Annotated in this window: 43 protein-coding genes; 21 read left to right on the top strand and 22 right to left on the bottom strand. The window is 41.5% G+C overall.

The genetic code is table 11. The features are described 5' to 3' along the window. The first annotated feature begins 279 nt into the window (after positions 1-279). The gene (locus Xvie_RS17360) at positions 280-1,542 is read left to right on the top strand and encodes an MFS transporter (protein WP_086110433.1); all 1,263 of its coding nucleotides are present in this window, start codon (positions 280-282) and stop codon (positions 1,540-1,542) included. Between the two features lie 167 nt (positions 1,543-1,709). Here the strand turns inward: Xvie_RS17360 and Xvie_RS23375 are convergent, their stop codons facing one another. Further along, entirely contained in the window at positions 1,710-1,913 is a 204-nt protein-coding gene (locus Xvie_RS23375; RefSeq protein WP_244175705.1) for a glutathione binding-like protein, read from the bottom strand. A 140-nt stretch (positions 1,914-2,053) separates the two neighbouring features. On the opposite strand from Xvie_RS23375, the gene tus reads away from it, so the two are divergent. Then, a complete protein-coding gene (tus, locus tag Xvie_RS17350; RefSeq protein WP_086110432.1) occupies positions 2,054-2,980 on the top strand; it encodes a DNA replication terminus site-binding protein in 927 nt (308 codons plus the stop codon). Between the two features lie 189 nt (positions 2,981-3,169). Here the strand turns inward: tus and fumC are convergent, their stop codons facing one another. After that, positions 3,170-4,564: a class II fumarate hydratase gene (gene fumC, locus Xvie_RS17345; protein ID WP_086110431.1), complete on the bottom strand. Its 1,395-nt coding sequence runs from the start codon at positions 4,562-4,564 to the stop codon at positions 3,170-3,172. Positions 4,565-4,737: 173 nt separating this feature from the next. Between fumC and manA the strand changes: the two genes are divergently transcribed. The 3 genes from manA (at position 4,738) to add (ending at position 8,816) form a co-directional block, all read left to right on the top strand. Beyond that, on the top strand, positions 4,738-5,910 hold the full coding sequence (gene manA / locus Xvie_RS17340; protein ID WP_086110430.1) for a mannose-6-phosphate isomerase: 1,173 nt from the start codon (positions 4,738-4,740) through the stop codon (positions 5,908-5,910). 172 nt (positions 5,911-6,082) lie between these two features. Continuing rightward, on the top strand, positions 6,083-7,606 hold the full coding sequence (locus Xvie_RS17335; protein ID WP_086110429.1) for a YdgA family protein: 1,524 nt from the start codon (positions 6,083-6,085) through the stop codon (positions 7,604-7,606). A gap of 208 nt (positions 7,607-7,814) precedes the next feature. Then, positions 7,815-8,816 carry an adenosine deaminase gene (add, locus tag Xvie_RS17330; protein WP_086110428.1) on the top strand — a complete coding sequence of 334 codons (1,002 nt, stop codon included), beginning with the start codon at positions 7,815-7,817 and terminating at the stop codon, positions 8,814-8,816. A 67-nt stretch (positions 8,817-8,883) separates the two neighbouring features. On the opposite strand, the gene Xvie_RS17325 is transcribed toward add, so the two are convergent. Together Xvie_RS17325 and Xvie_RS17320 are read right to left on the bottom strand one after the other, a co-directional pair. Beyond that, positions 8,884-9,876 (bottom strand): bile acid:sodium symporter family protein, encoded by a 993-nt coding sequence (locus Xvie_RS17325; protein ID WP_086110427.1) that lies wholly within the window; start codon positions 9,874-9,876, stop codon positions 8,884-8,886. A gap of 36 nt (positions 9,877-9,912) precedes the next feature. After that, complete coding sequence (locus Xvie_RS17320) at positions 9,913-10,953, bottom strand: oxidoreductase (RefSeq protein ID WP_086110426.1); 1,041 nt, start codon at positions 10,951-10,953, stop codon at positions 9,913-9,915. Positions 10,954-11,134: 181 nt separating this feature from the next. Here Xvie_RS17320 and Xvie_RS17315 point away from each other — a divergent pair, with 181 nt between their 5' ends. The 8 genes from Xvie_RS17315 to nth all read left to right on the top strand — a co-directional run bounded on the left by Xvie_RS17315 (position 11,135) and on the right by nth (position 18,122). Continuing rightward, positions 11,135-11,575 carry a DUF2569 domain-containing protein gene (locus Xvie_RS17315; RefSeq protein WP_086110425.1) on the top strand — a complete coding sequence of 147 codons (441 nt, stop codon included), beginning with the start codon at positions 11,135-11,137 and terminating at the stop codon, positions 11,573-11,575. Between the two features lie 118 nt (positions 11,576-11,693). Continuing rightward, the gene (gene rsxA / locus Xvie_RS17310) at positions 11,694-12,275 is read left to right on the top strand and encodes an electron transport complex subunit RsxA (protein ID WP_086110424.1); all 582 of its coding nucleotides are present in this window, start codon (positions 11,694-11,696) and stop codon (positions 12,273-12,275) included. After that, positions 12,275-12,898, top strand: a complete 624-nt coding sequence (rsxB, locus tag Xvie_RS17305; protein WP_086110423.1) for an electron transport complex subunit RsxB — start codon at positions 12,275-12,277, stop codon at positions 12,896-12,898. The genes rsxA and rsxB overlap by 1 nt, the downstream gene beginning before the upstream one ends. Continuing rightward, on the top strand, positions 12,891-15,020 hold the full coding sequence (rsxC, locus tag Xvie_RS17300) for an electron transport complex subunit RsxC (RefSeq protein WP_086110422.1): 2,130 nt from the start codon (positions 12,891-12,893) through the stop codon (positions 15,018-15,020). Before rsxB ends, rsxC begins: the two co-directional genes overlap by 8 nt. A gap of 12 nt (positions 15,021-15,032) precedes the next feature. Beyond that, complete coding sequence (gene rsxD / locus Xvie_RS17295; RefSeq protein WP_086110421.1) at positions 15,033-16,112, top strand: electron transport complex subunit RsxD; 1,080 nt, start codon at positions 15,033-15,035, stop codon at positions 16,110-16,112. Between the two features lie 14 nt (positions 16,113-16,126). Next, positions 16,127-16,753, top strand: coding sequence for an electron transport complex subunit RsxG (gene rsxG / locus Xvie_RS17290; protein ID WP_086110420.1), 627 nt, complete (start codon positions 16,127-16,129; stop codon positions 16,751-16,753). A 2-nt stretch (positions 16,754-16,755) separates the two neighbouring features. Then, positions 16,756-17,475 (top strand): electron transport complex subunit E, encoded by a 720-nt coding sequence (locus Xvie_RS17285; protein WP_086110419.1) that lies wholly within the window; start codon positions 16,756-16,758, stop codon positions 17,473-17,475. A 14-nt stretch (positions 17,476-17,489) separates the two neighbouring features. Then, positions 17,490-18,122, top strand: coding sequence for an endonuclease III (nth, locus tag Xvie_RS17280; protein ID WP_086110418.1), 633 nt, complete (start codon positions 17,490-17,492; stop codon positions 18,120-18,122). Positions 18,123-18,210: 88 nt separating this feature from the next. On the opposite strand, the gene Xvie_RS17275 is transcribed toward nth, so the two are convergent. Genes Xvie_RS17275 through Xvie_RS17255 form a run of 5 tightly spaced genes read right to left on the bottom strand, consistent with a single transcriptional unit; the run spans position 18,211 to position 28,090 of the window. Next, on the bottom strand, positions 18,211-22,863 hold the full coding sequence (locus Xvie_RS17275; protein ID WP_244175704.1) for an RHS repeat-associated core domain-containing protein: 4,653 nt from the start codon (positions 22,861-22,863) through the stop codon (positions 18,211-18,213). A 10-nt stretch (positions 22,864-22,873) separates the two neighbouring features. Continuing rightward, positions 22,874-23,230 carry a DUF4150 domain-containing protein gene (locus tag Xvie_RS17270; RefSeq protein WP_086110416.1) on the bottom strand — a complete coding sequence of 119 codons (357 nt, stop codon included), beginning with the start codon at positions 23,228-23,230 and terminating at the stop codon, positions 22,874-22,876. Beyond that, positions 23,220-24,440 carry a DUF2169 family type VI secretion system accessory protein gene (locus Xvie_RS17265; RefSeq protein ID WP_086110415.1) on the bottom strand — a complete coding sequence of 407 codons (1,221 nt, stop codon included), beginning with the start codon at positions 24,438-24,440 and terminating at the stop codon, positions 23,220-23,222. The genes Xvie_RS17270 and Xvie_RS17265 overlap by 11 nt, the downstream gene beginning before the upstream one ends. 12 nt (positions 24,441-24,452) lie before the next feature. Continuing rightward, on the bottom strand, positions 24,453-26,342 hold the full coding sequence (tssI, locus tag Xvie_RS17260) for a type VI secretion system tip protein TssI/VgrG (protein ID WP_086110414.1): 1,890 nt from the start codon (positions 26,340-26,342) through the stop codon (positions 24,453-24,455). A gap of 11 nt (positions 26,343-26,353) precedes the next feature. Continuing rightward, positions 26,354-28,090 (bottom strand): type VI secretion system baseplate subunit TssF, encoded by a 1,737-nt coding sequence (locus tag Xvie_RS17255; RefSeq protein WP_086110413.1) that lies wholly within the window; start codon positions 28,088-28,090, stop codon positions 26,354-26,356. A 770-nt stretch (positions 28,091-28,860) separates the two neighbouring features. On the opposite strand from Xvie_RS17255, the gene Xvie_RS17250 reads away from it, so the two are divergent. Both Xvie_RS17250 and bla read left to right on the top strand, forming a co-directional pair. Next, positions 28,861-30,798, top strand: coding sequence for an exoribonuclease II (locus tag Xvie_RS17250; protein ID WP_086110412.1), 1,938 nt, complete (start codon positions 28,861-28,863; stop codon positions 30,796-30,798). 185 nt (positions 30,799-30,983) lie between these two features. Further along, complete coding sequence (gene bla, locus Xvie_RS17245) at positions 30,984-31,958, top strand: class A beta-lactamase (RefSeq protein WP_086110411.1); 975 nt, start codon at positions 30,984-30,986, stop codon at positions 31,956-31,958. A gap of 78 nt (positions 31,959-32,036) precedes the next feature. Here bla and yciH read toward each other — a convergent pair whose 3' ends face one another. From yciH to Xvie_RS17225, 4 genes are all read right to left on the bottom strand, one after another. Further along, positions 32,037-32,360: a stress response translation initiation inhibitor YciH gene (gene yciH, locus Xvie_RS17240; RefSeq protein WP_086110410.1), complete on the bottom strand. Its 324-nt coding sequence runs from the start codon at positions 32,358-32,360 to the stop codon at positions 32,037-32,039. Beyond that, positions 32,353-33,093, bottom strand: coding sequence for an orotidine-5'-phosphate decarboxylase (gene pyrF, locus Xvie_RS17235; protein ID WP_086110409.1), 741 nt, complete (start codon positions 33,091-33,093; stop codon positions 32,353-32,355). The genes yciH and pyrF overlap by 8 nt, the downstream gene beginning before the upstream one ends. 197 nt (positions 33,094-33,290) lie before the next feature. Continuing rightward, on the bottom strand, positions 33,291-34,460 hold the full coding sequence (lapB, locus tag Xvie_RS17230) for a lipopolysaccharide assembly protein LapB (RefSeq protein WP_086110408.1): 1,170 nt from the start codon (positions 34,458-34,460) through the stop codon (positions 33,291-33,293). Positions 34,461-34,466: 6 nt separating this feature from the next. Next, positions 34,467-34,781, bottom strand: a complete 315-nt coding sequence (locus Xvie_RS17225) for a LapA family protein (protein WP_086110407.1) — start codon at positions 34,779-34,781, stop codon at positions 34,467-34,469. A 405-nt stretch (positions 34,782-35,186) separates the two neighbouring features. On the opposite strand from Xvie_RS17225, the gene ribA reads away from it, so the two are divergent. Then, positions 35,187-35,783, top strand: a complete 597-nt coding sequence (gene ribA, locus Xvie_RS17220; RefSeq protein ID WP_086110435.1) for a GTP cyclohydrolase II — start codon at positions 35,187-35,189, stop codon at positions 35,781-35,783. A gap of 97 nt (positions 35,784-35,880) precedes the next feature. On the opposite strand, the gene acnA is transcribed toward ribA, so the two are convergent. Beyond that, positions 35,881-38,613, bottom strand: a complete 2,733-nt coding sequence (gene acnA, locus Xvie_RS17215; protein WP_086110406.1) for an aconitate hydratase AcnA — start codon at positions 38,611-38,613, stop codon at positions 35,881-35,883. Between the two features lie 301 nt (positions 38,614-38,914). On the opposite strand from acnA, the gene Xvie_RS17210 reads away from it, so the two are divergent. Both Xvie_RS17210 and Xvie_RS17205 read left to right on the top strand, forming a co-directional pair. After that, complete coding sequence (locus Xvie_RS17210) at positions 38,915-39,754, top strand: hypothetical protein (protein WP_086110405.1); 840 nt, start codon at positions 38,915-38,917, stop codon at positions 39,752-39,754. Between the two features lie 92 nt (positions 39,755-39,846). After that, positions 39,847-40,083, top strand: coding sequence for an FMN-binding negative transcriptional regulator (locus Xvie_RS17205; protein ID WP_208612610.1), 237 nt, complete (start codon positions 39,847-39,849; stop codon positions 40,081-40,083). An 80-nt stretch (positions 40,084-40,163) separates the two neighbouring features. On the opposite strand, the gene cysB is transcribed toward Xvie_RS17205, so the two are convergent. Both cysB and topA read right to left on the bottom strand, forming a co-directional pair. Further along, positions 40,164-41,138, bottom strand: coding sequence for an HTH-type transcriptional regulator CysB (cysB, locus tag Xvie_RS17200; RefSeq protein WP_086110403.1), 975 nt, complete (start codon positions 41,136-41,138; stop codon positions 40,164-40,166). Between the two features lie 360 nt (positions 41,139-41,498). After that, positions 41,499-44,096 (bottom strand): type I DNA topoisomerase, encoded by a 2,598-nt coding sequence (gene topA, locus Xvie_RS17195; RefSeq protein ID WP_086110402.1) that lies wholly within the window; start codon positions 44,094-44,096, stop codon positions 41,499-41,501. A gap of 307 nt (positions 44,097-44,403) precedes the next feature. Between topA and Xvie_RS25895 the strand changes: the two genes are divergently transcribed. After that, positions 44,404-44,532 carry a DUF2498 family protein gene (locus Xvie_RS25895; RefSeq protein ID WP_086110401.1) on the top strand — a complete coding sequence of 43 codons (129 nt, stop codon included), beginning with the start codon at positions 44,404-44,406 and terminating at the stop codon, positions 44,530-44,532. Between the two features lie 177 nt (positions 44,533-44,709). Here the strand turns inward: Xvie_RS25895 and sohB are convergent, their stop codons facing one another. Further along, a complete protein-coding gene (gene sohB / locus Xvie_RS17185) occupies positions 44,710-45,756 on the bottom strand; it encodes a protease SohB (RefSeq protein WP_086110400.1) in 1,047 nt (348 codons plus the stop codon). Positions 45,757-45,962: 206 nt separating this feature from the next. Between sohB and Xvie_RS17180 the strand changes: the two genes are divergently transcribed. Next, positions 45,963-46,727: a YciK family oxidoreductase gene (locus Xvie_RS17180; RefSeq protein WP_086110399.1), complete on the top strand. Its 765-nt coding sequence runs from the start codon at positions 45,963-45,965 to the stop codon at positions 46,725-46,727. After that, the gene (gene cobO, locus Xvie_RS17175; RefSeq protein ID WP_086110398.1) at positions 46,727-47,323 is read left to right on the top strand and encodes a cob(I)yrinic acid a,c-diamide adenosyltransferase; all 597 of its coding nucleotides are present in this window, start codon (positions 46,727-46,729) and stop codon (positions 47,321-47,323) included. The genes Xvie_RS17180 and cobO overlap by 1 nt, the downstream gene beginning before the upstream one ends. Before the next feature lie 115 nt (positions 47,324-47,438). Here the strand turns inward: cobO and rluB are convergent, their stop codons facing one another. The 5 genes from rluB to Xvie_RS17150 form a co-directional block, all read right to left on the bottom strand. Continuing rightward, positions 47,439-48,362, bottom strand: coding sequence for a 23S rRNA pseudouridine(2605) synthase RluB (gene rluB / locus Xvie_RS17170; RefSeq protein ID WP_086110397.1), 924 nt, complete (start codon positions 48,360-48,362; stop codon positions 47,439-47,441). 68 nt (positions 48,363-48,430) lie between these two features. After that, a complete protein-coding gene (locus Xvie_RS17165; RefSeq protein ID WP_086110396.1) occupies positions 48,431-49,051 on the bottom strand; it encodes an L-threonylcarbamoyladenylate synthase in 621 nt (206 codons plus the stop codon). Positions 49,052-49,082: 31 nt separating this feature from the next. After that, positions 49,083-49,943: an RNase RNM gene (gene rnm / locus Xvie_RS17160; RefSeq protein WP_086110395.1), complete on the bottom strand. Its 861-nt coding sequence runs from the start codon at positions 49,941-49,943 to the stop codon at positions 49,083-49,085. Positions 49,944-50,177: 234 nt separating this feature from the next. Beyond that, entirely contained in the window at positions 50,178-55,250 is a 5,073-nt protein-coding gene (locus Xvie_RS17155; protein WP_086110394.1) for a trypsin-like serine protease, read from the bottom strand. A gap of 30 nt (positions 55,251-55,280) precedes the next feature. Further along, positions 55,281-57,080 carry a hypothetical protein gene (locus tag Xvie_RS17150; protein WP_244175703.1) on the bottom strand — a complete coding sequence of 600 codons (1,800 nt, stop codon included), beginning with the start codon at positions 57,078-57,080 and terminating at the stop codon, positions 55,281-55,283. Positions 57,081-57,347: the final 267 nt, after the last annotated feature.

Here is a 57,347-nt window from a genome sequence, read left to right as displayed (position 1 = left end):
CAATAGAACAGATTTTACATTGGTCAGACTGGAGACGGCGGCATCAATACCGGGCGCAACTATGTCACTATCGCCGCCGGGGAGATCATCGGCTTACAGAGCAATTACGGCTGTAGTACTAAGTTCAATGTTAGTAGTCATTATCTATCACCCAATTGATACTTTTAAAGTATTGTTCCTAACTATTAATATATTAGACAAAATATTTTTGAATTCCTATCCTTGATCTAAATCAAGTAATTAACGTTCGTTTTATCTGAATAAGGAAAAGGAAGTAGCGTGAATACAATCCAAAGCGTCAGTGAAAAATCAGCAGTCTCTGGCGTTGAAAACACGATTAATTCAGGACACAGAAGTAAACAGCATTATATTCAACGTGAAGATACTGCATATCTACATGTCACTCTTTCGTTTTTTACCGTTGGGCTGGCAACTTTCGCATTGCTCTATTTTATCCAACCTATTTTGCCTATTTTGTCAGAAGAATTTAACATCTCACCAGCCAATAGCAGTTTAGCGCTATCACTTTCTACCGGTATGTTGTCTCTGGGTTTGCTAATCACAGGTCCTTTATCCGATGCATTTGGTCGTAAAAATGTCATGGTAATATCACTGATTGCTGCCGCCATTTTTACTCTCTTAAGCGCCGTAGTACCAAGTTGGCATGGGATCTTGTTTATCAGAGCATTAGTAGGTTTGTCTATCAGTGGAGTTGCTGCTGTTGCAATGACCTACTTAAGTGAAGAAATTCATCCCAGTTATGTTGCTTTATCCATGGGACTCTATATTAGTGGTAACTCAATAGGAGGAATGAGTGGACGTTTGATTACTGGCGTAATTTCAGATTACTATTCGTGGAGATTTGCAGTCATTTTATTAGGCGCTTTTGCTCTAATCTCCGCCATTACATTTTGGAAGCTGCTTCCGGAATCCAAGCATTTCAAATCAAGCTCACTAAAACCTAAAACGTTACTTATAAATTTGAAGATACACTTTCGTGATCAAGGCCTTCCCCTTCTATTCGCTGAAGCTTTTTTAATTATGGGGAGCTTTGTCACCATGTTTAACTACATTGGCTATCGATTATTAGAAACGCCTTATCACTTGAGCCAAGCTATCGTTGGATTACTTTCTATCGTTTATCTCACAGGAACTTACAGCGCAGCTAAAGCTGGTACGCTAATAAATAAACATGGCAGAGGAAAAGTGTTGTTAGTGGCCATTGGTGTAATGTTGGTTGGTTGTGTAATCACCCTATTCTCCCCCATTTGGGTAGTTATTCTAGGAATGATGATTCTAACAACGGGTTTTTTTGCCGCCCATGCAGTGGCTAGTGGATGGGTAGGACAAAGGGCTAAACGAGCAAAAGCACAAGCTTCATCACTTTACTTATTTTGTTATTACTCTGGTTCTAGTATTGTGGGGACATTAGGTGGAGTATTCTGGTTCCATTTTGCATGGAACGGTGTTGCTGCATTCATTTCATTATTAACAATTATAGCTATTTATTTAGGCTTTAAACTCAATAAATTACCAAAATAAGAAAAAATATAAATGCCGACATAAACTTAATTGAAAGTTTATGTCGGCATTTTTCTAAGTGATATACATTGAAGTAATGTGGGTAGCTTATTTTTCATTTTCTATATTCAATTTTGTTAAATATCCATTTTTTTGGTGTTTGTGTTCTTATTTTTTGTATTTAGTTGTTATTGTAGAGTTTTCATTGCCCTGTCGATGTAGTGTTCGATGTTCTTATCCATAGGTATCCCGCATAATTTTGCCCACAGAAGAATGTGTGACATGAATATATCTGCCAGTGTGAAGTTTTCTCCTGCTATCCATTTGTAATTCTCGGTTAGATTAACCTGAGAAACAGCCTTACTTGCTTCACTCCTAAAATAATTAACCAGGTCAGGTGAGCGCTGATTTTCAGGAACGAAAATTAGTTGTTTTAATAGGCTTTATATAGGTGTTTCAAGGTTGTATTTAGTTTGGTTAAATAGTATGTTGTAACTAAAAATGTAAGTATTGGATATAAATGAGAATATTTATGAATAAGTATCTTTCAATAGAATCACTGACAAATTGCTTCAAAAAACAAGAAGAAAAATTGGCTGAATTGGTCAGATTGTTAACGGATTATAACCTTATTGATGCCCGGGCATTTGAATTACCTAAAATAGAGAAAGGCGCAGAACATGAACAAGTAACCGAAATTATAGTCAATCCACTATCCGGGAAAGAGGCACTAAATATAGGTTTACACTTCTACCAAAAACTATTTATACACCATAACAATCCTAATATCAGCAGCAAAGCTGCGAGCCGCCTTCCTGGAGCACTATGCTTTACTGTCAACCACCAGCAACATAAAGAAGCAATGGAAATAATTGATGAAGTAAATCAATTAAAAATAGAGCTGGAAAATATCGTTACCAAAGAATCAGGTGTTAGTAAAGAGCAACGCTTTGAATTCGTTCATGAACACTTACGAGGCCTCATTACCCTGAATGCTTATCGTACTATCACTCCCCTATTAAACCCTGATTCTATTAATTTTGGCTGGGCCAATAAGAACATCATTAATAAGCTTACCAAGCAACAAGTTCTGGAAAGTCTGGAAAAAAGCCATAATGCAGGAAGAGCAGTCCCACCCTACTCCAGTGAACAATGGACAGCATTAGTAGCATTAGAGATTACAGATATCAAGAAACTACCCGATGATGTGGTATTGAAAATTAAACGGCCAGTTAAAGTACAACCTATTACTCGTGTATGGTATTCAGAAATACAAAAACAAGTTCAATATGCTTGCCCGATTCCTGTTATTGTTTTCTGTACAGAAGATAAAAAAATCGAACCCAAACTCGGTACGTTGTCTAACTACAACGCCAATGCAATTAAACATAGGCATAAGCCTAAAGCCAAACCACTTGAATTGGTAATTCCTCGCCTACATCTATACAGAGAAATCTAAGATGCAAAAAAACTGAATAAGGTACATTGTCTTCTATAAAGCAGATGGGCTTGTGAATAAAATAGAATTGTGGAATTAAAGTGGCAGTAATTTAAGGCACTCCAACATTTCCCTAATAAAAAACCGGAGAACATTTACTCCGGTTTTTTAATTCAGTAACGTAAGTGAATTATTTGCTCATAACAAGCATTACTTCATGCTACCAACCATATCTTCTGGACGAACCCAAGCATCAAATTCAACTTCAGTTAAATATCCCAACTGAAGTGCTGACTGCTTCAGGGTCAGGCCTTCTTTATGCGCTTTTTTGGCAATCTCTGCAGCTTTATCGTAACCAATATGAGTATTCAACGCAGTTACCAACATCAGTGATTCGTTCAGCAACTGGGTGATACGATCATGGTTAGGTTCAATACCAATAGCACAATGCTCATTAAAACTGCGCATACCATCCGCCAGCAAACGAATAGATTGCAAGAAGTTATGAATAACCATCGGGCGGAATACGTTCAATTCAAAGTTACCAGACGCTCCACCAATATTGATCGCCACATCGTTACCCATAACCTGGGCGCATAACATGGTCATTGCTTCACATTGAGTTGGGTTCACTTTGCCTGGCATGATAGAACTACCTGGCTCATTTTCAGGAATGGAGATTTCACCAATGCCACAACGAGGACCAGAAGCTAACCAACGAACATCGTTAGCAATTTTCATCAATGATGCAGCTAAACCTTTCAATGCACCATGTGAATGAACCAACGCATCACAAGTTGCCAGTGCTTCAAATTTATTTGGTGAAGTTACAAAAGGCTGGCCGGATAATTCAGCAATTTTCTGAGCAACACGAACTGCATATTCAGGATGAGTATTCAGGCCAGTTCCCACCGCTGTACCACCCAAAGCCAGTTCACACACATGAGGAATGCTATCTTCAATGTGTTTCAAGTTATGCGTCAACATAGCTGCCCAGCCGGAAATTTCTTGGCCTAAGGTCAGTGGCGTTGCATCTTGTAAGTGAGTACGGCCAATTTTTACGATATCTTTAAATGCTTCAGCTTTGTCTGCCAGAGTTTTTTGTAGCACTTTTAGCTTTGGTAACAGATGTTCACGTACTGCAATTACTGCCGCAACATGCATGGCAGTGGGGAAAACGTCATTAGAGCTTTGGCTCTTATTAACATCATCATTAGGATGAATCAGGCGCTCATTGCCCCTTTCACCCCCAAGGATCTCACTACCACGGTTCGCCAACACTTCATTCATATTCATGTTGCTTTGAGTTCCCGAACCGGTCTGCCAGATAGCAAGAGGGAATTCTGTCGGATGCTTGCCTTCCAACACCTCTTTCGCCGCAGCGATGATTGCATCACCACGTTCTTTGGGTAGAAGACCAAGATCCATATTGACGCTGGCTGCTGCTTGTTTAGTCAATGCAAGAGCATGAATCAATGCAACAGGCATTTTTTCCTGAGAAATGCGGAAATGCTCCAGTGAGCGCTGGGTTTGCGCTCCCCATAATTGGTCAGCAGGTACTTCTATAGGCCCCATTGAGTCTTTTTCAATGCGAGTGGCTGCCATTACTATCTCCTTAGCACACAGAATAATTGAATACGCCGCAACAAACTTTGCAGATAAATTAGTCGGCATTTTTTATCATGCCATAAATTTGATATCGATAATGCGACCTAATCGTGTTTATTGTATTGTTGTCTATAAATTAATTTACTTTTTTATTAGTAGGAAATTACGCCATGCTGAAAATGACCAACAACATCCAACATTATGGCTGGGGAAGTAAAACTGCCCTAACGGATATTTATGGTATCGAGAACCCTGACAATCAGCCAATGGCAGAACTATGGATGGGAGCACATCCGAAATGTAGTTCGCAGATCACAGATCCTCAAACGGGCGAAACTATTGCCTTGAATACCTTAATTGACAAAGCACCAGAAAAATATCTCGGAGAAAAGGTTGCTCAGCAATTCCAGCGTTTACCTTTCTTGTTCAAAGTATTGTGTGCCGCTCAACCACTGTCTATTCAAGTGCATCCTGACAAGATATCGGCTGAAATAGGCTTTGCTAAAGAAAATGCTCAGGGAATCCCTTTAGATTCAACACAGCGCAACTATAAAGACGATAATCACAAACCTGAGTTGGTTTATGCATTGACACCGTTCAAGGCCATGAATGCTTTTAGGCCTTTATCTGAGATCACGCAATTGCTGGGTTATGTTTCTGCCGCACATCCAGATATTCAGACATTCCTCCATCATCCAACCGAGCAAAACTTATCGTTTCTATTTTCACAGTTACTCAATATGCAAGGCGAACAAAAACACTTGGCAATCGCAGTCTTAAAATCAGCATTAAACAGTTATCAGGGTGAACCGTGGGATACCATAAAAAAAATAACTTTATTTTATCCCGATGATAATAGTTTATTTGCCCCTCTCCTGCTCAATGTAATTGAACTCAAGCCAGGCCAAGCAATGTTTTTACATGCCCGCACTCCTCATGCTTACCTTGACGGTGTAGCATTAGAAGTTATGGCTAATTCTGACAATGTCCTGCGTGCCGGTTTAACTGGCAAACATATTGACGTTCCCGAATTAATGGCGAATCTGGACTTTATTCCAAAATCTACCGATACTTTGCTAACCATACCAAAACAGGAAAAAGATGCCCTAAATTACCCTGTTCCGGTCAATGATTTTTGTTTTTCTGTTTATTCTGTTTCAGAACAACCATTTTCATTGGAAAATGATTCAGCATCGATTTTGTTTTGTGCTGAAGGACATGCGGTTATCAGCACTGATAAGCAGCAATTGAGACTATTCTCAGGTGAATCAATCTTCTTATCTGCTATAGAGAGAACCGTAACTATTTACGGTAACGGGAAAATAGCTAGAGTATCTAATTAATTCATCTATATTCATATGGTTATGATTATTTTCATAGGTTGTTAATCACATTTTCAGTGAAAACTGATTAAAATCACTTTAGCTAGACTATACACTTAACAACCATTTTTGGCATAAAAACAAAACGCATACATTTACCATGTTATATGCGTTAAAAGGACGGAATTCTCACATGAAAAGATCGTTAGTTGCAGTAAGCATTGTTGTTGCTCTGGGTGCTGTATGGACCGGAGCGTCATGGTATACAGGTAAGCAACTTGAAAGTCGTTTAGATCGCTTCATAGAAAAAACAAACATTGAACTGAAAAATTCAGCACCTGAAAGTGGGTTCGAATGGCAAGCAAAAGATTTCAAACGAGGTATTTTCAGTTCTGATGTCCGTTTGATCTTAACCACCAAAGGCGGTATGAAAGAGGTGGGAATTAAACCAAATGAAGAAATTATTTTCAAATCGACTATTGATCACGGGCCATTCCCCATTTCCAATCTGAAAACATTCAGTCTGGTGCCGAAAATGGCTTCTATCCATTCAGAACTTGAAAAAAGCGATGCACTAAAAGAATTATTTAATTTCACAGATGGGAAATCACTGTTTAGAGCAGATACTAACGTTGGCTATAGTGGTTCACTCTCTGCCAATATTGATTTTATCCCGATTAATTATACCAAAATCAATAAAAATGGTGATCATCGGGTTCTATCATTTGCAGGAGCAAAAATCAGCGCCAATACTGACCGCAATTTAAGCGTATTTTCATTCACTGCAAAAAGTGAAGAATTATCTTTCAGTGATCCTGCCAAAAAAGAAACAATTTCGCTTAAAGGAATTGATTTCAAAGGGGATAATAAAAAAGGTAATTTCGATACTTATGTAGGCGATCAAAGTTATAGCGTTGGCGAATTCAGCATAAATGGAATTCCTAATGAACCCAATATTTCTCTCAAAGGGATAAAAATCACTACTAATTCACACGAGGATAAAGAGAATCTAAATATCAAAGTTACCAGTAGCATTGATGGTGTAAAAATTAAGGATATAGAATTAGGTTCCGGTAAGTTAGAACTGGGCCTGGAAAAGTTAGATGGTCAGTCTGTGCGTAAATTTAATCAGGCCTATAATGATGCAAGACAAAAAACATTGACTGTGGATGGATTATCTAATGATATGACTTCCTACACTATTCTCAGTAACTTGCACCTACTCCTGAACAAAAATCCACAATTCAGCATTTCACCTTTCAAGTGGAAAAACAGTGAAGGTGAAAGTTCAGTGGATTTCAGACTTTCCTTACAAAACATTCCGGAAGATAAAAATACGGTATACCGTATGGAACCTGAAGAAATGATCCGTTCTTTGGTTAAAGATTTATCATTGAACATTAACATACCTAAAGCTATGTTAATAGAATCTATCGCACAAGCAAATGAGCTAGACGGTAAAGACAAAGCCGCCACTAAAATTGAAGTTGAGCAGCAAGTACAAGCTGTTGTACGCAATGGAAGTAAATTTATCACCAATAAAAATGGAGTTATTGGCCTTAACTTCCACTATGCTAATGACAAAGTTAAATTAAACGACAAAGAGTCCAGCTTACATCAATTCCTGCTTGATAATAGTCTTGCCGAATCCTATGATGATGCGGATGGTGAAGAAAGTCAGCATGATAATGAGTCTGAACTTCCGGCCACTGAATAAGTAACTAGCTGAATAACAGTCGCCATAACAAATAACCAGAACCCGAAATTCGGGTTCTCCTACAAGAAAGTACATGCTTTAGGTTAAAGAACCTATTCAGCTAACATATTGCTAACACTAAGATATCAATAGTGCTTTCACTTTCTTGCCAGTCAACGTGTTGACTGGCTTTTTTGTATATATAAAATTTGATAAGAAGGATAAAAAAATGATTGACATACAACTTCCACTGACCGATTTACACCGTCATCTTGACGGTAATATTCGTCCCGAAACCATTTTGGATCTTGCCCGTCAACATAATATCCCACTCCCGGCCTATGAACTGGAAGCATTACGCCCTCATGTCCAAATTATTGAAAATGAGCCTAACCTCGTTAGCTTTCTACAAAAATTGGACTGGGGTGTTACTGTTCTGGCCGACTTAGAAGCTTGCCGCAGGGTTGCCATTGAAAACGTTGAAGATGCTGTCAATGCAGGTCTTGATTATGCGGAGCTGCGTTTTTCCCCTTATTACATGGCCATGAAGCACCAACTTTCCGTTGAAGGTGTCGTAGAAGCAGTCATCGATGGTATCCAATCAGCAAGTCAGCAGCATGATATTCAGATCCGCCTAATTGGCATCCTGAGCAGAACATTTGGTGAAAAAGCTTGCTCCCAAGAATTATCCGGATTGCTTGCCCATAAGCAACATATCACCGCATTAGATCTGGCAGGTGATGAATTGGGTTTCCCTGGTCATCTCTTTGAGCAACATTTTAACCAAGCGCGTGATGCAGGCTGGAATATTAGTGTACACGCAGGTGAAGCAGCAGGTGCGGAAAGCATTTGGCATGCGATTCGTGAGTTAGGGGCTACTCGTATTGGACATGGCGTGAAAGCAATCACCGATCCTGCCCTGATGGATTATCTGGCTGAACACGGCATTGGTATTGAATCCTGCCTGACCTCAAACCTTCAAACCAGCACAGTCTGCTCCCTGCAAGCTCATCCGCTGAAAAAATTCCTTGAACATGGCATTTTGGCATCAATCAATACAGATGATCCGGCAGTAGAAGGTATTGAAATTCGTCATGAATATAATATTGCGGCGCCAGCAGCAGGACTGTCTCCAGCCCTGATCAGACAAGCGCAAATTAATGGATTAGCAACTGCGTTTCTCAGTGAAGCAGAAAAACAGGCCCTGAAATACAAAGTTGCCAACCGCTAAGAAATACTACTTGTTCCAAATTTTTACAAAAATAGCATTTCAAAAACAGTACTCTTAAGGCAGAAAACTACTCTGCCTTTTTTGCCCTCAGGCGCTGAGCATAATGCTGAGCAAGTACAGCACAGACCATTAGTTGAATCTGGTGGAAAATCATCAATGGTAACAACATCATACCAACCATTGACGCAGGAAACAGGACGTTAGCCATCGGCACACCATTCGCCAGGCTTTTCTTCGAACCACAAAATACAATGGTAATTTCGTCTTCTTTGCTAAATCCCAGCAAACGCGAGCTATATACATTCATGACTAACACAACAGCCAATAAAATACAGCAGACGATCCCAATCATAAGAAGTGAGTAAGCATCGACTTTATGCCAAATTCCCTCCACCACCGCCTCGCTAAATGCAACATAGACCACCAGCAATATAGAAGAACGATCCGTCATGTTGACCAGTTTTTTGTGTCTTTCCACCCAACTGGCAATCAAAGGACGCGATAAATGCCCTGCGATAAAAGGTACCATCAGCTGCAAGATAATATCTTTTATCGCTTTCCATGTATCGGTATGAATACCCCCTTCATGAGTTTGTTGAATTAAAAAACCAACCAACAATGGAGACAAAAATACGCCCAATAAGCTTGAAGCAGAAGCACTGCATATTGCCGCAGCAACATTTCCACCAGCAACTGAAGTAAACGCGATAGCTGATTGTACTGTGGCAGGCAAGGCACAAAGATAAAGAAATCCCATATAAACCGTCGGTGACATCCATTCTGGAACGATAAAACTTAATCCCATGCCTAATGTGGGAAACAAGATAAAAGTGCTGGTGAAAATTACCAAATGCAACCGCCAGTGTCCTATCCCTGACAGAATAGCGCTACGCGATAACTTCACGCCATGCATAAAAAATAACAACGCAATAGCAGCCGTTGTTAAATACTGAAACCACTTTTTAGCTTCGCCTTCACAAGGAAAGAACGATGCAATGATGACCACCGTAATCAATATCACCAAAAAAGGATCGATTCTTAATTTTTGCAACACATTCATCAATATAGCTCCCCTTGCCTACCTGCCAGCGTGTAATTAATCAATTAAAATTGTGCGTTGTTCTTTTGCTGATTTTTCACCTGCTTCAATCAGCTTCATGATCAAAATAGCTTCGCTGGCAGTCACTGGGTTAGGTTTTCCAAACAAAATCGCATCACGAACAGCAGCATAATAAGCTCCATAGTTACCCGGTATAGTTGGGATAACTTGCGTAACCAAAACCTCACCTTGTGACAACGTCATATAACCATTTCGTGCATCATATCCCCAGTCTGCCCGTGGCGGCCTTTCTCCTGCTTTCAAGCGCTCTTCCTGTGTATCAAGTCCATATTTGGTATAACTGCCAGCCATACCATGCAATGTATAAATAGGTGACTCTGCCGCTGCGAGCATGGTTGCATGTAATGCAACTTTCAAATCAGGGTAAGTAAGCTGCGCATGAAAATAATCCGCAGTCTCTGCATTCGGGCGGATCATACCTAAATCTGTTGTGATAGCTTGTGGCTTACCAAAGAGTTGAACCGCCTGATCCAGTAAATGGGGAGCTAAATCATACCAAATACCGCTACCTGCCCCGGCAGCTTCGCGCCAACGCTGACGAACAGAGGGACGATAACGATCAAAATGGGATTCATAATATTTCAATGCCCCTAATTTATTTTCTTTAATGATTGATTGCACTGTCAAAAAACCAGAGTCCCAACGACGATTATGGAACACAGACAGCAATAAATTCGCTTCTTCCGCTTGTTTTTTCAGTAATTGAGCTTGTTCTACAGTAATGGTAAAAGGCTTATCAACGATAACGTGTTTTCCCGCAGCCAGCGCCTTTTGCGCCAATGGGTAGTGAGTATCATTTGGTGTTGGGATGACAATAAGGTCAATAGTGGGATCATTGAAAAGAGCTTCTGGCGAAGAAGCGACTGATATCATAGGCCAATCTTTTTTAACCTTATCTGCATCACTGCTGGAGATTGCAACTAATTCAACATTGGATGTCCCTGCAATCAAGGGAGCATGAAACGTTTTACTTGCATAGCCATAACCAACCAAACCCACTTTTAAAAAATCACTCATAACCACCTCTAAAAAATGATCGTAATATCATGGTTCGTAATACCATAAACTGGTGACAAGGCGTCAGAAAATATCATCACCTATCACACGTTATCAAATAATCCTGATTCCTGTGCTACTATCTTTTTCCTATAATCTTTTTCCTATATTAAAGACACTCATGATGGAGTGAAGACTTTTTATGTATCAATCCAATGATTATTATCGCATCAACGGCTGGTTATTAGCGCCCGCTGCATACCTAATAATGACATTAATCGCAGCCAGTTTTATGCTGCTGTTATATACGATGATGTTTACCCATAAAAATGAAGCAATTCATCAAATCAGTGGTAGCTTTACCGCGTTGTGGTATACCTCTGTATTAACCACGGCAATAATGTGGTGTTTTACTGTATGGGTATTGAAGTTACTTTTTACTCGCTCAAAACAATTCCCACGTATTTTTATTATTTGGCTGATGGTGTCTGTGCTGATTGCGATAAAAACTTTCGCTTTTTCCCCTATTTCTGATGAAATGGCAATACGCTCCCTATTATGGTCATTGCTGGCTGCTGCCGTTTTCACTCCTTATATTAAACGCTCACATCGCGTAAAAATGACTTTCACACAAGATCGATAACATACCCCATAATTGATTGTTATGATTGCCCCGCTTTCCCCACTTAAGTGTGGGGAATTTCTATTCAGACTATATAAGCAGTATTCCACTTTCTAATATATTATTTTCAGGTATAGCAATGACTGAATACCTTTTGTTATTCATTGGCACAGTTTTGGTCAATAACTTTGTTTTAGTAAAATTCTTGGGGTTATGCCCTTTTATGGGGGTATCCAAAAAGCTGGAAACCGCCATAGGTATGGGGCTGGCAACAACTTTTGTTCTCACCCTTGCCTCTATCAGCTCATGGCTGATAAACACTTTTATTCTTGTCCCGCTTGATTTGGTTTATTTGCGAACTCTTAGCTTTATCCTTGTCATTGCAGTCGTCGTACAATTTACTGAATTGGTCGTCCGCAAGACCAGCCCAGCACTGTATCGCCTGTTAGGGATTTTCTTGCCACTGATTACAACCAACTGTGCTGTACTTGGTGTTGCATTACTGAACGTCAATCAATCCCACGGCTTTTTACAATCTGCCGTATATGGCTTCAGCGCTGCGGCTGGTTTTTCCCTTGTCATGGTGCTATTTGCCGCCATTCGGGAACGTCTGGCTGTTGCCAATATTCCTGCCCCTTTTCGTGGTTCATCGATAGGGCTTATTACTGCGGGATTAATGTCCCTCGCATTTATGGGCTTTAGTGGTTTGGTGAAATTCTAATGATGTCATTATGGGTTGCTATCGGCGTGTTAGGAGCACTGGGGTTAGCCTTTGGTTTAATTCTGGGTTTTGCTGCTCGTCGTTTTAAAGTAGAAGAAGATCCGATTGTTGAAAAAATTGATAATTTATTACCCCAGAGCCAATGTGGGCAATGCAGCTATCCCGGTTGTCGCCCTTATGCGGAAGCAGTTGCCAACAATGGCGAGATGATCAATAAATGTGCTCCCGGTGGCGAGCAAGTTATGATCAAGATATCTGAGTTGCTTGGTGTTGAGCCGCAGCCGCTGGATGGCGATGATAGTATTCAAAATCCTGCCAGAAAAGTGGCTTTCATTGATGAAGAAAATTGCATAGGCTGCACGAAATGCATTCAAGCGTGTCCTGTGGATGCCATCATTGGCGCAAATCGTGCCATGCACACCGTTGTTGAAGATCTCTGCACAGGTTGCGACCTGTGTGTCGCGCCTTGCCCAACAGATTGCATTACGATGATCCCAGTTGCTACCACTACCTCAAATTGGAAATGGGATTTAAACACCATTCCAGTAAAAAACATTCCCGCAACACCAGAGCCGACTTTGTTCTCTCCTGCTAAGCCTGTTGAGGTTAAAATCAATGTTTAATCTGCTCAACTTACTTAACAAGAATAGAATCTGGGATTTTGATGGTGGCATCCATCCACCGGAAATGAAACTGCAATCCAGCAGCACCCCGTTACGCCATGCCCCATTGCCGGATGAATTAATTATTCCCCTACAGCAACATTTGGGGCCAGAAGGTGAACTGCGGGTTAAAGTGGGTGATAAGGTATTGAAAGGCCAGGCATTGACGCTTGGAATGGGTAAAACTCTGCCTGTTCATGCCTCCACATCAGGAACAATTACCGCAATAGAACCTTGCGTCACAGCACACCCTTCTGGACTAAAAGAACTTTGTGTCCGGTTGCATCCTGATGGTAAAGATCAATGGATAGAACGTAATCAAGCCGCTGATTATACAACGCTGGATGCTAATGAAATATTGAAACGCATTCAGCAAGCAGGTATTGCCGGCTTAGGTGGTGCGGGTTTCCCTACTGAAACAAAACTGAAAGGTGGTCGACACAACCTCAAGACTTTGATCATCAATGCCGCAGAGTGTGAGCCCTATATCACCGCTGATGACCGTTTAATGCAGGAACATGCGGAAGAAGTTATTGCAGGTATCCGTATTTTGATGCATCTGCTCAATCCAAAGCAGGTATTGATCGGTATCGAAGATAACAAACCCGGCGCAATTAATGCCCTAAATACCGCTCTCAATGGTGATAAATCCATCATTGTGCGAGTTATTCCAACCAAATATCCTTCTGGTGGCGCCAAACAACTTACCAAGATCCTGACCGGAAAAGAGGTTCCTTCTGGTGGACGTTCTTCTGATATCGGCGTTCTTATGCAAAATGTGGGTACAGTAGTCGCTATAAAGCGAGCCATTATTGATGGAGAGCCATTAATTGAGCGTGTCGTCACACTAACGGGAGAATCTATAACCTCTCCCGGTAATTTCTGGGCCCGCCTTGGTACACCGGTTCAATTCCTGTTACAACAAGCCGGATTTAAATCAGGATCAGAACAGATGGTCATTATGGGTGGGCCATTAATGGGTTTTACTCTACCTGACTTGAGTGTTCCCATTGTAAAAATCAGTAACTGTATTCTGGCGCCTTCAATACAAGAGATGGAACCAAAAGAGATTGAAGAGGCATGTATTCGCTGTGGCTTATGCGTTGAAGCCTGTCCGGCTGGATTATTACCTCAACAACTTTATTGGTTCAGTCGTGGGCAAGAACATGAAAAAGCCAAAAATCACAATTTATTCGACTGTATTGAATGTGGTGCTTGTGCTTATGTGTGCCCAAGCAATATTCCCCTGGTTCAATACTATCGACAGGAAAAAGCTGAAATACGTGCCCTTGATGCTGAGACACGTCGCTCGGTTGAAGCCAAAATTCGGTTTGAGGCTAAACAAGCGCGTATGGAACGAGAAAAACTGGCTCGTGAAGAACGCCATAAAAAGTCTATAGTTCAAGTCGATAGTAAAGATCAGAATGCTATTCAAGCCGCCCTTGCCCGTGTAAAAGAAAAACAAACAACTGCCGGAGAAACGATAACTATACAAGCCGGACAATTACCTGATAATGAAGAGGCGATTGCAGCACGTAAGGCCAGAAAAGAACAGTTGCGTGCCCATCAGGCAGAAAAACAAGCCCCTACAGGCTTGGATGCAAATACATCAACATCGGTGGGTGAAGACAGTGATCCGCGTAAAGCCGCCCTCGCCGCTGCAATAGCCAGAGCAAAAGCGAAAAAGGCAGCCCAAAGCAGCGAAGAAGTGACAATGTCACCGCAAACAGTTTCCGAAACACCGGAAGAAACCGACCCGCGTAAAGCGGCTGTCGCAGCAGCCATTGCCCGTGCCAAAGCCAAGAAAGCCGCGCAAAACCAGCCGGAGCCGATACCACCACAAGCGGTTTCCGAAGCACCGGAAGAAACCGACCCGCGTAAAGCGGCTGTCGCAGCAGCCATTGCCCGTGCCAAAGCCAAGAAAGCCGCGCAAAACCAGCCGGAGCCGATACCACCACAAGCGGTTTCCGAAGCACCGGAAGAAACCGACCCACGTAAAGCCGCTGTCGCAGCGGCTATTGCTCGTGCCAAAGCTAAAAAAGCGGCTCAAGCTCAAGAAGAACAAAAAATTACAACAGAATAGTGAAATTCATCGATGAAATTTAGGCCAGTAAAGACTGACAATAACCCGTTAAAAGTCGCGAGTTCGCCTTTTACACACAATCAAAAAAGTACCAGCCAAATTATGTTTTGGGTGGTTTTAGCTGCCATACCCGGTATTGCTGCACAGACCTATTTTTTTGGCTATGGAACTTTGTTCCAGATCGCGTTGGCTGTCATTATCGCATTATTAGCTGAATCCGCTGCTATTGCGTTAAAAAAGCAATTAGTACTTCCCTATCTCAAAGATAATTCTGCTTTAGTTACAGGATTACTTTTAGGGATTAGCCTGCCACCATTAGCACCATGGTGGTTAATCATGCTCGGAACATTTTTTGCCATCATTATCGCTAAGCACTTATATGGGGGGCTTGGACAAAACCCGTTTAACCCTGCCATGGTTGGCTACGTTGTTCTGCTGATCTCATTTCCTATACAAATGACCAGTTGGATGCCACCGGATTCTTTACAGGCATTCACTTTAACGCCGTGGGATAGTCTGATGGTCATTTTCACAGGACATACGCCAGATGGTTCTACTTTATTACAACTGCAACAAGGCATTGATGGATTGAGTCAGGCAACACCACTGGATAGTTTTAAAACTGGCAGACTCACTCATAATATTAATGAGGTATTGCAACAACCTATTCTACAAGGCGTTCTGGCGGGCATTGGCTGGCAGTGGGTTAACATTGCTTATTTGGCCGGTGGCCTGATTATGCTCAACCGAAAAGTCATTAACTGGCAAATCCCAACGGCATTTATTTTATCATTAGGTGCCTGTGCATTACTGAGTTGGCTTATTGATCCCACTCGCTATTCACCACCATTATTGCAACTCCTTTCCGGCGCAACCATGTTAGGTGCCTTTTTTATTGCTACCGATCCGGTTAGTGCATCAACAACACCAAAAGGTCGCCTGATTTACGGGGCCATCATTGGTGGGCTTATCTGGGTAATCCGTGTCTATGGTGGTTACCCAGACGCTGTTGCCTTTGCGGTATTACTGGCAAACATATGTGTACCGCTTATTGACCATTACACTCAGCCTCGTGCTTACGGCCATAAATAGAAAAGGAGATTACCATGTTAGAAACTATGCGTCGTCACGGTATTACCCTCGCAATTTTCGCCGCCTGTACGACAGGATTAACAGCAATTATTTATTCGTTGACAAAAGATCGCATCGCAGAACAAGCGGCTTCACAACATAAGGTATTGTTGGATCAAGTTGTTTCACCTAACTTTTATAATAATGATATGCAAAATGAGTGCTATCTGGTGACAGATAAAGTATTGGGCAATAATCAACCTCACCGTCTTTATCTCGCCCGTAAAAATGACGTTCCGGTTGCTGCTGCATTGGAAAGCACAGCGCCTGATGGCTATTCAGGCGCAATTCAATTATTGGTGGGGGCTGATTTCTCCGGCAAAGTATTAGGTGTTCGTGTGACTGAGCATCATGAGACCCCAGGTTTGGGAGACAAAATTGAAACCCGAATTTCCGATTGGATCTATGCTTTTTCTGGTAAGAAAGTGATGTCAAAGAACGATGACAACTGGGCAGTTAAGAAAGACGGTGGAGAGTTTGACCAATTTACCGGTGCAACCATTACACCTCGTGCCGTTGTCAATGCCGTTAAACGGACAACCCTTTATCTGGAAAAAGTACCAGCACAACTGTCTTCGCTGCCAACTTGTGGAGAGAAATAATCATGAATGAAACCAAAAATCTATTTATTCAGGGGCTATGGAAAAACAACTCCGCATTGGTGCAGCTTTTGGGGCTTTGCCCTTTATTGGCTGTATCCTCCACCGCAACCAATGCCTTAGGATTAGGTTTAGCCACTACACTGGTTTTATTGAGCACCAACATTGCCGTATCCGCTTTGCGTCGTTGGGTGCCTCATGAAATCCGTATTCCCATTTATGTGATGATCATTGCGTCCGTTGTTAGTGCCGTTCAGATGCTCATCAATGCCTTTGCCTTCGGGTTATATGAATCATTGGGGATTTTTATTCCGCTAATCGTTACTAACTGTATTGTTATTGGTCGGGCGGAAGCCTACGCATCTAAGAACTCAATCTATCATTCAATGATTGATGGCCTTGCGATGGGGTTCGGTGCAACCTTTGCCCTGTTCGTGCTGGGTGCGATACGTGAAATTCTGGGTAATGGCACATTGTTTGATGGCGCGGATTTGCTGCTAGGTAGTTGGGCAAAATCACTGCGAATTGAAATTCTCCATATGGATTCCCCTTTCCTGCTTGCTATCCTGCCACCCGGTGCCTTTATTGGACTAGGCTTAATGCTGGCCGGAAAATATCTCATTGATGAACGTATGAAGAGCCGAGCAGAAAACAAAGAACGCCAATGCTATATAGAAAAAAACAATGTAGAAAAAGGCTGTGGAAGCCATATCACAAGAAGCTGAAGGTGCAATTAGCTATGAATCAACAAAAACGGGTTGAGATACTCACCCGCTTACGGGATCACAATCCACACCCCACTACCGAATTAGTTTTCAATTCCCCTTTTGAATTGCTGATCTCCGTTTTACTGTCTGCACAGGCGACAGACGTCAGCGTCAATAAAGCAACGGCAAAGTTATACCCTGTTGCCAATACACCGCAGGCGATCCTTGATTTAGGGGTTGATGGTTTGAAAGAGTATATAAAAACCATCGGGTTATATAACACCAAAGCGGAAAATGTGATTAAAACCTGCCGGATTTTGCTGGAAAAGCATCAGGGTGAAGTGCCGGAAGATCGCACAGCATTAGAAGCGCTACCGGGAGTGGGGCGAAAAACGGCTAATGTTGTGCTGAACACCGCTTTTGGCTGGCCAACCATTGCCGTTGATACCCATATTTTTCGCGTCAGTAATCGGACGCAATTTGCACCCGGCAAAAATGTGGATGAAGTGGAAAAGAATTTATTGAAAGTGGTGCCCGATGAATTCAAGGTGGATTGCCACCATTGGCTAATTTTACATGGCCGCTATACTTGTATTGCCCGTAAACCTCGCTGTGGATCTTGTATTATTGAAGATCTTTGTGAGTATGGGGATAAGACGGAATAATAAACTATATTTGGTTAATCTCCCGCTAGTTAAGGCGGGAGATTAACTAGATCAAAAACAGGAAATTCCACAAATTTAGAAACAAGGTCTATTTAAACACAGGATATGCTGTTTTTATTATGCCACCTCTATTATTTGCATTAAAGTAACCTCTAATTTCCATGTCATGAACAATTTTTCCCATTAAAGGGTTTGTATTATTATATTTTCCTAACCAACGTCCTCCTTGAGTTGTTGAATGCCCCGAATTTTGAAACGCTTGTAATATTGCCTGCCTAACTTGATCTTCTCTCCAATTATCAGGAAAAAATGTTGATTCTTTATGTAAAGAAATCCCATCTTTACCCGTTATCTCAACATTTGCTTTATATACACCATTACCATCTCTAACAATAGATTCTGGAGTATCCACTACTTTAGCATTTGGAGGATCAATACCATTCTCACGATAATGAAAGCCACCACCCGTATCACCTTTATATACATGATTACCATCAATGCAAGGAACTAAACCAAATGGATCAATCCATCTTGTAGGATTGTGCACATACCCATACGGGTTCATCCCGCCCAACAGCCCGATCGGATCAAACGTCAAATATTGCCCTACATCACAATCATAATACCGAAACCGATTATAATATAACCCGCTTTCCTCATCCTCATACTGCCCGGCGAATCGCAGATTACAGCTAACATAATAATCCTCATCATTGGCAGCTAATAGCGGCATTCGTTCAGCTTTTCCCCATGTTGTCAACCGACTTGCCCAAACCAGCTTACCGGATTCACTCAGTATTTCCCGTGGCGTCCCCTGATGGTCACTGACGATGTAATACAACTTGCCTTTTTCATAGCGGGCAGAAAGAGTTAATGCTCCCGGTTGATACAACCAGAAAATACTGCGATCGTAGGCAGGTGTACCATCCGCATAAAGTGGAACCTCTTCAACCAACTGGTCACCACTCCAGAGATAGTCATACCCCATAATGGTATCGGGTTTTGCCGTTAAATCCGGTTTTCCATCCAGCCATCGTTGCAGGTTAGCCGCAGCCAGTTTGCCATCGTGCACTTTCAGCTTGCGGATACGCCGGCCAAAGGCATCATAGCGATAGTGCCAGCGTGAACCATCCGGCGTTTCACAGTGGGTTAACTGGTTTTGCGTATCCCAACGATAACGCCATACCTGTAGGCGAAAGCCATCATGGTGTTCGGTTTTTTCCACCTGCCGACCATTGTCATCATAACGGTAAGTGACATTGCCACGCTTAATAACCCTTCCTGCCTGCTGATATTGTTCAAATTGCTTAATTGCTCCTTGTGCATCCACCAGCACATGTTGGCTCAAATTGCCATTAGCGTCATAGCGGAACTGTTCTTCATAGGGTAACCGACCATTAAATGTGGCGCTGATAATCTGGTCATTCTGGTTATAGCAGTAACGAGTCTGTCCCCAAATATCATCATCAATCCTTCTGACGCTGTACGCACGGTCATATTGCCAGCTACGGTTAACCGCGGTGGCCTGTGGTGGGAAATGGGGATCATTTTGTGCCAAAGTTTCACGAAACAGCACTGTGGCTCGCCCGGCGGATTGGTGCGCCAGCAACCCTGTCGAGGTATATCGGCTGGCAAGAATAAAACCTTCTGCACTTTCCCGAACAACTTCCCGCCCCAAGGCATCATGGCTCAAAGTCAGCGGCGTATGTTGGTTAAACTGAAAATGGTTAACAGCCCCCATCACGTTATAACCAAAGCGCAGGGTATGCTCACCGATAGTTTCCGCAGTTATTTGTTCAAAATCATTCCATTCACGGGTAATTTCCCGCCCATTAATGCGTTCACAAACGGGCAAACCCTTCGCATCATATTCATATTCCACCACCGCATCGTCATTCGCTGCTCTGATAATCTGGCGACGGGCGTTATATTCATAAGTAGTAACCGATTTCAGTTCTTCCTTATCTCCCGCCTGATACCAAGTTTCCTGTCGGGTCAATAAACCTGCCGAAGAGTAATGCCAGCGCAGTGAGTGATTATCAGGGTAACTAGCCTGAATGCGACGCCCCAACGCATCATACTGATAATCAATGGTGCGGCCGGTAAAATCGACTTCACGGATAATCTGACCAGCGGCATCCCGCTCATAGCGATAGGTTTCCCCTGTCGAGGCCGTAACAGAGCAAAAACGGGTGAGACGATCATAGCCAAAGTGTAATGTTGTACCATCCGGGCGGGTAATATGGGTCAATAGGTCAAAAGCACCATAACTGTAGCGAGTAGTGCGGCCTTCTCCATCAGTAACCGCAATAACACGCCGTTCACTGTCATATTCCATATGCTGGGTAACGCCATCCGGCAATTCAACTTCTGTCAGGCTGCCATTATCGAGGCTGGCATGAACAGGGCTATAGCGGTAACGGGTTTCCTGCTTAAGTGCATCGGTAGTACGGCGTAAACGCCCCAGTTCATCCAGTTCCAAACTTGTCGTTTGACCATCTGGCGTCATAACCGCAGCAAGCCGCTGATGTTCGTCATAGGCATAGTGCCATTGCCGACCATCCGGCAACAGATGCTGCCGCAATTCTCCGTGAATACCGTATTGATACTCTTCTTGATGCCCTTGTGGATTAGTGACAGCGGTTAGATTGCCCTGCTTATCATGATGAAATTGCCAGATATCGCCTGTGGGTAAAGTAGCCTCAATAAGCTGGCCGTGTTCATCATAGTCATAGTAAAAAGCTTCGCCGGTTGGTAGAATAATTTCGGTTAACGCACCGTCATTGTTATAGTCAAAAGTGGTATAACCTCCCAGTGGATCAATTTCCCAAACCTTCTGGTTGTAACGCCATTGCGTACGGATTTCACGCCCTAACGGATCAACCTCACGGATCACCTGATTATTCTGGTTGTAATAGGAAAGGGTTTTTCCGCCTTCAGCATCAAGATAAGTGGTAACGCGAGCCTCATCGTCATAGATAAAACGATCGTCCCAATAACCTGCGGAAGAATGGGTGGAAATTACCCGTCCACGTTCATCATAGTGAATATAAAAATCGGTCTTATCCGTATCATGCCAGCGGGTCATAAACCCTTGTGCGGTGTATTCATGCCAGAGATGGTTTTGCTGAAAGGCATCACATTCTGCCAAATAACCGTGCTGGTCATAATGGCAAGTGACCAGACGCTGTTGTATCTGCTGAAAGTGGTAATCCACTGTCCGCAGTTGATGATCCTGATAGCGGAGGGTTAACCGGAAACCATCATTGCGTATAACTTCAGTCAACTGATGCTGGTCGTTATAAATAAACTGAATATGATTCTGATGGCGATCGGTGATCGCTGACAGCCGACGCTGATTGCCGTCAAGATGGTTAAAGTGGAAAGTTTGCTGGTTCTGTTTGTTGAGCAAACAGAGTTCACCATCAAGTTCTCCGGTCAACAAACAATGCAAAAGATGGCGGTTGCGAACCAAAACTTGATTTTCCGGCACAGAAAAATCATAAATCTGCCCGTCGGCATCGGTAAAATGGACTGTTTCGCCGTTTACCACTAATTGACGTGACCAGTCATCGGCCCATTTTCGCCCTAATAACCCGTTCAGGCAGGCGGTAGAACGATAAGTTCGGGTTAAGGTAATCGGTAACAAACCGGGGATGGAAATAACTGAAAACGTTTGTAGATAATCGCCAGAGGTGATATCGACAGGTTCTCCTTTTCCACAACTGCCACCTTTACACGTAGAAGAATGTTCTTGATCAGATTGGTTGTCTGAATCGTTTTCTTTCTTGCCCTCTTTTTCTTTTGATTTCTTTGAATTAGTCGATTGATCTTTTTTCTTTTCGCCTTTAACTCGGCTTCCTTTCTCTGTTTTAGCGATAGATTTGGTTTCATTCAGGGCTTTTTTTGCTTTGAGAACATCAGTCACTACTCCTTTCCCTTTAGCGGCCTTAGAAACAAAAGCCACAAACTTAGAACCTACTTTGATAAATGTCTTTACCTTACCAGGACCAACAAATAACGAAACAACCTCACCTATCAAAGCACCACCTTGCTCACCAGGAGTACGTAATTCCATACGCATAGCTCCCAAAGCACCTTGGACTATATCTCCATACTTTTGACTAAAATTAGAAAATAGTTCTCCTACCTTATTAGCTCCTACCAACTTCAATCCTTCTCCTAATAATGCCAATTCCGCTTGAGGAATTTTCTCTATCATTTGAGCAAGATCGATTACAGAATTAAAAAGCCCCTTTCCAAACCCTTTTATTGCTTCTCCAGGATTTTTTACTGCCTCAGCTAAGTTTTTGCCTTGCTCACTAGCCCAATCAGCAATGTTGTCCACAATCTTACGGATATTTTCCTCACCCCATCGGTCAAAGTCAGAAGGCCCTTTTCCAAACATGTTGTCCACAATCTTACGGATATTTTCCTCACCCCGTCGGTCAAAGTCAGAAGGCCCTTTTCCAAACAATGAGTCAGTGGCTCTCTCACCCAATCGGTCAAGGTCAGAAGGCCCTTTTCCAAACAATGAGTCAGTAGCTCTCTCACCCAATCGGTCAAGGTCAGAAGGCCCTTTTCCAAACAATGAGTCAAAGAAAGAAGGTTTTTCTTCACTCGGTTTAACATGTGGATTCGCTTCTCTGGGACGCCTTTTCGCCCGCTTTGGCTGACCAACAATAGTCCCCAGCGTATTCCCCGTACCAGTCGGACTATCATCTTTTGCTCCTTTTGCCATATTTCCTCCCTTATTCCCCATTCATCCAGAATTTATCCCCGTGGCGTAATGTCAATTTGCCACCAGCCCGTACTGTTTGTGTGTGTTCTTCCGGGTGACATTTCCCCCCCACCGTGCCACTTTTAATCCCCATCGCCGTTCCCGCCTCATCCCCCAATGTCTGCGGGACAAAACTTTGCCCGAATACCACCACTGGTTGCCCATTTGCACGCACCGATGTTGTCGGTGCGGAAGTATCTTCCAGTTTGGCAATAACCGGATAAGGGATCGGCGGTGTGGCGGGACCCATCGGGGTTTTACAGACATCGGGAACCAAACTGATAATTAGCCATTGGGTATCTTTACGAGCAATATAGTTATCCGCCATGATTCTGCTCCGGTTGGGGTGCAAATGTGATTAAGGGGGCTTTGGGATTTATTTCAAACCGCGCTTCTGTGACTCTGATAGGTAAGTCAATGCTGAAATGCAGACGAAAAGTCAGTTCCAGTGTCATCGCATCGGTATCAACGATCAGCGTGTCAAGATTCATCAGAATCGGGAAAAGATCGCCGTCTTCCATGCGAAACAGGATAAAAGGACGATGCCCCGGCAGTTGAGTTTGTAAGGAGCCATCCGGTGTTAGGTTAGTCAATTGCAATGTGATATCGGTAGAGGGCCAGTCAATTTGCTGATCTTGCGGGGCACCATTCCAGTAACCAAAATCAAAATCCTGTGGCAGATAGGGATGGCGTTGATCCAGCCATGTTTGATCATAAGTCCCCGCCAGAGTTCGCCGTGGTAGCCACGCCCGGCCGATAATCCCTATACCCTGTGGCTGGCTGGCGGGTTCTGTGGCTGAAAGATAGCCTGACAGCATCGCGGCAAAATGTTGTGCAGTTACCGGTGCATTGGGATGGGTAATACGCGGTGCCGGATAACGAGGCAAATCTTTTGCCCTTGCATACCACGGCAAAACAAATCCCGTGCCGATGGGGTTATATTCCCAAACCGCATGAGCTATGGGAGCCTTTTCGCCATCGGGGTGTTGGCTGCGTTGTTCAGGAGAGAGCTTATCTTCCTCTGTTAATTCTTTCGCCGCTTTATCATCCTCGGCTTCAATCCGGCATCCCCCGCCAAAGGCATAACGATAATCAAGCGGTAAACGGTTAAATGGTTTAGGATCAGAAAGCTGCCATTGTCCGTTATCGGGGCGGAAAAATTCCCGTTCACCTGTAATATTCAGTGTCTTATCCAGTAAAATGTCGCCATTGGCATCCGTTACTGACAGGCGAATAGGAAAAGAGGGACAAGGCTTGCCTTCCGGCGCATAAGCCGTACCATTGACGATCACGTCACATTTAGGTTTAAACAGTGCCAGATCACTTTCCTTCAATACCTGCGAGATGTTCAACCCTCCCCGGTATTGATCCTGCACACACAAATCCATCACCGGCAGCAGTTCGGCCAGATATTCGCCCTTACCCGCAGGCAATAGCTGATAACCGACTTTCATGGCAACAACATCGTATTCCTGATCTTCGGTATCCAGCATTCGATAATTCATCACCGAAAAAGGGGTGAGATTCTTCAATTCCACCGTCCTGTCTCCTTAGTTCAAATCAATGTCTTTGCCGTGGATTTGCACAGGGCCGCTGGCATCAAACAGAAACGTTTTTCCTTTGATGGTAATTTTGCCTGAACTGTCCATACGCAATGTGCTGTTACCGCATTTCAATTCAATCACCTTACCGGCCGAGATAGTCAGTTTTTGCCCCACAGAAATACTTTTTTGCATACCGACCGTTTCGTTTTGGCTCATGGAGACGGAGGTCGTCATATTGGCACCTACGGTAATGGTATAAGCCTGTCCCACTTTCAGGGTCTTGGCCATCCCGACCACTTCGGTACTGGTCTGTTGCACAACTTCCTGTTTATTTTTTTTCACAATAACGGCCTGATTACCGTCAATCGTTTCAGTATGATTACCCTGCACCTGCGTGGTACGGTTATTTAACACTTTGGTATTCATATCCTTCTGGGCATGAATAAACACTTCTTCACTGCCTTTCGCATCCTCAAACCGCAGTTCATTGAATCCCTCACCTTTATGGGTACGCGTCTTGAAGGTGGTGCGGGTTTTCTGTGCGGGTAAATCGAGCGGCGGACGGTTCAGGCCATTGTAGTTACACCCCGTCACAATAGGACGATCAATGTCACCGTTCAGGTAAGAGATAATGACTTCCTGACCAATACGCGGTATCGCCATAAAACCGAAGCCATTGCCGTTCCAGCCCTGTGCCACACGCACCCAGCAGGAAGAGCCGTCCCCCGGCGTATCATGGCGGTTCCAGTGAAAATGCACCTTAATGGCACCGTGCTCGTTGACAAAAATCTCTTCCCCCGGCGGCCCCACTACTGTTGCCAGTTCATCCCCGTCGGCCAGCGGTTTGTAACGGTACGGCGGCCGCCAATCGTCTTTCCCCGGAATAAAAGTGACGTTATTGGTCAACGTAGTACCTTCACCCGCAATCCCTGCCGCCTGTGGCTGGGAACCATAGTGATTCACGGTCACCACCTGCCAGCGGTCATTCATAGATGCAATGGGATGGGATTTCAGGATAAAAATTTTGCCGGGGCGCAACTGAATACAATTGGTTTGAGTTGAGCCCTGCTTACTTTCGCTGTTCAGTTGGTTAAGGCGCACTTCACCCAATGGATGACCTTCTTTACTCCCCGGAAAACGCCCATAACTTTCAAATATTGAATGACGTCCGCCTTGGGGTAGCTTTGCCTGAGTCTGCAAGGGCTGGGAAGGCCGAAGATAATTGTAATCCTTATGGATATATTCATCCGGACAGAGGTATTCCCCGTATTGCCACTGCCAAGCGGTAGTATCTTTATCATCGGTATTGGGCTGAGTGTTGTAAGTCAGGTTAAGATCCGCCGTCATTCCCAAATGGGAGTCACTGAAAAACAATTGTTCTTCCTCAAACCAGAAAGCAATCCCCTCTTCTGCCGCCAACCGGCACCAAAAGTCATAGGCAGATTCGCGTTTCTGGGTGGTGTATTCCCGAACGGGGTGGTGATCACTGTCATCATAAAACTTGCTGTCCGACTTGACGCGATGCTCTTTCAGTAGTTTTTTAAGGATGTCCGGCACGGATTCACGCTGGAAAAGACGACTGTCCTGATGAAGCGTCATCCGCCACATTTCCGGCCGGACAGTAAACGTGTAGTAGGTCTGCCGCCCATCAGTATTACCCTGCGAAGCACCCGCTACGATCCCTTTGACCGTACGCTCCACCTTGCCATTACGGGTGACAGTCAGAGAAGCATAAGTGCCCAACTGATCATTGAGTACCACACTGTTAAGCGGGCTGACCACAGTCAAAGACAGATGATAAAGCTGTGACAGCCCTTCCTGTAAACTGAAATTCACCACCTGAAAAGTTGTGGCCGGTAGCGCACCTATCTGGCAAGTAAACACTAATCCATCCATTTTGCAGCTCCTCACATAATTGGGCGATATCCTTGAAGCGGACAAGGCGATAAAAGCCACCGGATATCGGAAGTATTCCCGATGACGGTCATTCGCATACGCATATCTTCAGTAAGACAGAACGGCAAAAACTGGTACAAGGCATTGGCAAACCGGAACAGTTCTCCCTTACAGGTATAAGCTGATTCATCCAGTGTCAGTTCGACATGCACACAGCGATAAGGAACGCCACGGATCAGCCAGTCACCGGGCGTGGACTGAATCGCTAAAATGCCTGCGGTTAGTCGCTGAATATCGCGATGGGTATGACGGTCAAGGTCAGCATAAAAATCGTAATCCCACAGTAATTGCTTGAGAGCAGATACCGAGTTCAGCCAGAAACCGTTTGCGGCATGGTGTGACAGCAACCCCCAGTATCGTGAAGAGTCGGTGACAGGTGGATAGCTAAGAGCCGTGGGAGTGAGGTTTTTGACTTGTAGCCCATCAGGAATATTCTCACTCGCATGACAAATATCACCCACCGCCAATGTGGGTAGGCCAGTATCAAACGCCACAAAATGGCAGGTAAATTCTTGCTCTGGCGGCTGTTCCATCGGTCGGGCATGATTGTCATAAAACATGAGTGCATATTCCAGATCCCCCAGCGCACCCCGGGTAATGTCCAGCGCATAGAACCAGACTTCTTCATCAGCATGACGGAAAAAATGAGTGAATTGACTCATCGGATAAAACTGAGATCGCTTGCCGCGCTCTTTACCGGGTTCATCTTTTAACCGGAGGTCAGTCATATGCAGGAGTCCCTGTCCGGGTGGCAAAGACAGAGGATAGCGGGCGGTATCTGGCGCAAAGGACTGTGTCACCTGCAACCGGCGTTCAAGGTTCACGACGGGCACACAATGGAGCTGAAAAGCATCCGCCAATTGCGCCTCAGACAATGGTAAGACGTCATGAAGTTTCAGCGTTATGCTGAACTGCTGGCTTTCCGTCATGGATAATCGGCTAGACATCACCGTAGGCAAAACCAGCGTTAAAAAATGATGAACATGAGGTAAGTAGAGGGATTCCATCAGCATTTGCGGGGCCCAGTTTCCTGCTGCTGAAATCGGCGGTGATAAAATCAGCCGGGAAGTACCAGACAGCGGTTCAAACCAGAAAGGTTCGACCGGATAAATTAACCCGTTGTGGTGCAATTCTGCACGCTGTAAAAAACGACACAGGGCAAGCATCAATGTATCAGCCACCGCTTCATTGGGGCTGAGAAATAAGCTGATGGGACGGATAGGCCAGTGATCATCCTTGCCAATATATTGGAACGTGAGGGTTATCAGGGTGGTTTCTGCCTGATAAGTGATATCCCGCGCCAGCAATATTAGCGGTTCAATATGGCAATCTCTGCTCGTCGCAAACGTCACACCTGTCCCTGATGAAACTTCGGAGCCTCTCGGCAGTGTGCAAGAAAAGTCAAACCCTTCTCTTCCATCAAACTGAACGACACTTGTGGCAGGTATTCCTTTGATAGATTGAGTAGTTAATCGTTGCAGCAGAGGCAGGGTAATTTCTGGAAATGCATCATCCACTTTCTGATGCACACGTGCAATTAAAGCAGCAAAGCCTTGATTCAGTCTTTCAATATCAGGATCATAACCATTAAAGTGCTCTGCCAAATGGGGCTTTTCCTCACCAACCAGTTTTTCAAGTTGCCGCAGATAATCCAATTCCCAGTGGTAATAAAATTGAAAAGAATCCATATCAGCTCCATTTTAAAAACGATACCAAATGTAATATTAATTTTCAGTTAGAATATTTATCCCTAAAGTTTAATTTGAAAAAATTATTTATAACAAATCATACCTTTAAATTATCTTCATAAGTTTTAATTAAAAGGAGTTTAAGCTCATAAGAAAATAAAAATAACACCATGAAAAATAAAACAATATATTTTAATAATGTTTATTATTAATTGCACTATTACATAACAACCTCACTAGAAAGAACAATTTTAATTAACGCAAGCGTTACAGTATTTAACACAAACAAATAAAAATGTAATATCATGACACTCATAAAAAAACAAAGACTCACCATTAATGACATTTACACTATTAATTATTTAAATAAGTTTTTTAAGTTAGATTACATCAATAAGAAAAATGAATTAAAGCTAAATTCAACGAATTTACAATTCAGACAATAAAAATCATAACTGTACCATAATCATATGAAATGATGGTTTCCAGGCCGAGCAATATAAAACTCCTAAGAGAAAAATTCACCCATCATGGTAATTTTGGGACACATAACCCCATAACATTAATATATGCATTAATCCAATAGCTCTCCTGATTCAGTGATGATTTCCACATAAAAACACCTCATTTTATGTATATATTGCATGCAATTTTTAGGCTTACTCCACAAATTTTTCTGTTTTGTTAAGATGTTGCTTGCCCCATACCTTCGATTCGCGTAAAACTACTATCTAAAATTATCCATAATAACCCCATACTCCCCAGATATTATGTTTCAAAATAATCCGCTGCTTGCGCAGCTAAAACAGCAACTTCACTCTAAAACTCTGCGCGTTGAAGGTTTAGTCAAAGGAACTGAAAAAGGCTTTGGATTTTTAGAAGTCGATGGTCAAAAAAGTTATTTCATTCCACCTCCCCACATGAAGAAAGTAATGCACGGTGACCGAATTACCGCCGCCATTCACTCAGACAAAGATAAAGAGATTGCCGAGCCAGAATCTCTAATTGAACCATTCCTGACCCGCTTTGTAGGAAGGATCCAAAAGAAAGAAAATGATAACCGACTATGGATTATTCCTGACCATCCGTTATTAAGAGATACCATCCCTTGCCGTCCTAATGACCAAGTTAATCATGCGTTTGAAAATGGTGATTGGGCTGTAGCTGAAATGCGCCGACACCCCCTGAAAGGTGATCGCGGGTTTCATGCTGAAATTACTGGCCATATCACTCAAGGTGATGATCATTATGCACCATGGTGGGTCACATTAACCCGTCACAGTCTAGAACGTGAAGCTCCAGCAATGACAGATTGCAAGTTGGATGACAGTTCTGTCGAACGCATCGATCTGAGCGCTCTTGATTTTGTCACTATTGATAGTGCAACAACCGAAGATATGGATGATGCCCTGCACATCACCAAAAATGATGATGGCAGCCTGAAACTTTCTATTGCTATTGCAGACCCAACAGCTTATATCAAAGCGGGTAGCGAACTGGACAAAATTGCTTACCAGCGCTGTTTCACCAATTATCTGCCGGGTTTCAATATCCCAATGCTCCCTCGTGAGCTGTCTGATAACCTATGTTCTTTGCGCCCTAATGTGCGCCGCCCTGCTCTGGTTTGTCAGGTTTCCATTCTGGAAGATGGTCAATTGGGCGATGATATTCAATTTTTCGCGGCATGGGTCGAGTCTAAATTTAAGCTGGTTTATGACGAAGTTTCAGATTGGTTAGAAGGCCAAGAAGGTTGGAAACCAAAATCAGATGCCGTTACAACCCAAATTACGCTTCTGAAAGAGATGTGTGAACGCCGTAATAACTGGCGCTTACAAAACGCACTGGTTTTCAAGGAACGCCCAGATTATCGCTTTATTCTTGATGAAGGTGGCAATGTTGTTGATATCATTATTGAACAACGCCGATCAGCCAACCGTATCGTTGAAGAGGCCATGATCGCAGCAAATTTATGTGCAGCTAAAGTTCTGCGTGATAAATTAGGTTTTGGTATTTATAACGTCCACACTGGCTTCGAACCTACTCAGATTGAACAAGTCGTTGAAGTCCTCAAAGAGCACAATATTGAAGCTGATGCTGAAACATTGCTGAAACTGGAAGGGTTTTGTGAACTGCGTCGTGAATTGGATGAACAACCAACGCAATTCTTAGATAGCCGCATCCGCCGTTTCCAAACATTTGCCGAAATCAAAACAGAACCGGGTCCACACTTTGGTCTGGGGTTTGATGCTTACGCTACTTGGACATCGCCTATCCGTAAGTACAGTGACATTATCAATCATCGTTTGTTAAAAGCGATTATTCAGCAAGATGAGGCAGAAAAACCAACCGAAGATCTTTGCCTTCAATTGACTGACCGTCGCCGAGCTAACCGCATGGCAGAACGCGATGTCGGTGACTGGCTCTATGCCTGTTTCCTACAGCTCCATGCTGGTACAGACAAAACATTCCCGGCAGAAATTGTCGATATTACCCGTGGTGGCCTACGAGTACGACTGGTAGATAACGGAGCAATTGCTTTTGTTCCCGGACCATTCTTGCATGCGGTTCGTGATGAACTTCAATGCAGCCAAGAAACAGGTTCAGTACTGATTAAGGGCGAAACGGTTCACCGCTTGAATGACATCATCAATGTCCGGATTGAAGAAGTCAGAATGGAAACCCGCAACATTGTGGCTCGCCCTGTATAAGCTATATCTTACAAATAATTTCGATAAAACATTGCTGCCGCCATTTATGGCGGCAGTTTTGTAATAATATTTCTATATTAATATTAACAGTAGAGTAATCTATTCAATATAATCCCCTGATAATATCAAGCTAGTTAGCACCAATTATCAACCTGATTCTTCAATAACCCCTAAAGGCTCCCCACATGCGATTTTTTTCATTGAACCGGAAAGGTTTCCCGACCGTTCTTTCTTCCTTGCTTGGCGTATTATTTACTTATCCAGCCAGTGCAACAGTTCACCAAAATCAATTTCTTTATAGAGATCAAACTTCTCTCCAGAGTGGAATATCATCCTCAAAGGATTCTCTCAAGACAAAAGAGATCATCGACCAGCTTTCCATGCTGGAAAAAAATGCCAATGGCCGACTTGGTGTGGTATTGATAGATACGTCTGATCATTCCACTATCACTTACCGTGCAAATGAACGTTTTCCTTTATGCAGTACCAGTAAACTAATGGTGGCATCCGCCATTCTGAAAAAAAGCGAAATCAACACTCACTTATTGAACCAACGAATTCATTATCAACAATCAGATCTTGTTGAATACAGCCCTATCACAGAAAAACACCTTAAAGATGGAATGACATTGGGAGAATTGAGCGCAGCAACACTACAATATAGTGATAATACGGCGATGAATTTGCTTCTTAACCAACTTAATGGCCCAAGTGAAGTTACAAAATTCGCCCGTGCTATTGGTGACAACCATTTTCGCCTCGATCGCCAAGAGCCTGAATTAAATACCGCCATTCCGGGTGATGAGCGAGATACATCCACCCCGCAAGCCATGGCAAAAAGTTTGTATAATTTAGCGTTGGGAAATGCTTTGGCTACAACACAACGTGAACAATTAATTGAATGGTTAAAAGGAAATACAACAGGCAACACCAGTATCCTTGCAGGAGTGCCCAAAGGTTGGGTTGTGGGAGATAAAACAGGTCGTTGCGATTATGGTACAACTAATGATGTTGCAGTCATTTGGCCAGTCCCCAAACGTGCACCATTGGTTTTGGTTACTTACTTTACTCAACCAGATAACCAAGAAGGCCGTGCTCGTCCCGATGTATTAGCAGCAGCTGCACGTATCATGACTCAAAACGAATCGCTGAATAAATAAAGTTTTTTAACGTAGAACTGGGTTGTTAACGAGCTATGCAGTTTATTTGCTGCATAGCTCATATATAACAAACTGGAATTAACCTCCAGCCAGTTTTACTTTCAATCCTTTTGCTTCCAGCAATTGCTTCAACAAATCGCGTTTATCGCCTTGAATCTCAATTTCACCCTCTTTGACAGAACCGCCGCAACCACACTTTTTCTTCAATTCGGCTGCCAGTTTAGCCAAAGTTTGATCATCAGCATCGACACCCGTAATCACACAAACCCCCTTTCCTTTACGGCCACTGGTTTGGCGATGAATACGCACAATACCATCACCTTTAGGACGAGTATATTTTACTTTTTCTTCCTGAATGCGGCCGCCATCCGTCGAATAAACTAGGTGAGAGCTATTATCCATGAGCGATCCCAATAGATTGATTAATCTGCTGTAGTGCCAATGCTGGATTGTCTGCGCGAGTAATTGGACGCCCGATCACCATATAATCCACCCCAACCTGAACCGCTTTAGGTGGTGTCATGATCCTGCGCTGATCTCCCGCCTCTGCACCTTCAGGACGAATGCCAGGAGTAACAAGTTGGAACGCCTGCCCACATACCGTTTTCAATTGTTGTGCTTCATGAGCTGAGCAGACCACTCCATCCAGACCACACTGTTTTGTCAATAATGCTAAACGCTCAGCATGTTGTGCTGGAGTCATATCAATACCTATACCCAATAAATCAGATTGCTCCATGCTGGTCAGTACTGTAACAGCAATCAACAAAGGCGCATCCTTACCGTAAGGCAACAACGCTTTTTTAGCAGCAGTCATCATTCTCGCACCACCACTTGCGTGAACATTAACCATCCACACACCTAATTCAGCCGCCGCCGCGACGGCTCTTGCCGTTGTATTGGGAATATCATGGAACTTGAGATCCAAAAACACATCAAAACCACTCTGATGCAATGCCTGAACAAATTGCGGACCATAAAGCGTAAACATTTCTTTGCCCACTTTCAGACGGCAGGATTGTGGATCAATCTTGTCGACAAATGCCAGTGCTGCATTTTGATTGTCATAATCCAGTGCAACAATAACAGGCGAGTTAATCTGTTTATCTAAAGTTTGAGCTGTGTGGAAAGTCATTTTTAGGCCCTTTGATTTACCAATTAACTTAAATTACTTATGAACTTTAATCACCAATGAATAAAAACATATTCGTATTCAAAAATATTTATAAAAGTGTATTCATAATAAATTATTTATAATAGTGCATTATTAATACATGGCATTGCTAATACATAATGACAAGCATTGTGACAACAACGAAGGTAGTGACAGCGTCACTGTCCATCCAGTCCCCTAATCGGTTTAATAGAGTCCCATGAACGACATGATGGGCAATGCCAGTATAACGAGCGGGAAGTGAAGCCACATTTATGGCATCGATAATCAGGTTTCGTGCGGATTTGTTCACCTACCATATTGCGCAAAAGAATCAAACTTTCTTTAGCTCTCCCTTCTTCTGCTTCTGTCAGATGGTAATCCATCAAACGGTAAAATAGCCTCATTGTTGGGTGGCGTTCCAACTGACGATTAATGTAATTCTGAGCGACATCACGCCCTTCTTTCTTCTCAAGAATATCGGCCATATGCAGTTCAGCAATCGCACCACATTTTTCTTCTACACAGCACTGTACAAAAGATTGCCACTCTTCTGGTTGAGATAGACGTTGATAGCATTCTTGCAGCATTGGTAAAGACTCACTGACCACTTGCTTATCCTGTTCAAGAATACGTTTCAACGCATCGGTTGCTTTAGAATATTCTCCTTGAGCCATATAAATACGACCAAGCATAATAGAAACACGGGCGCAGTTTTTATCTGCTTGGGCGGCTTTATTCAAGTAGCCGATTGCATTGGTGAAATCGTCACTACCCATACATTGCAGAGCCAACTCACAATAAAAATGGGCAATTTCTTCCCGAAAATGGTGTTTGCCCAATTTTACTAGTTTCTCAGCGATACCGATGGCTTTATTCCAATCACTAGTTGACTGATAGATGGTTAGCAAAGAGTTGAAGGCATTTTCGCGGAAATCTGTTTCGTCAACTAGCTGAGTGAACATGTTTTCAGCTCTATCATAGACTCCAGCAGCCATATAATCTCGTCCAAGCTGCTGGATCGCAAGCAAACGCTGTTCAAATGTCAGAGAAGCACTTTCCATCAGGGACTGGTGAATACGGATAGCTCTTTCAACTTCACCACGGGAACGGAATAGATTTCCCAGAGTCAGGTGAGCCTCAAATGTAGAACTATCCTCTTTTAGCATATCAAGAAATAAATCTACCGCCTTATCCTGCTGATTGGAGAGCAAAAAGTTAACACCATCAACATACTCACGTGAAAGGCGGTCAGCCGATTGTTGTTTATCTTGTTGAGCACTTCTGCGCCCCATATACCAGCCATAAGCGGCAGCAATGGGAAGCAACAGAAATAACAGCTCTAACATGGAGAATTATTCCTTGTTTAATGCTACGGTAGACATGGTTTTTGTGGATGATTCAGATGACTGCCCCATTTGAGCTTCCAGTCGCTTGATTTTGCGTTTTTCATGTCGCAAAGAAATACAGGCGCGCAGGTAAAAAAAACCACAAATACTCCAACCGAGGATAAAACCAATAGCAAACAGCGTAGCCAGCAATGTGGACACAGAGTAATCACCCTTAGCAATCAAATAGTTAAATGTCACTATTTGATTATTATTTGCTCCCAGTGTCACTGAGATAACAAAAACAACCAGTGCCAGTAATAAAATTAGAAAATATTTCACATTTCTTCCTGTTATCTATTGTTACTGATTAGTTATGCCAAATAACAGACATAGTGGCGTGTTAAATTAGCATTTCTCGTCTAAGCAAAGGAAGCAATTTATTGCAACAAACAACGATTTCCTTCTTTTTGTGATATTATCCCGCTTGTTTGCATTCAATTCTACTGTTTTTCCAAAACAATACCACACCATACACCTTCAAAAATCTACTTACTGTTTAGTTATCACTAAAAGGGCTCGGTGCATAATATGCATACGTATTAATAATTTCTGTTACAATGTACCGGCATGCATGCGTTGTAATCAGAGAGATTTTTTTTATGTAATTTCAGCTAATTTCTCAACCGGTATTGTTCTGAGTATCGCAATATTTATAACGGATCAAATCAACATATGAATAAAAAAATGCAGCTAAAACGAGTAGCTGAAGCGAAATTACCTACGCCATGGGGCGAGTTTTTAATGATTGGATTTGAGGAAATCGATACAGGTCGCGATCATGTTGCTCTTGTTTTCGGCGATATTACTGGCGATAAACCTATATTATCGCGGATTCACTCAGAATGCCTCACCGGAGATGCTTTATTTAGCCTAAGATGCGACTGTGGTTTTCAATTAGAAGCTGCTCTTTCGCAAATTAGTCAGGAAGGCCGCGGTGTTTTGCTATATCACCGTCAGGAAGGCCGCAATATTGGTCTGCTAAATAAAATCCGTGCCTATGCTTTACAGGATCAAGGTATTGACACTGTTGAAGCCAATCATCAATTAGGTTTCGCTGCCGATGAGAGAGATTTCACTCTTTGCGCAGACATGTATAATTTATTGAATATTAGTGAAATTCGTCTTCTTACCAACAACCCTAAAAAAGTTGAAATCATGATAGAAGCGGGCATTAATATCATTGAACGTGTTCCGCTAATTGTAGGGCGTAATCCCAAAAATGCTCACTACTTAGATACCAAAGCCAACAGAATGGGTCATCTACTGTTCAAACCAAGCTAAAAGTTCTCTAATTATTTTCTGCAAAAACTGCGTCGGTGTGGGCGCAGTTTTTATTTCTGAGACAATTTTTCTAAGTACGATTTTTTCTGATTGATACTTATTTAAATTTTTGGCATTTCAACATGTTACGAATAACATAATGCAAAATACCATCATTATAGAAATAAGCCAATTCTGTTGCCGTATCAATGCGGCAATGAGCATCAATTATAACCTCCTGTCCATTGGCATAGATAATTTTCACCGTAATTGTTTGTCCAGGCTGAATATTAGCTAATCCAGTAATATCGATTTTCTCTTTTCCCGTCAGATTTAATGTCTTACGGTTAATGCCTTGAGGAAATTCCAATGGCAAGACCCCCATGCCAATCAAGTTAGAACGATGAATGCGCTCAAAAGATTCCGCAATCACAACCCTAACCCCCAGCAATCTTGTTCCTTTCGCCGCCCAATCGCGGCTTGATCCTGAACCATATTCTTTACCCGCAATAACGGCTAATGGTATTTTTTCCTCTTGATAACGCATGGCGGCATCATAAATAGCAAGTTGGGATTGTGAAGGAATATGGCAGGTATATCCTCCTTCAATTCCTGATACCATTTCATTGCGAATACGAATATTGGCAAATGTTCCTCGCATCATAACTTCATGGTTGCCACGCCTTGAACCATAAGAGTTAAAATCTTTTGGTTCAACACCATGCTCTTGCAAATAACGTCCGGCGGGACTGTCAGTCTTGATATTTCCCGCAGGGGAAATGTGATCCGTCGTGACTGAATCCCCCAAGATCGCCAAAATGTGGGCCTGATGAATATCTGTAACCGGTTTAGGTTCAGCCGTCATATCACTGAAGAAAGGTGGATGCCGTATATAAGTGGAATCCTGCTGCCAAGAATAAGTTGCCGAACTTTCTACGCTTAAAGATTGCCAACTTTCGTCACCATCAAATACGGCATTGTATTCTTTATGGAACATTTCAGTTCTGACTTTTCCAACTGCTTCTGCAACTTCTGCACTATTAGGCCAAATATCTTTCAAGTACACATCATTGCCGTGCTGATCTTTCCCGATAGGCTCTCTCGTTAAATCCTTTCTCATACTGCCAGAAAGAGCATAAGCCACTACCAATGGTGGTGATGCCAACCAGTTTGTTTTCACCAATGGATGAATGCGCCCTTCAAAATTACGGTTACCAGAAAGCACAGCTCCAACAGTCAGATCAGATTGCTTAATTGCTGCTTCAATAAGATCAGGCAATGGCCCAGAGTTCCCAATACAGGTAGTACAACCATATCCCACTAAATTAAAACCTAGTTTTTCCAGATATGGCATTAAACCTGCCAGTTCCAGATAATCTGTCACTACTTTCGAGCCTGGAGCCAATGAAGTTTTAACCCATGCTTTACGTTGCAAACCTTTCTCAACTGCTTTTTTGGCAAGTAAACCTGCCGTCATCAATACACTGGGGTTAGAAGTGTTTGTACAAGAGGTAATAGCAGCAATAACCACGGCACCATCTTGCAATGAAAAAGTTTGGTTATTTAAAGTAATTGCTGCTGTAGTTGGTGCTGCTGATGAATTATCTTGGATTTTATGGATATCCAATTCCATAGCAGATTGAAAAGCCTGCGGTACATTTTCCAGTGAAATTCTGTCTTGAGGACGTTTCGGCCCAGCCAAGCTTGCCTCAACCGTCGACATATCCAATTCAAGAGTGTCAGTAAATATAGGAGTATCACCCTCGTTACGCCATAACCCCTGAGTTTTGCAATAAGCTTCAACCAAGGCAATTTCTTCCTCATGGCGCCCAGTTAATCGCATATAGCCTAATGTGATGTCATCAATAGGGAAGAAACCGCAAGTTGCACCATATTCAGGGGACATATTGGCAATAGTTGCTCTATCTGCCAACGGCAGAGCAGATAACCCGTCACCGTAAAATTCAACAAATTTACCCACAACACCGTGCTTGCGCAGCATCTGTGTCACAGTCAGTACAAGGTCAGTTGCCGTAATCCCTTCCCGCAATTTTCCAGTCAGTTTAAAACCAATAACATCAGGGATTAGCATGGAAACAGGTTGCCCCAGCATGGCTGCCTCGGCCTCAATACCTCCTACTCCCCAACCCAGAACTCCCAATCCATTAATCATAGTTGTGTGGGAATCCGTTCCGACCAGCGTATCAGGATAAGCAAAATCCTTACCATCCTGATTTTCATACCAAACAGCTTTCCCCAGATACTCAAGATTAACCTGATGACAGATTCCTGTCCCGGGGGGAACAACGCGGAAACGATTAAAAGCCTTCTGGCCCCAGCGTAAGAACAGATAACGTTCATAGTTGCGGGCCATCTCTATCTGAACATTTTCTGAAAATGCTTGTTCAGTACCGAATTTATCAACCATCACCGAGTGATCAATAACCAAATCAACAGGTGATAGCGGATTAACTTGTTCTACATTTCCACCGAGTCTCAACACGGCTTCCCGCATCGCAGCAAGATCCACTACAGCTGGTACCCCTGTAAAATCCTGCATAAGCACACGAGCAGGACGATAAGCAATTTCTCGATCTGCATGACCGTTTTTTTGCCATTCCACCAGCGCTTTCAAATCGTCTTCCACAACGGACTCACCATCAATATTGCGCAGGAGATTTTCAAGCAAAACTTTCAGGGACTTTGGTAGGCGGGATATATCGCCCAATTGTTCAGATAACAGAGGTAAGCTGTAATAGTGATAGGTTGTACTGCCAACAGATTTATTGCCTCTCAATTTACTACCAATCGAGAGTGTTGAAGCACAGTCCGTTTTCAATTTAAACGACATAACTCCTCCTTTCTTATTATTTATGGTCAGCTACACCATTAAACATAACATATAAGTAAATATTTGTTATTCTGTAATCACACATTTTGCTAACTAGCTGTAAACCCTCATTAATTGATAAATTTTAATGATGACATACCCAAAGCAGTTGTGTTTTATTCACATAATAATAACTTGACTGAATTGGCTCTAAAACTTCTACACATTTCTGGCGAACAGATTTTAGATTTCAAATTACAACTTGAAAAATGAAAGTATATTCAGCATGTTCAATGCGTTTATTCGAGATCGGAGACAAATTATGAATACAAAGAAAAATACAGAATACCAACATTATTTAAATCATATACAACAAGCAGATCAATTCTTTTCCGTTAGTATTAAAGATAAGTTTTCTTTGTCAGATTATCAGATGAGCGACACAGATGGCCTTATTCAATTTATTATTACGTCAAACATTGCTGACAAAGGCAGTGTCATACAAAAGGTGAATGAAATCAAAAAAATACAGATCGCCCTTTCTTCAATAGCCACTGACTACATCACTAAATATACCAATATTCATGGCAAAGAGTATAAGACTGACATTCAATTCTGGGGCGATATCATGGCAAAATTACCATTAATGAGTGTCATGAATATCGAAAATCAAACTTATCAACATGAAATGAAAGGAATTTCGATTGCAACAAATTTACTCCAACTTATCATGGATATCATTTTGAATGCAGGCTCGCCCAGCCTTAAAAGTTTTTCCACTTTCCTGCAAAAACAAGGTGATGCCATCCGACTTGGTTTAAAACGCAATGGGGATCATTATTCCACCCTCACATTAGCCAGTGTTATTGAGGCTATTGGAGTTGAGGATCGAGTCATGTATGTCCCTAAAATGAAACTGTATAAAATAGATTTTAACAGAACCAATTCAGAAATAACGTCGAGCTGCGCTTCTAGTGAAAATATTAATGTTGAATTTACTTACTCCTCTTGTATTTCATTATTTAATTATCAAGCGTTAGAAGATCATGATATCAAAACAGCCTTCGATAATTTCATTCTTAAAAACCAAAAATCTTCTATTGAAGATTCTGATAGTTTTTTCAGTGGTGATTTTAAGACTGTGATCCCAAAAGAATCATAAAACAATTGTGGTATCAGAAAGTTGAAGATATTTTCATTAAATCAAAATCAGCAATCCTCACTTAAATTCAATTTATATGGAGCTACAGGCCTGTGTACATACCGCATAAAATGAAAATGACGGAAAAAAACAATATCACTGAATGTATTTCTATTTATAGCTTTGGATTGCTGGTTTCGGTTTCCTCTTCTTTTTCTTTGACTGGTACACACACTCCGTTTGTACTCAATCCTAATGAGGGGGAACACGGAGTTTTATATGATCATGCTGCCAAAACCAATCCACATTGGAAAGAACTGACGATCAAAACGGCGTTTTCATTGCACTGAAAGGAAGTAAAAGAGTTAACGATAAAGATCGACCACTTCCTGGGATATAAGGAAGCGGTTAATCTTCTTTAATCTATTATTTATACTATAGGTAATTCAATATCCCTGAACATTTCTTCAATTTCTTCATTGGAACGCAATGCAATGGCTTTATCTACAACATCACGCGTCAAATGAGGTGCAAACCGCCAAATAAAATCATACATATAACTACGTAGAAAACTGCTGCGTCGAAAGCCGATTTTAGTCGTGCTGTAACTGAATTTATCACGCATATCAATCCGTACTAGATCACTGTCCTGAGTTGGTTCTACGGCCATACTGGCAATCACACCAATTCCTAACCCTAACCGTACATAGGTCTTAATCACATCAGCATCTGTTGCTGTGAATACAATTTTGGGTTTAAAACCTGCCCGATCAAAAGCAACATCCAATTCAGAGCGCCCAGTAAAACCAAATGTGTAGGTTACTATCGGATAATCTTTCAATTCTTCAATCGTTACATTCTGTCTATTGGCAAGAGGGTGATCTTTCGTTACCACTATAGAGCGGTTCCAATGATAACAAGGCAACATAATCAAGTCGCTATAAAGGTGAAGAGCTTCTGTTGCTATCGCAAAATCACTGTTTCCTTTGCATACCTCTTCCGCAATCTGAGTTGGAGAGCCTTGATGCATATGCAGCGATACCTTAGGATAACGCTCAATAAAACCCTTAATAACAGGAGGCAAAGCATATCTTGCCTGTGTATGGGTGGTCGCGATACGTAATGCACCACGATCGGGATAGGTGTGTTCATTGGCAACAGAACGAATTGAGTCAATTTTTGACAGAACCTCACGTGAAATACGGACAATTTCTTCGCCAGCCGGCGTCACATGAGTCAAATGTTTACCACTGCGGGCAAATATCTGAATCCCCAACTCATCTTCGAGCATTCTGACTTGTTTGCTGATCCCTGGTTGAGAGGTATACAACCCTTCTGCCGTAGAAGATACATTCAGATTGTGATTAACCACCTCTACAATATAACGCAATTGCTGTAGTTTCATATCAGCACTGTCCCTAATAATGAAATGTATGAATGTTTTGTAGTTTAATCAATGTCTATATTGCTAATGGTTATTCATTTATAACTATATAGAATATATATTTGTCAATATATAACCACTATAACAGCTACTGTATATTTATATAACAAATAATTAGATTGAGTAACTATTATCAAACGTTTGTTGCAGATATATTGTGTTTTAATTTTGCTGAAATACAAAAAAAGCCAGCCCATTGGACTGGCTTTTTAGAAAGAAAAGTTACATTTCTCTCAAAAAAAGAAATATCTCTCTAAATATATATCTATGAAATATACTCAATAAATAAGGGTATAATACATAAACTAATCATCAGATCGATTATTTCTCTTTCACAACCCAAGCCCCTTCAACAAAAAATGCTGTCCATCCGGTAGCTTTGCTATTTTTCTCAGAAGAAACGTACTGCTGCTTAGTTTTACGGCTAAAACGAACAATTGTTTTATTCCCCTCTGGATCAGCAACAGGTGCTTCAGCCAAATAACGCAATTTCTCCGGCAAGCGATCTTTGAATTGAACTAACTCCTCAACCAATGGTGCTCGCGTTTCACGAGATTTAGGGAAAGTGTTAGCCGCTAAAAATACTCCGGCTGCACCATCACGCAGAACAAAGTAAGCATCTGATTTTTCACATGCCAGTTCAGGTAAAGGAACAGGATCCTCTTTAGGTGGCGCAACTTCCCCATTACGCAAAATCTTACGGGTATTTTTACATTCTTCGTTTGTACAGCCCATATATTTACCAAAACGCCCCATTTTCAGGTGCATTTCTGAACCGCACTTATCACACTCGACTATTGGGCCGTCATAGCCCTTGATGCGAAATTCACCTTCTTCAACTTTATAGCCATCACATGCAGGATTGTTACCACATACATGCAATTTCCGCTGGTTATCAATTAAATAACTATCCATCGCTGTACCACATTTTTTACAGCGATGACGAGCACGCAGTGCATTAGTTTCAGCATCATCCCCCTCCAGAATATTTAAAATTTCATTTTCCGGAATAAGGTTAATAGTCTGCTTGCATCTCTCTTTAGGTGATAGGGCATAACCAGAGCAGCCAAGAAATACGCCTGTTGTCGCAGTACGTATTCCCATCGGACGGCTACAGGTAGGACACTCAATTGATGTAATCACCATCGGATTCGGGCGCATTCCACCTTCATCAGGATCTTTATTGGCTACATCAAGCTGTTCACTGAAATTGGAGAAAAATTCGTCCAGAATGCCTTTCCAATCCGCCTCATTATTGGCTACATGATCGAGCTGGTCTTCCATTCTTGCCGTAAAATCATAACTCATCAATTCGTTGAAATTTTCTTCCAAACGATCATTGACGATTTCACCCATTTTCTCCGCATAGAATCGGCGGTTTTCTACTCGAACATAACCACGATCCTGAATCGTTGAGATAATTGATGCATAAGTTGATGGGCGGCCAATCCCACGTTTTTCCAACTCCCTGACCAAGGACGCTTCACTAAAACGCGCTGGTGGTTTTGTAAAGTGCTGACTTGGCAGCAATTCTTGCAAATCAAGTTCTGTTCCCATTTCAATTACTGGCAAAGTATTATCTTCGTCCCCTTTACGCAAAATCGGCATTACTTTTGTCCAGCCATCAAAACGCAGAGTACGGCCTTTCGCGCGCAACTCAAAATCGCCAGCGTGAACGGTCAGTGTTGTGGAATCATATTTTGCAGGCATCATTTGACAAGCGATAAACTGACGCCAGATAAGCTGATACAATTTTTGCGCATCAGCTTCCATATCTTTCAGTGCTTCTGCCATGATATCAACATTTGAAGGGCGAATCGCCTCATGGGCTTCTTGGGAATTTTCCTTACTGCTGTAAATATTGGCACTTTTCGGTAAATATTTGTCACCAAAATGGTTACTGACATAACCACGAACCATTTCCAAAGCATCTTGACTCAAATTAGTCGAATCGGTACGCATATAAGTGATATGCCCAGCTTCATATAAACGTTGTGCCATCATCATGGTTTTCTTGACCCCAAACCCAAGCCGTGTACTTGCGGCCTGTTGCAATGTTGAGGTGATGAACGGTGCACTCGGCTTACTGGATGTCGGGCGATCTTCACGATCAATCACTTTATATTTCGCTTTCTCAAGCAAAGATACTGCTGATTGCGTTTGTTGAGCATTTACGGGTTTAAACGGCTTTCCCTTCTCATGGGTGACTTCCATATGGAGAGCGGTATCTCCCTTTGCCATTAAATCCGCGTGCAGTTGCCAGTATTCTTCCGGCACAAATGCCTTGATTTCACGTTCCCGCTCAACAACAAGGCGAACTGCGACAGATTGAACCCGCCCTGCGGACAACCCTCTGGCAACTTTTTTCCACAATAACGGGGAAACCATATAGCCCACAACACGATCCATAAAACGACGCGCTTGCTGAGCATTAACACGGTCAATATTCAATTCACCGGGTTTATCAAAAGCCTGTGTGATTGCATTTTTAGTAATTTCATTAAATACTACCCTACTGAAACGGGAATCATCTCCACCAATCACTTCCCGCAGATGCCATGCAATAGCTTCTCCCTCACGGTCAAGATCCGTTGCGAGATAGACATGCTTAGCTTTTTCAGCCAATGTTTGCAGCTCTGAAACGACTTTTTCTTTGCCTGGCAAAATTTGATAGTTCGCTTCCCAACCATGATAGGGATCAACGCCCATACGATTTATCAGCGCCGTTTTCTCATCTTTTTTTACTTTCTTTTTATTCTTATCAGTAGATGAGCTTGAACTCTTTTGACTCACTGTTCCACTCGTCGGCAAATCACGGATATGACCTACACTGGATTTCACAACGTAGTCATTCCCCAGATATTTATTGATTGTTTTGGCTTTTGCCGGGGACTCCACTATAACAAGAGCTTTAGCCATAGTTACCTTTACCTAATTATCTTCTTTTCAGATGGCGAAAATCACGGCGTTATGTTGCGATATATAAAATAAAACCTCTTTTTATATTGCGGTAGATTTGCAATATATCAACTAATTTTTATCTTGTACTTTTGTTTAAGCGCAAAACTCTTTGAAATATTTAGAGTATTTTATATACCAACACAGGCCATGCAATTGTATGATTTAACAGTTGTAAACAAAATATTCCATCTGCATGACGAAAAGCCCACACTCTACCTGATAAAAAACGATGCGCAACAACTTATTTCTTGAATGAGCACAATAAATGCAAACTGAAATCATTCCAATTAAGCGAAAACAGTTACTAAAAAAAGCAGATGAAATCATTAAGAAACACAACGATTTTATACAGGGAATGTGCGCAGATAATGTGGACCAAAAAGGTGTAGCTTAAAAAATTAACAATACCATTTCTGCCGGATTGATAAGCTCTCAATAAATATGCGGGTAATAAGGATATAGCAAGATTTCCTTTATTGACCCGCATTTTATTTATGATAATTTCAATAGCTGATTTCAGAAATTTTTTTGAATCGGTTTAGCACATGGTACTTGTTTATAGCCACTTTTTTTATAATAAAGGCTTTTCTCCCCTTTGCCACCAGCGCATAAACAATTTATCAACATTTTCCATCGCACTACCCATAAAACATTCTATAACACGTTTACGGCGAGAATAGTTGACGCCAATAACTTCATAGTGTTTGATTTTTTCAATCAGGAAATCATCGCTAACACCCATCTCATCAATCAGTCCATTCTCTTTTGCCTGTGTACCATACCAATACTCACCCGTCGCTACTTTTTCCACATCCAAAGATGGGCGGTGTTGATGAATAAATGATTTGAATAACTGATGTGTTTCATTCAGATCTTCCTGAAATTTCTTGCGACCCTGTTCAGTATTTTCGCCCAGAACAGTCAAAGTACGTTTGTACTCGCCAGCAGTATGCAATTCCACATCAATATCATTTTTCTTCAATAATCTATGAATATTTGGCAATTGCGCCACAACGCCAATAGAGCCAATAATCGCAAACGGTGCAGCAATAATGCGATCAGCCACACAAGCCATCATATAACCACCACTTGCAGCTACTTTATCCACGGCAACCGTCAGACGTACTCCTTTCTGTCGCAGACGAGCCAGTTGAGATGCTGCCAGCCCATATCCATGAACCACACCGCCAGGGCTTTCCAGACGCAGTAACACTTCATCATTTTTGTCTGCTACTGCCAATATTGCACTAATCTCTTCGCGGAGGGAGTCCACCTCATGAGCGTCCATACTGCCCTTAAAATCCAGAACATAAAGATTCGGCTTCTGTAAGCCTTTCTGGCCAGTTTTGGCTTCCGCTCTTTTCTGTTTGTCATCACTCTTTTGCTGCTTTTTGAATGCTTTTTGCCAGATTTTCTGTTCTACCTCGCTCATTCGGGCCTGCTGCATTTGACGCTGCTTTTCCTTGTATGACTCACCAAGATTAATCAGTTTTAATTCCCCTTTGTGCATTGTTTTACGCACACCTAAACCAATACAAACTACTACCAGAACGACGACTGCTAAGACCACCGTGAGCACTTTAGCTAAAAACAATCCGTATAGAGACAAATATTCCACAGATCCACCTTTCATTAATTTATGATGAACAATATGCTTCATTCTAACTAAAAATCGAAAGTCTTACTCTAACAGTTTGTTTAACACCGCTATAGCCATAAGCACAAATTTGACGGAAACTTTAAGTTTTGTTCTGATAAGAACCTGCATATGCCATCCTGAAATGGCAAGTCATAGATTCACAAGCAATACAGGAAGATTGTCTGATGTTTCATTACCAACCCAATAGTGATCTACTGCAACAAAAAATTATTTTAGTAACCGGTGCTGGCGATGGCATTGGACGTGAGGCCGCACTGACTTATGCTCGTCACGGTGCCCAAGTTATTTTGCTGGGACGTACAACCACGAAACTGCAAGCAGTCAAACAACAAGTTGAAAACGATGGCGGTTTACCTGCTGATATTTATACGATGGATTTGCTGACTGTGACCGCAGAAGAGTGTCAAATTTTCGCCAAAAATCTGGCACAGCGTTATTCGCATTTGGATGGTGTTTTGCATAACGCAGGGTTTCTTGGTGTCGTTGCTCCTATCGTAGAACAACCTGCCAAACTTTGGCATGAAGTGATGCAAGTGAATGTCAACGCTACTTTTATGCTGACTCAGGCGCTAATTCCTCTTTTATTGAAATCCACCAGCGGCTCTTTAGTGTTTACCAGCTCCAGTGTTGGCCGAGAAGGCAGAAGTGGCTGGGGAGCCTATGCGGTATCCAAGTTTGCTACCGAAGGCTTAATGCAAATTTTGGCGCAAGAATATCAAAACACATCTCTACGCATTAACTGTATCAACCCCGGCGGAACACGCACCAGTATGCGGGCGAATGCCTTTCCTGATGAAAACTCTGCCAAGTTAAAAACACCAGCGGATATTATGCCTGTCTATCTTTATGTAATGGGAGATGACAGCCGAAATGATTCCGGTATCAGTTTTGATGCCCAACCCGGTCGCAAAGCGGGGCCTGCCGAATAATGACCAGAGATAACAGTCAGTATCAAAAAAGACAACAACGCCTGAAAGAAAAAGTCGATGCCCGCATTGAAGCCGCACAGCAAGAACGGGGAATCGTCATTGTATTCACCGGAAATGGTAAAGGAAAAACCACTGCTGCATTTGGCACAGTCGTTCGTGCAATCGGTCACGGGCAGCGTGCTGGCGTTATCCAATTCATCAAAGGAACTTGGGAAAGCGGTGAAAGAAACTTGCTGGCGCAACAAGGTGTTGAATTTCATGTGATGGCTACTGGTTTCACATGGGAGACACAAAATCGTGAAACAGATACCGCTGCCTGCCAAGCCGCATGGAAACATGCTGTGAGAATGTTATCCGATCCTTCATTGCATCTTGTGATGCTGGATGAATTGACTTACATGATCAGTTGCGGTTATTTAGCGCTTGCCGATGTCCTGACTGCCCTCAAGCAGCGCCCTTCACATCAAAGTGTAATTATCACAGGCAGAGGATGCCATCGAGAATTACTGGAATATGCCGATACAATTACGGAAATGCGCCCGGTAAAACATGCTTTTAATGCCGGAATCAAAGCACAGAAAGGCGTTGATTGGTAGTTAATTAATGTAGTTGATAAGTGTAATTGATTGATAAATGAATCCGCTGTTTCAATATTGATTAGCATAAATTTAGTATAAATGCTGATCTAAGCTGAAACAGCGGCTTGGCGTATTAACGACCTTTAGATGTCGTCTTCCTGCCAGCATTCTGGCGAGAACTGCTTGCAGGACGCTTCCCAGCTGGGCGGGATGCAACCTGTGCATGTCTTCTTACTGCACGGCGGATTTGGTTAGCTTTGATGCGACGCTGATCACGTTCAACTGCAACCTTTGTTACAACTTCTGCATCCAAACCAACCAACTGACGTAAATAGTTAGTCTGTTCCAGTCCCAACTCAGTCCATCCAGCACGCGGCAAGCCTTTCGGCAGATCAATATCACCATAACGCACACGGATCAAGCGGCTGACCTGAACACCAACAGCTTCCCACAAACGTCTGACTTCACGGTTACGACCTTCTGTCAAAGTGACGTTGTACCATTGGTTGATCCCTTCACCACCTTTAAAAGCGATGGTTTTGAATGAAGCGGGGCCATCTTCTAATTGCACACCTTGCGTCAGTTGACGCAGTTTTGCATTATCCACTTCACCAAAAACGCGAACCGCATACTCACGTTCAACTTCGCAGCTTGGGTGCATCAAACGGTTAGCTAACTCCCCATCGGTAGTAAACAGCAACAATCCACAAGTATTGATATCCAGACGCCCTACCGCAATCCAGCGCGCGCCCTGCATTTTTGGCAGACGATCAAATACAGTCGGACGGCCTTCAGGATCATGGCGGGTACACAATTCGCCTTCCGGCTTGTAATAAGCCAAAACACGACAAACTGATTTCTGTGGTTCTTTGATATTCAAGATCCGTCCATCCAGACGAATTTTTACTGAGAGTTTAACCTCAATTCGATCACCCAACTTTGCGGTCTTGCCATCAATGCTGATGCGCCCTTGTTGGATATATCCCTCGATTTCGCGACGAGAGCCATGGCCAGAACGCGCGAGAACTTTTTGTAACTTTTCTGTTTTATCGCTCATTGAGCAACCTCTATTGTCGCCTTCACAGGCGTCGTATGTATTAATAAATAAAAATTAAATCGTGTACTTTATAAAAAAGGCGTGACATCACCTTCACCTTCACGAAGAATTACTGGTGAATCCCCAGTTAAATCTACTACTGTTGTCGGTTGCTGCCCAAGATAACCACCGTGAATAATTAAATCAACTTGTTTACCTAATGTATCCTTTATCTCTTCAGGATCAGATTCGGCAAAATCATTACCGGGTAAAATCAGGCTGCAAGACATCAATGGTTCACGCATCTCTTCCAACAGTGCCAAAGCGATAGAGTTAGAAGGAACACGCAGACCAATAGTTTTACGTTTTTCGTTCATTAAGCGGCGAGGCACTTCTTTTGTCGCCTGTAAAATAAAAGTGTAATTGCCCGGCGTGTTATTTTTGATCAACCTGAATGCCTGATTATCCACATGGGCATAAGTTGCAATTTCAGACAGATCACGACACATCAGAGTAAAGTTGTGATTTCCTTCCACTTGACGAATACGACATATATGGGTCATCGCATCCTTATTTTCAAGACAGCAACCAATGGCATAACCTGAATCAGTAGGATAAATGACAACTCCGCCCTTTTTCAGTACTTCCACACTTTGGTCAATAAGACGTTTCTGTGGATTATCAGGGTGGACATAAAAAAACTGGCTCATAACAATAACCTCTATACTTCATACGCAGTCCCTAACGTGACCAGTCGTGCCATATCGGTACAACATCACCGGGTAACCACAAATTGCGCCCAAGTTCTATCCATGAACAAGGTTGGTGAAAATCCGATCCTAATGATACTTTCAAGCCATATTCTCTTGCCAGTTGACCAAGTTGTTGCCTTTCATTAGGTGCTTGCTGGCACTGTGCAACTTCCATTGCATCACCACCATGTTGTTTGAACCAGGCTATTAACCGTTTCAGCCACTTCATCGACAAATCATACCTGCCGGGATGAGCAATCACAGCTTGTCCTCCTGCCTGATGAATGGTTTCAATAGCCTGCTCAATTGTACACCATTGCGGCGGGACATAACCGATTTTTCCCTTTGCCAGATATTTTTTAAAAACTTTCGGGATTGTGGGCTCAATGCCTGCTTCTATCAGATAACGGGCAAAATGGCCGCGCGTGATCTGACCACCATTTGCCAATCGAGATGCACCTTCCCAAGCATCGGGAATACCCGATTTGGCTAATCGCCGTCCGATTTCGATACCGCGCTGTTTTCTTAAATCAACCTGATTAGTCAAGAGTTTTCTTAAGGAAACAGAGTTGATATCAATATTTAAGCCAACAATATGGATTTCAAAATTTTCCCATAATGTCGAAATTTCAACGCCGGATACCAAGGTTAATGGCAGATTATTTTGCTGGATATGGTTCAAGGCTGACGGAATACCTGCCGTCGTATCATGATCGGTGATTGCCAGTACATCAATGCCCATAAAAATGGCTCTGTCCACAAGCTGTTCTGGTGATAATACACCATCTGAAGCAGTCGTATGGCTATGCAGATCGTAGCGTCTTGTCATTTCACTGACGGCTTCAGTCATTGTCCTGTACCTGTTTGTCGGGTGGGAAACTGGAGATACTCTCTATCAAGCTATCAACTGATATTAAGTACAAAGCGCAAATGATAACACAGGGGATGGAATTAAAGAGGGAATTTACTTGTTAGAGATTTAATTTCTATATGATTGTTGTGGTTTTAAGTTGGGAACAAAAAGCTGCACATCACCTGATGTACAGCTTTCTCAAAAAATAGAACGGCTATTGATAACATTTGATCAACACGGAGGTGGATGGAAGCCAATTGTCAGATCTCCCGCGACCTGAAATTGAACACTGTCCGATGGTTCTAAACCACATCTTTTCCCTTCATAAGAAGCTTTAATCGTGCTGTATCCAACTGGTGGAATTACTGAAATTACTGACCAATTTCCCTGTTGATCAACTTTGGTTTTTTGTGAGAAACCTTGCTTCGGCCACTCTACTAAAACTTCGGCTCCCGGATCTCCCACACCTGTGATATTCCACTTAGAATGATCATATTTATAATGATAACAATAAGCTTTATTATCCTGAGGGAAAGTAATTTTCAGGTCATTATGAGTAACATAAATATCTTGATTAGCGGCAGAACCTACAGGGTTACTATTTGATGTAATCGCCTGTGTTGCCGTCAAATGATATAACCCTAATTCGATATCATCTATGCGACAACTCCACTTACCATCTGCCTCCGATGCCTGTACGGGTCCACAAGATCTAATATTTTGATTGCCACGTTTCACTTTCAGAGAAACATACATACCTTTTGTTGCAGTCCCTGTAATTAACGCAGAAAAAGCTTCATTATTCTCCATAATGGGAGCATATATTACTGGTTTTTTTGTTTCTTCATTTAAACTTGATACTGAACAAGTTGCCTCAGCTGTACCATCAATAGTAATATCCGACATCCCATATATTACTTCATAATTACGTGTTACTGGTTTGCCCGATGGTACATCATCCACCCATTGCTGCCCTAAAAGCTTATGTGATCCGGGAATGGATTTATAATCATACGGACAAACCCAATCTTGATTCTCATTCACCAAAACATCACATGTTACTGCACCATTAACGGTTACACGTGCCCCAGCCTGCCCTTTGCCGCTGATCCAGTAGGAATATTTGTCAATTTGCTCCCCTTCTGTTGGGTTTAATATACGCATTTGCAAATTATCCCCATAACGCACTTTAAAGCTTCTGTTAATTTGGGAATCGGAATCGGCATCATCCACTACCGCCACATCATAATCTCCCGGTACAGAACTGTAAGGCCCGCATGACCAAGTGTAATCTTCCGCATTGAGCTTAGCGATACAATCACCATGACCACCAAATCCCTGCACTGTCACTGTCTTGGCATTACTCGGCATCGTACCGCTGAACATATAAGAAGGTGTTTTTATCACCTCATCTTCCTTGGGTGTTTCCACGGTCAACGTAGTTTCACCGGGAGCGGGTTCTATCTTAAATGTGACTTTCGCTGTGGATTGACGCACCTTACCCAAAAAAGCCGTCGCTACCAGTTTTTGCTCCCCTTTGACTGAAGTATCCAAACCATAGACCCACTCCCAATGACCTTGTTCATTGATGGTGACCCCATCCTGACAAATCTGTGACAAGGATTTTTGAGCCAGACAAACCGTTGTACCCGGCTCACCCGTTCCTTTCGGCAAGATATTTTCAAGATACTGGAATATCCCGCCATTATGCGGTTGTGTGATGGTGACTGGCTTGACCGTTTTTGTCTGGATCTCAAAAGAAATAACGGCTTTTGAATCTAATGCATTATCAATAAACTGATCGGCTGAAACGCTATATTTCCCCTCTTCAGGTTGATAAGACCCACAAGACCATTTACCCGATGAATCAACGGTAGTATTACAATCTTTAGCGCCACCAAAGCCTTCAACATAGACCTGAGCACCTTGTTCTCCAGTCCCTGAAATCGTAAAAGGCAATGTTGTTATTTTCGCGCCAGGCACAGGGATTATGATTTGTATTTTTGTTTTGGTCACTTCGTATTTACGCGTAACTTGTGAGGTTTTTTCATAAGTATCGCCTAATTGCCCTAATTGGGTTGAATCTGTTTTTTTATACTGGGCCGCATAAAGAAAGAATTTCCCTTCGTTGGTCGCTTTCATGACAGGGTTATTAGGACATAACCATTTTCCTCCTTTATCCACAGTTGCCGTGCAAATGATCCCCTCACTTGAAATCGGTAAGGTCATTTTTTCTGGCGGTAAGAGATATTCAGAACCTGTAACAAAAACAAGTTGGTTGGGGCTTCCCTGACCTTTAATAGAAATTTCATCATGTAATCTATATTGTGCATCCGGTTTAGGCTCAGTAATACGCATCGGAACAGTAAACGTCCATTTAATAGGGTCACCTACGTTCACTCCATTTTGAGTTTCCTGTAACTCCATTGTATAGGTATCACCCCCTAAAATATCTCCAGGATGAATCATAAATTCCCAAAAGAAACCAAAAGCCCCGCTGAATAAGGAGGCAATTCCCTCGAACGCACCAAAAATTGCCCCAAATATACTACTTAGAAAACCACCAAATCCACCGCCTCCGCCGCCTCCGCCTCCAGAACCACTAAATGTGCCAGAAAAAGTGATGGGGTTATCCGGATCAACAATTGAATTATTCTTGGGATTCTTTACTTCGAATTTTTTCTTTTCTGGCTCATCATCATTTTCATCTTTAATAGTAATATGTGTAACGTCTGTAGCGACTATTTTTCCTTCTTTTATTAACTCTGCAGTTAATTCATAAGTACCTGCTGGAAAAATTATTGGTTTGCCACATTGCCAGTTACCACTGTCACTAACCACAGCTCCTGTGCAAATAAACATTTCCTTAGCAAGATCTTGATTGTTTTCTTTCAACTCTGATGAAAGGTCGATCTTACGTCTCTTAATCGCGACCTCATCTCCCGGCTCATTAGCACTTCCTGACAAAAAACTTGGGATACCTACAGTATCTGTTTCTCCTACAGAAGGGGTTGTAATCTTAACTTCAGGGGTTTTTATTTGAAAGTAACTCCTATTTGAAATTGAATTCCAAGTCTTTTTGATATTAGTTAACCCTAATGGATGATACTTATCTGTTACCTCAATATAATAAAATCCATCTTTTAATGTGGAAAGAAGAGGAATATCCCAAATTGGGAAGTCATTCATTTTTAATCCATTCACCATTGAATAATTTCCATATCTTATAGGAATTTCCTCAAAATCTTTTCCGTCTTTCAATGGAACTTTTAAATAAACATCTTCATTCTCTTGTCTGGAGCATATAGAAGCCTCAAGAGATAAAAGTGAATTTTCATTTTTCTTCATGCAAATAGAGTATTCTGATGGTAAAATCATATCACCATTCATCTCAATATAACTCTTGCTATCACCACCAACACCAGATATTTTTTTATTTTTAAGCTCTACAGAAGAAATTTTATTTGGATTTCCAATTTTATTTTCATTAAGGAAATCAGCTTCAAAATATCCCCCTTCAACACGTAAGTATTTATTATACCACAATTTTTTATCAAAAAAATCAGTATCCTTAATCTTTTGTATTGCACCTGTATAAACCATTATTGGCTCAGGATTATTATAATCTCCTGATACATTATCCAAATAAAATCTATATTTATCATCCTTATTATTTCTACAATCGAATGATTTATTATTGAAAATACAAACAGCACTTGCCTCATTAGCATAACTTACATCATATTCTACTTTTTTTCTATATACATTGCTTTTATCTTTATTATATTGATCTAATTTTAACTCAGTGTATTCCTGTGGTTTTAAAAGTATATTAACCTGATCATGTAAATTTACATTACCTGTATTTTGGCTTGCTATTATTTTATAATTATTACTTTCAATTTCATATATAAATTCAGATTTTACAGTGCATGACCAAAGCCCATACTTTTCTGTTTTTATTAATTCTTCATCTTCAAGCCCTTCGCATAATTTATCTTGAGTATAAATTTCTTCATTATCTAAATTAGATTGAATTATCAGTTTAACGTCCGAACCAGGATCAGCATACCCACGTACTATAAAATTCTTAGTGATTATAGTTGATTCGTCAGCTGGATACACAATACCAAACTCTTCTGAAATAGAAGATATTTTTGCTTGTACAGTATCTTCTTCCCATGATTCACTTACCTTATTTACCTCTCTGGCTGTAATAATTACCTTATATTCTTCTATGTCATTAATATCTTCAACAAAAAAATTATCATGCGGGATATAGCATTTCCATTTTCCCCTTGAATCAGCTTTCCCACATGCATATACGTTTTCTTTACCATTTTTAATAGAGTAAGCAACCTCTATTTCACTACCTTTCCTTCCCCAACCTTCAACAAAAACATACTTCCCTCTCTTACTTAAATGGGTATTCCAATCTGGATTATTGATCCAAACTTGTTTCATTATTGTAGAAAACCAATTGCCAAGATCATGTTTTTTACTTGAACCAGCATCAAAATATTTCCCAGTAACATCTGAAAAGAAAAAAAAAGGATAGTCATTTTTATCTTTTATTTTTAATGCATCATATCCCCAAGAAGAAACACCAATAATTGTATCGTTCCAAATAATCGGCCCACCAGAGTCCCCCATTTGTATAACTCCTGGGCTTAATGCTTTATTTTTACTTGCCTCTACCATCAATCCTTCTTTACCTTTAGCATCGATAGCTGTAGTGAAAATCTTCACATCAGCTCGACGCTGAGTTCCATCATTTTTTATTTGTTCCCCAGTATTTTTATCAACTCCAAGTAAACCATAGCCATAAACGGAAGATTGATAATAATCTTTATTTAATTTTTCGTAGACTTCGTCATAATTAAAGAAACGACGAATACGCCCACGACCATAATCATCTGACACTTTTTCTTTTAATTTAATAAGTGCAAAATCATTACCCAAGTAACTTGATTTAAATTCTTCAGGTTGTGCAGTACCGATAATGTTTTTTTTATAATCTTTTATAAGATATTCTTTAGCATTTTTAATTTTGCAATGTGCAGCAGTCAAAACATAGTTTGATGCAATTAACGAACCACTGCAGAGAAATCTATTTTGATTATTTTCATCTTTATAATGAATACTAACAACCCAGTACTTACATTTATCACTTTCAATATTAACACAACTATCTTCACCTCCAGAAATAGTCTCTAAAGGTGGATTTTCTAATGAAAAACCAGAAAATGATTGACTGAAATAAAATAAAAAAAACAATGTAAAAAAAGTTCTAAAATAAATCATAACAATCTCCTTTAATATGGATGATAGTTACTATTGATTAATGCAACTCATTCCGGAATCACCACCTGTGCATTTTATTTTCTTTTCACCTCTTGCTGTATAATTTCCGCTATCATCGTATTCTTCAAAAGAAAATAAATATACTCCTCTCTTAGCATAATGTTTGTCTTTTGCTTTCCAGTCACCTTTCTCATCTGTGATGTTCCTCTCAAAAAAAACAAGCTCATCAGATGATATTTTGACTTCAGGACTAAAATCTTCATCCTCAACATATGGCATTGATGTTCCATAAAATTCAGTAAACACATTATCTTTTTTAGCTTCTACAGAAAAAATTTTAGAACTCAATATCGTCACTTTATCACTATTAGTTTCAATAGGAACTTCTTCTGTTCCATAATTAGTAACTGTAATTTTCATAAAGCCTATGGGTACATCTTGTATCTCTGTACTCCACTTATTGTTATTAATAACAGAAATAGCAAAACTATTTGAATAATCTTGATAATTCAAAGAATTAACACTTCCATCAATACGGGTTCCATCAGTGGCCTTACCTTCAATTAAAATATTTTGCACATCATTGATTGTCGAAGAAACCACTTCATGGTTTTCCGGTTTAGTTATCTCAATTGGACAGTTCGCGGTATGATAGGAAATATTTGATCCTATTAAATTGGGTAAAGTTGGATAATTATCAGAAGGCGTTGAAAATGCATTAATAGACACAGATACGTTATAGTTAATGCCACAAACAGCTTCTAACCCCCCCAGTTCCCATTTTCCCGTCCCAGTATCAACATTTGGAGTATAGCTCGTTGTCGGTACATAAATAGTTCCATCCATTTGATAACCCGTAATTTGTACCTGCATATGTTTGGCATTATCAGCAGTATCACTATTCATTCGGCCTGATAAGCTATATTTTCCTGTAGGAATAGTTTGTCCATCTTGGATTGAGGTAATTGTTGCTCCACATGGTGGGCCATTTAAGGTGACATCAGAGTTTTTTATTCCCTTAATACTAATTGTGCCGGTGATGCCACAGCTTATCCAAAGATGGCTTATCCAATTTTTATCGTCTCCTGTAAATTGTGCTGCATAATTATACGGATTAAAATCCGTTATAATTAAAGGTAAGGAACCATCTTTCATAACACCTGTTCCTAAAATTGTAATATAGTTATTTTCAACTGTTGAATCCGGTTGAGGTGAAGTAATTGTTGGAGGTGCCAAAATGTTATCATCTTTGATAGTAATAACAATATCACTTGGTGGATTACTAACGCCATATTTTATATTTAAACAATCTACACTATCGCAGGTAGCAGTGACTTTAAGTTTGCAACTACTAGTATCAACTCGAGTATACCATTCACTCATATTTCCAGTAACTATTGTAAAAGGAATAAAATTAACATAAAACTGTATATCACATGATTGATATTTTTCGCCATCCTTATACGTTTCAGCCGTCCAACTGATATACTTATCCAGTTCAAAGCAAAATGGTACACCAAAAGTATTTTTATCTTCAATTTCTTGGTTTATTCTTTCACCAACCATTAGATTAATATTACTACTCCCTGTTTTATACATACACTTCTCATCAATACGCTTAATATTCAGAATGTCATACTTACTATTATTGATAAAAGTTAAATTATAATTCCTAGATAAATTATTCTTATTGTTATTTAGTTCTTTTTTATTGACTATATTATTTGATACTATTTCGCCTTTAACCATCTCTATTGCATTAGCATGATGATAAAAAATTAATACCATAAAAAATAACATAGCATGTAAGTTTTTTTTGCTTATTTTCACAGTACCACCTCCTTACTTAAAAGGAAATATTATTATACGATACAATCGAGTTTCTTAATTACATTAACACTATGAAATTAAATTTCTAATTAGATTATTCTTATAAATGCAAACAATATTAATTATATTTCATGAAAAAATATAGGAAATAATAAAAGTACACGCTAGTACTACAGCCGTAATCCCTATTGTGCCATGATGGGGCTCTTCTTCCTTAAATAAAAGGCGGTGTCACATGCCATCCCCTGCCAAAATCTGGGAACAAGA

It is taken from the genome of Xenorhabdus vietnamensis (genome assembly GCF_002127535.1).
Lineage (GTDB): Bacteria > Pseudomonadota > Gammaproteobacteria > Enterobacterales > Enterobacteriaceae > Xenorhabdus > Xenorhabdus vietnamensis.
This window is presented reverse-complemented; position numbering and strand designations above follow the sequence as displayed.

Bases quoted from the DNA above. Each gene is read 5' to 3' on its own strand.
- Xvie_RS17270 (WP_086110416.1), bottom strand. From the start codon at position 23,230: ATGGCGGATAACTATATTGCTCGTAAAGATACCCAATGGCTAATTATC.
- fumC (WP_086110431.1), bottom strand. From the start codon at position 4,564: ATGGCAGCCACTCGCATTGAAAAAGACTCAATGGGGCCTATAGAAGTA.
- Xvie_RS17165 (WP_086110396.1), bottom strand. From the start codon at position 49,051: ATGAGCCAGTTTTTTTATGTCCACCCTGATAATCCACAGAAACGTCTT.
- Xvie_RS17320 (WP_086110426.1), bottom strand. From the start codon at position 10,953: ATGAGTGATTTTTTAAAAGTGGGTTTGGTTGGTTATGGCTATGCAAGT.
- Xvie_RS17155 (WP_086110394.1), bottom strand. From the start codon at position 55,250: ATGATTTATTTTAGAACTTTTTTTACATTGTTTTTTTTATTTTATTTC.
- tus (WP_086110432.1), top strand. From the start codon at position 2,054: ATGAATAAGTATCTTTCAATAGAATCACTGACAAATTGCTTCAAAAAA.
- Xvie_RS17315 (WP_086110425.1), top strand. From the start codon at position 11,135: ATGTATCAATCCAATGATTATTATCGCATCAACGGCTGGTTATTAGCG.
- add (WP_086110428.1), top strand. From the start codon at position 7,815: ATGATTGACATACAACTTCCACTGACCGATTTACACCGTCATCTTGAC.
- ribA (WP_086110435.1), top strand. From the start codon at position 35,187: ATGCAGCTAAAACGAGTAGCTGAAGCGAAATTACCTACGCCATGGGGC.
- pyrF (WP_086110409.1), bottom strand. From the start codon at position 33,093: ATGACTTTCCACACAGCTCAAACTTTAGATAAACAGATTAACTCGCCT.
- rluB (WP_086110397.1), bottom strand. From the start codon at position 48,362: ATGAGCGATAAAACAGAAAAGTTACAAAAAGTTCTCGCGCGTTCTGGC.
- yciH (WP_086110410.1), bottom strand. From the start codon at position 32,360: ATGGATAATAGCTCTCACCTAGTTTATTCGACGGATGGCGGCCGCATT.
- Xvie_RS17180 (WP_086110399.1), top strand. From the start codon at position 45,963: ATGTTTCATTACCAACCCAATAGTGATCTACTGCAACAAAAAATTATT.
- rnm (WP_086110395.1), bottom strand. From the start codon at position 49,943: ATGACTGAAGCCGTCAGTGAAATGACAAGACGCTACGATCTGCATAGC.
- Xvie_RS17275 (WP_244175704.1), bottom strand. From the start codon at position 22,863: ATGGCAAAAGGAGCAAAAGATGATAGTCCGACTGGTACGGGGAATACG.
- cobO (WP_086110398.1), top strand. From the start codon at position 46,727: ATGACCAGAGATAACAGTCAGTATCAAAAAAGACAACAACGCCTGAAA.
- rsxA (WP_086110424.1), top strand. From the start codon at position 11,694: ATGACTGAATACCTTTTGTTATTCATTGGCACAGTTTTGGTCAATAAC.
- nth (WP_086110418.1), top strand. From the start codon at position 17,490: ATGAATCAACAAAAACGGGTTGAGATACTCACCCGCTTACGGGATCAC.
- Xvie_RS17250 (WP_086110412.1), top strand. From the start codon at position 28,861: ATGTTTCAAAATAATCCGCTGCTTGCGCAGCTAAAACAGCAACTTCAC.
- tssI (WP_086110414.1), bottom strand. From the start codon at position 26,342: ATGGATGGATTAGTGTTTACTTGCCAGATAGGTGCGCTACCGGCCACA.
- Xvie_RS25895 (WP_086110401.1), top strand. From the start codon at position 44,404: ATGCAAACTGAAATCATTCCAATTAAGCGAAAACAGTTACTAAAAAAA.
- topA (WP_086110402.1), bottom strand. From the start codon at position 44,096: ATGGCTAAAGCTCTTGTTATAGTGGAGTCCCCGGCAAAAGCCAAAACA.
- rsxD (WP_086110421.1), top strand. From the start codon at position 15,033: ATGAAATTTAGGCCAGTAAAGACTGACAATAACCCGTTAAAAGTCGCG.
- bla (WP_086110411.1), top strand. From the start codon at position 30,984: ATGCGATTTTTTTCATTGAACCGGAAAGGTTTCCCGACCGTTCTTTCT.
- Xvie_RS17335 (WP_086110429.1), top strand. From the start codon at position 6,083: ATGAAAAGATCGTTAGTTGCAGTAAGCATTGTTGTTGCTCTGGGTGCT.
- manA (WP_086110430.1), top strand. From the start codon at position 4,738: ATGCTGAAAATGACCAACAACATCCAACATTATGGCTGGGGAAGTAAA.
- acnA (WP_086110406.1), bottom strand. From the start codon at position 38,613: ATGTCGTTTAAATTGAAAACGGACTGTGCTTCAACACTCTCGATTGGT.
- rsxG (WP_086110420.1), top strand. From the start codon at position 16,127: ATGTTAGAAACTATGCGTCGTCACGGTATTACCCTCGCAATTTTCGCC.
- Xvie_RS17210 (WP_086110405.1), top strand. From the start codon at position 38,915: ATGAATACAAAGAAAAATACAGAATACCAACATTATTTAAATCATATA.
- Xvie_RS17325 (WP_086110427.1), bottom strand. From the start codon at position 9,876: ATGAATGTGTTGCAAAAATTAAGAATCGATCCTTTTTTGGTGATATTG.
- rsxB (WP_086110423.1), top strand. From the start codon at position 12,275: ATGATGTCATTATGGGTTGCTATCGGCGTGTTAGGAGCACTGGGGTTA.
- Xvie_RS17255 (WP_086110413.1), bottom strand. From the start codon at position 28,090: ATGGATTCTTTTCAATTTTATTACCACTGGGAATTGGATTATCTGCGG.
- Xvie_RS17285 (WP_086110419.1), top strand. From the start codon at position 16,756: ATGAATGAAACCAAAAATCTATTTATTCAGGGGCTATGGAAAAACAAC.
- lapB (WP_086110408.1), bottom strand. From the start codon at position 34,460: ATGTTAGAGCTGTTATTTCTGTTGCTTCCCATTGCTGCCGCTTATGGC.
- rsxC (WP_086110422.1), top strand. From the start codon at position 12,891: ATGTTTAATCTGCTCAACTTACTTAACAAGAATAGAATCTGGGATTTT.
- cysB (WP_086110403.1), bottom strand. From the start codon at position 41,138: ATGAAACTACAGCAATTGCGTTATATTGTAGAGGTGGTTAATCACAAT.